The organism is Haloferax sp. Atlit-4N (assembly GCF_003383025.1).
Lineage (GTDB): Archaea > Halobacteriota > Halobacteria > Halobacteriales > Haloferacaceae > Haloferax > Haloferax gibbonsii.
This window is the reverse complement of the sequence record NZ_PSYY01000001.1, coordinates 113114-170350: the sequence shown is the minus strand read 5'-3', so window position 1 is coordinate 170350 and position 57237 is coordinate 113114. Positions and strand designations below refer to the sequence as shown.

General features: G+C 67.2%; 55 protein-coding genes (2 of these 55 only partly in view). 41 read left to right on the top strand and 14 right to left on the bottom strand.

Annotation, left to right across the window (positions count from 1 at the left end; genetic code table 11):
* The 6 genes from C5C07_RS00805 to C5C07_RS00780 form a co-directional block, all read left to right on the top strand.
* Positions 1-605: the 3' portion of an ammonium transporter gene (locus C5C07_RS00805; protein WP_004973957.1), read on the top strand. The gene continues 814 nt to the left of window position 1, outside the view; only the last 605 of its 1419 coding nucleotides appear in the window; the start codon falls outside the window, past its left edge; its stop codon occupies positions 603-605.
* Positions 602-961, top strand: coding sequence for a P-II family nitrogen regulator (locus tag C5C07_RS00800; RefSeq protein ID WP_004973958.1), 360 nt, complete (start codon positions 602-604; stop codon positions 959-961). The genes C5C07_RS00805 and C5C07_RS00800 overlap by 4 nt, the downstream gene beginning before the upstream one ends.
* A 379-nt stretch (positions 962-1340) precedes the next feature.
* Entirely contained in the window at positions 1341-2711 is a 1371-nt protein-coding gene (locus C5C07_RS00795; RefSeq protein WP_050458439.1) for an ammonium transporter, read from the top strand.
* Between the two features lie 3 nt (positions 2712-2714).
* Positions 2715-3086: a P-II family nitrogen regulator gene (locus C5C07_RS21845; RefSeq protein WP_004973960.1), complete on the top strand. Its 372-nt coding sequence runs from the start codon at positions 2715-2717 to the stop codon at positions 3084-3086.
* A 180-nt stretch (positions 3087-3266) separates the two neighbouring features.
* Positions 3267-3974: a type II CAAX prenyl endopeptidase Rce1 family protein gene (locus C5C07_RS00785; protein ID WP_004973961.1), complete on the top strand. Its 708-nt coding sequence runs from the start codon at positions 3267-3269 to the stop codon at positions 3972-3974.
* 126 nt (positions 3975-4100) lie between these two features.
* Complete coding sequence (locus C5C07_RS00780; protein ID WP_115804381.1) at positions 4101-5438, top strand: glutamate-1-semialdehyde 2,1-aminomutase; 1338 nt, start codon at positions 4101-4103, stop codon at positions 5436-5438.
* A gap of 32 nt (positions 5439-5470) precedes the next feature.
* Here C5C07_RS00780 and C5C07_RS00775 read toward each other — a convergent pair whose 3' ends face one another.
* Positions 5471-5650 carry a hypothetical protein gene (locus C5C07_RS00775; protein WP_231608290.1) on the bottom strand — a complete coding sequence of 60 codons (180 nt, stop codon included), beginning with the start codon at positions 5648-5650 and terminating at the stop codon, positions 5471-5473.
* A 112-nt stretch (positions 5651-5762) separates the two neighbouring features.
* Positions 5763-6152 carry a hypothetical protein gene (locus C5C07_RS00770; RefSeq protein ID WP_004973964.1) on the bottom strand — a complete coding sequence of 130 codons (390 nt, stop codon included), beginning with the start codon at positions 6150-6152 and terminating at the stop codon, positions 5763-5765.
* A gap of 124 nt (positions 6153-6276) precedes the next feature.
* Between C5C07_RS00770 and hemC the strand changes: the two genes are divergently transcribed.
* The 5 genes from hemC (at position 6277) to C5C07_RS00745 (ending at position 11799) form a co-directional block, all read left to right on the top strand.
* Positions 6277-7350 (top strand): hydroxymethylbilane synthase, encoded by a 1074-nt coding sequence (gene hemC / locus C5C07_RS00765; RefSeq protein WP_004973965.1) that lies wholly within the window; start codon positions 6277-6279, stop codon positions 7348-7350.
* Between the two features lies 1 nt (position 7351).
* Positions 7352-8242: a uroporphyrinogen-III C-methyltransferase gene (cobA, locus tag C5C07_RS00760; protein ID WP_115804380.1), complete on the top strand. Its 891-nt coding sequence runs from the start codon at positions 7352-7354 to the stop codon at positions 8240-8242.
* Positions 8239-8982 carry a uroporphyrinogen-III synthase gene (locus C5C07_RS00755; RefSeq protein WP_004973967.1) on the top strand — a complete coding sequence of 248 codons (744 nt, stop codon included), beginning with the start codon at positions 8239-8241 and terminating at the stop codon, positions 8980-8982. The genes cobA and C5C07_RS00755 overlap by 4 nt, the downstream gene beginning before the upstream one ends.
* 24 nt (positions 8983-9006) lie before the next feature.
* A complete protein-coding gene (locus C5C07_RS00750; RefSeq protein ID WP_050458434.1) occupies positions 9007-10188 on the top strand; it encodes an MFS transporter in 1182 nt (393 codons plus the stop codon).
* Between the two features lie 162 nt (positions 10189-10350).
* Positions 10351-11799, top strand: a complete 1449-nt coding sequence (locus C5C07_RS00745) for a DHH family phosphoesterase (protein ID WP_115804379.1) — start codon at positions 10351-10353, stop codon at positions 11797-11799.
* Between the two features lie 31 nt (positions 11800-11830).
* On the opposite strand, the gene ppk2 is transcribed toward C5C07_RS00745, so the two are convergent.
* Positions 11831-12661: a polyphosphate kinase 2 gene (ppk2, locus tag C5C07_RS00740; RefSeq protein ID WP_004973970.1), complete on the bottom strand. Its 831-nt coding sequence runs from the start codon at positions 12659-12661 to the stop codon at positions 11831-11833.
* A gap of 60 nt (positions 12662-12721) precedes the next feature.
* Positions 12722-13480 carry a TrkA family potassium uptake protein gene (locus C5C07_RS00735; protein ID WP_199522715.1) on the bottom strand — a complete coding sequence of 253 codons (759 nt, stop codon included), beginning with the start codon at positions 13478-13480 and terminating at the stop codon, positions 12722-12724.
* 414 nt (positions 13481-13894) lie between these two features.
* Between C5C07_RS00735 and C5C07_RS00730 the strand changes: the two genes are divergently transcribed.
* The 4 genes from C5C07_RS00730 to C5C07_RS00715 all read left to right on the top strand — a co-directional run bounded on the left by C5C07_RS00730 (position 13895) and on the right by C5C07_RS00715 (position 16632).
* Entirely contained in the window at positions 13895-14116 is a 222-nt protein-coding gene (locus C5C07_RS00730; protein ID WP_115804378.1) for a hypothetical protein, read from the top strand.
* Positions 14117-14272: 156 nt separating this feature from the next.
* Complete coding sequence (locus tag C5C07_RS00725) at positions 14273-14590, top strand: DUF5783 family protein (RefSeq protein ID WP_050458431.1); 318 nt, start codon at positions 14273-14275, stop codon at positions 14588-14590.
* Between the two features lie 44 nt (positions 14591-14634).
* Positions 14635-15012: a NifU family protein gene (locus tag C5C07_RS00720; RefSeq protein ID WP_115804377.1), complete on the top strand. Its 378-nt coding sequence runs from the start codon at positions 14635-14637 to the stop codon at positions 15010-15012.
* A 78-nt stretch (positions 15013-15090) separates the two neighbouring features.
* Positions 15091-16632 carry a sulfatase gene (locus tag C5C07_RS00715; protein ID WP_050458429.1) on the top strand — a complete coding sequence of 514 codons (1542 nt, stop codon included), beginning with the start codon at positions 15091-15093 and terminating at the stop codon, positions 16630-16632.
* 21 nt (positions 16633-16653) lie between these two features.
* Here the strand turns inward: C5C07_RS00715 and C5C07_RS00710 are convergent, their stop codons facing one another.
* Together C5C07_RS00710 and C5C07_RS00705 are read right to left on the bottom strand one after the other, a co-directional pair.
* Complete coding sequence (locus tag C5C07_RS00710) at positions 16654-17550, bottom strand: ketopantoate reductase family protein (protein ID WP_115804376.1); 897 nt, start codon at positions 17548-17550, stop codon at positions 16654-16656.
* Between the two features lie 72 nt (positions 17551-17622).
* Positions 17623-17910: a rubredoxin-like domain-containing protein gene (locus tag C5C07_RS00705; protein ID WP_115804375.1), complete on the bottom strand. Its 288-nt coding sequence runs from the start codon at positions 17908-17910 to the stop codon at positions 17623-17625.
* Positions 17911-18079: 169 nt separating this feature from the next.
* Here C5C07_RS00705 and C5C07_RS00700 point away from each other — a divergent pair, with 169 nt between their 5' ends.
* A complete protein-coding gene (locus C5C07_RS00700; protein WP_115804374.1) occupies positions 18080-19345 on the top strand; it encodes a PQQ-binding-like beta-propeller repeat protein in 1266 nt (421 codons plus the stop codon).
* A 437-nt stretch (positions 19346-19782) separates the two neighbouring features.
* On the opposite strand, the gene C5C07_RS00695 is transcribed toward C5C07_RS00700, so the two are convergent.
* The 3 genes from C5C07_RS00695 to C5C07_RS21510 form a co-directional block, all read right to left on the bottom strand.
* The gene (locus C5C07_RS00695; RefSeq protein WP_115804373.1) at positions 19783-24879 is read right to left on the bottom strand and encodes a DNA polymerase II large subunit; all 5097 of its coding nucleotides are present in this window, start codon (positions 24877-24879) and stop codon (positions 19783-19785) included.
* 2 nt (positions 24880-24881) lie between these two features.
* A complete protein-coding gene (locus C5C07_RS00690; RefSeq protein WP_004973980.1) occupies positions 24882-25301 on the bottom strand; it encodes a PPC domain-containing DNA-binding protein in 420 nt (139 codons plus the stop codon).
* 84 nt (positions 25302-25385) lie between these two features.
* A complete protein-coding gene (locus C5C07_RS21510) occupies positions 25386-25553 on the bottom strand; it encodes a hypothetical protein (RefSeq protein ID WP_004973981.1) in 168 nt (55 codons plus the stop codon).
* A gap of 236 nt (positions 25554-25789) precedes the next feature.
* On the opposite strand from C5C07_RS21510, the gene C5C07_RS00685 reads away from it, so the two are divergent.
* The 21 genes from C5C07_RS00685 to argF all read left to right on the top strand — a co-directional run bounded on the left by C5C07_RS00685 (position 25790) and on the right by argF (position 48875).
* On the top strand, positions 25790-27628 hold the full coding sequence (locus tag C5C07_RS00685) for an ABC transporter substrate-binding protein (RefSeq protein WP_004973982.1): 1839 nt from the start codon (positions 25790-25792) through the stop codon (positions 27626-27628).
* 212 nt (positions 27629-27840) lie between these two features.
* Positions 27841-28890 (top strand): ABC transporter permease, encoded by a 1050-nt coding sequence (locus C5C07_RS00680; RefSeq protein ID WP_050458425.1) that lies wholly within the window; start codon positions 27841-27843, stop codon positions 28888-28890.
* A gap of 6 nt (positions 28891-28896) precedes the next feature.
* Positions 28897-30336: an ABC transporter permease gene (locus C5C07_RS00675; protein ID WP_049905027.1), complete on the top strand. Its 1440-nt coding sequence runs from the start codon at positions 28897-28899 to the stop codon at positions 30334-30336.
* Positions 30333-31412: an ABC transporter ATP-binding protein gene (locus tag C5C07_RS00670; RefSeq protein WP_004973984.1), complete on the top strand. Its 1080-nt coding sequence runs from the start codon at positions 30333-30335 to the stop codon at positions 31410-31412. Before C5C07_RS00675 ends, C5C07_RS00670 begins: the two co-directional genes overlap by 4 nt.
* The gene (locus C5C07_RS00665; RefSeq protein ID WP_004973985.1) at positions 31409-32743 is read left to right on the top strand and encodes an ABC transporter ATP-binding protein; all 1335 of its coding nucleotides are present in this window, start codon (positions 31409-31411) and stop codon (positions 32741-32743) included. Before C5C07_RS00670 ends, C5C07_RS00665 begins: the two co-directional genes overlap by 4 nt.
* A 2-nt stretch (positions 32744-32745) precedes the next feature.
* Positions 32746-33183, top strand: a complete 438-nt coding sequence (locus tag C5C07_RS00660) for a hypothetical protein (protein WP_004973986.1) — start codon at positions 32746-32748, stop codon at positions 33181-33183.
* A 59-nt stretch (positions 33184-33242) separates the two neighbouring features.
* A complete protein-coding gene (locus C5C07_RS00655) occupies positions 33243-33833 on the top strand; it encodes a hypothetical protein (RefSeq protein WP_004973987.1) in 591 nt (196 codons plus the stop codon).
* Positions 33834-33956: 123 nt separating this feature from the next.
* Positions 33957-34811, top strand: a complete 855-nt coding sequence (locus tag C5C07_RS00650; RefSeq protein ID WP_004973988.1) for a CBS domain-containing protein — start codon at positions 33957-33959, stop codon at positions 34809-34811.
* Positions 34804-36588: a glycine--tRNA ligase gene (glyS, locus tag C5C07_RS00645; protein WP_004973989.1), complete on the top strand. Its 1785-nt coding sequence runs from the start codon at positions 34804-34806 to the stop codon at positions 36586-36588. Before C5C07_RS00650 ends, glyS begins: the two co-directional genes overlap by 8 nt.
* A 6-nt stretch (positions 36589-36594) precedes the next feature.
* Complete coding sequence (locus C5C07_RS00640; protein ID WP_115804372.1) at positions 36595-37197, top strand: dolichol kinase; 603 nt, start codon at positions 36595-36597, stop codon at positions 37195-37197.
* Between the two features lie 73 nt (positions 37198-37270).
* A complete protein-coding gene (locus C5C07_RS00635; RefSeq protein ID WP_115804371.1) occupies positions 37271-37756 on the top strand; it encodes a cation:proton antiporter regulatory subunit in 486 nt (161 codons plus the stop codon).
* Entirely contained in the window at positions 37756-38970 is a 1215-nt protein-coding gene (locus C5C07_RS00630) for a cation:proton antiporter (RefSeq protein ID WP_050458423.1), read from the top strand. Before C5C07_RS00635 ends, C5C07_RS00630 begins: the two co-directional genes overlap by 1 nt.
* A gap of 484 nt (positions 38971-39454) precedes the next feature.
* The gene (locus C5C07_RS00625; protein ID WP_004973993.1) at positions 39455-40672 is read left to right on the top strand and encodes an argininosuccinate synthase; all 1218 of its coding nucleotides are present in this window, start codon (positions 39455-39457) and stop codon (positions 40670-40672) included.
* Between the two features lies 1 nt (position 40673).
* Complete coding sequence (gene argH / locus C5C07_RS00620) at positions 40674-42140, top strand: argininosuccinate lyase (RefSeq protein WP_115804370.1); 1467 nt, start codon at positions 40674-40676, stop codon at positions 42138-42140.
* Between the two features lie 317 nt (positions 42141-42457).
* On the top strand, positions 42458-42637 hold the full coding sequence (gene lysW / locus C5C07_RS00610) for a lysine biosynthesis protein LysW (RefSeq protein WP_004045057.1): 180 nt from the start codon (positions 42458-42460) through the stop codon (positions 42635-42637).
* A 1-nt stretch (position 42638) separates the two neighbouring features.
* Positions 42639-43514, top strand: a complete 876-nt coding sequence (lysX, locus tag C5C07_RS00605) for a lysine biosynthesis protein LysX (RefSeq protein WP_004973995.1) — start codon at positions 42639-42641, stop codon at positions 43512-43514.
* Positions 43511-44554, top strand: coding sequence for an N-acetyl-gamma-glutamyl-phosphate reductase (argC, locus tag C5C07_RS00600; RefSeq protein ID WP_004973998.1), 1044 nt, complete (start codon positions 43511-43513; stop codon positions 44552-44554). Before lysX ends, argC begins: the two co-directional genes overlap by 4 nt.
* Before the next feature lie 54 nt (positions 44555-44608).
* Complete coding sequence (locus C5C07_RS00595; RefSeq protein ID WP_115804368.1) at positions 44609-45592, top strand: acetylglutamate/acetylaminoadipate kinase; 984 nt, start codon at positions 44609-44611, stop codon at positions 45590-45592.
* Positions 45592-46728 (top strand): aspartate aminotransferase family protein, encoded by a 1137-nt coding sequence (locus C5C07_RS00590; protein ID WP_004974000.1) that lies wholly within the window; start codon positions 45592-45594, stop codon positions 46726-46728. The genes C5C07_RS00595 and C5C07_RS00590 overlap by 1 nt, the downstream gene beginning before the upstream one ends.
* Positions 46725-47912 carry a [LysW]-lysine hydrolase gene (locus C5C07_RS00585; protein WP_115804367.1) on the top strand — a complete coding sequence of 396 codons (1188 nt, stop codon included), beginning with the start codon at positions 46725-46727 and terminating at the stop codon, positions 47910-47912. The genes C5C07_RS00590 and C5C07_RS00585 overlap by 4 nt, the downstream gene beginning before the upstream one ends.
* 63 nt (positions 47913-47975) lie before the next feature.
* Positions 47976-48875: an ornithine carbamoyltransferase gene (gene argF, locus C5C07_RS00580; protein WP_115804366.1), complete on the top strand. Its 900-nt coding sequence runs from the start codon at positions 47976-47978 to the stop codon at positions 48873-48875.
* Between the two features lie 30 nt (positions 48876-48905).
* On the opposite strand, the gene C5C07_RS00575 is transcribed toward argF, so the two are convergent.
* Positions 48906-49376: a DUF6789 family protein gene (locus C5C07_RS00575; protein ID WP_115804365.1), complete on the bottom strand. Its 471-nt coding sequence runs from the start codon at positions 49374-49376 to the stop codon at positions 48906-48908.
* Between the two features lie 147 nt (positions 49377-49523).
* On the opposite strand from C5C07_RS00575, the gene C5C07_RS00570 reads away from it, so the two are divergent.
* Entirely contained in the window at positions 49524-51728 is a 2205-nt protein-coding gene (locus C5C07_RS00570; protein WP_115804364.1) for an ATP-dependent DNA helicase, read from the top strand.
* Positions 51729-51802: 74 nt separating this feature from the next.
* Positions 51803-53179, top strand: coding sequence for a cytochrome P450 (locus C5C07_RS00565; RefSeq protein ID WP_115804363.1), 1377 nt, complete (start codon positions 51803-51805; stop codon positions 53177-53179).
* A 68-nt stretch (positions 53180-53247) separates the two neighbouring features.
* Here C5C07_RS00565 and C5C07_RS00560 read toward each other — a convergent pair whose 3' ends face one another.
* Positions 53248-53745, bottom strand: coding sequence for a 2'-5' RNA ligase family protein (locus C5C07_RS00560; RefSeq protein ID WP_004974005.1), 498 nt, complete (start codon positions 53743-53745; stop codon positions 53248-53250).
* A 49-nt stretch (positions 53746-53794) separates the two neighbouring features.
* On the bottom strand, positions 53795-53989 hold the full coding sequence (locus C5C07_RS00555) for a hypothetical protein (protein WP_004974006.1): 195 nt from the start codon (positions 53987-53989) through the stop codon (positions 53795-53797).
* Between the two features lie 76 nt (positions 53990-54065).
* Between C5C07_RS00555 and C5C07_RS00550 the strand changes: the two genes are divergently transcribed.
* Positions 54066-55259: an SPFH domain-containing protein gene (locus C5C07_RS00550; RefSeq protein ID WP_115804362.1), complete on the top strand. Its 1194-nt coding sequence runs from the start codon at positions 54066-54068 to the stop codon at positions 55257-55259.
* 455 nt (positions 55260-55714) lie between these two features.
* Positions 55715-56209: an acyl-CoA thioesterase gene (locus C5C07_RS00545; RefSeq protein WP_004974008.1), complete on the top strand. Its 495-nt coding sequence runs from the start codon at positions 55715-55717 to the stop codon at positions 56207-56209.
* Positions 56210-56234: 25 nt separating this feature from the next.
* On the opposite strand, the gene C5C07_RS00540 is transcribed toward C5C07_RS00545, so the two are convergent.
* On the bottom strand, positions 56235-56675 hold the full coding sequence (locus C5C07_RS00540; RefSeq protein ID WP_004974009.1) for a universal stress protein: 441 nt from the start codon (positions 56673-56675) through the stop codon (positions 56235-56237).
* Positions 56676-56738: 63 nt separating this feature from the next.
* Positions 56739-57237, bottom strand: partial view of a sulfite exporter TauE/SafE family protein gene (locus C5C07_RS00535; protein WP_008090981.1) — the 3' end only. Its footprint extends 587 nt past the window's final position; only the last 499 of its 1086 coding nucleotides appear in the window; its start codon lies off the right edge, out of view; its stop codon occupies positions 56739-56741.

Here is a 57237-nt window from a genome sequence, read left to right as displayed (position 1 = left end):
GCGCCGGCGCGGTCGCCGCGATGATCGTCTCGACGAGCTACCAGGGCAAGCCCGACCCCCTCTGGATGGCCAACGGCCTGCTCGCCGGTCTCGTCGCAGTCACCGGCGCCGTCCCCCACGTCACGTGGTGGGGCGGCCTCATCCTCGGCGCGCTCGGCGGCGCAATCGTCCTGCCGGCGTACCGCTGGACCGTCGACTCGCTCAAAATCGACGACGTGTGTGGCGTCTTCGCCGTCCACGGCGTCGCGGGCGCGGTCGGCACGGCACTCATTCCCGTCTTCGCGGTGAGCGGCTTCTCCGGCACGCAGCTCGTGATGCAGGTCATCGGCGTGGTCGTCATCGCCGCGTGGACCATCCTCGCCTCGGCGGTCGTCTTCGCCATCGCGGACGCCGCCTTCGGCCTCCGCGTCTCGGAAGAAGAGGAAGTCGAAGGCCTCGACGTCGGCGAACACGGCGTCTCGGTCTACCCCGAATTCGTCGGCGACGCCGGTCCCGACGGCGCGCTCGGCTCGCCCACGGCGACCGACGGCGGCAGCAACGTGCGCACCGACGGCGGCGTCGAGGAAGACGAAGCTGTCGAAGCCAACGGAGGTGACAGCCAATGAGCGACGAAGAACAGGGAATCAAGATGGTGATGGCCATCATCCGCCCCGACAAGCTCTCCGACGTGAAGACCGCGCTCGCCGAGGCGGGCGCGCCGTCGCTGACCGTCACCAACGTCTCCGGCCGCGGCTCTCAGCCCGCGAAGAAGGGCCAGTGGCGCGGCGAGGAGTACACCGTCGACCTCCACCAGAAGGTCAAAGTCGAGTGCGTCGTCGCCGATATTCCCGTCGACGACGTGGTCGAGGCCATCGCTGAGTCCGCCCACACGGGCGAGAAAGGCGACGGAAAGGTGTTCGTCCTCCCCGTCGAGAGCGCCGTCCAAGTCCGCACCGGCAAGGAGGGCAACCCGGCAGTCTGAGCGCGCACCTGCGACCGAAACCGGCTCGACGTCTCTGTTTGCCACTCCCGCCGCGGCCCGCGTGAGTGCGCACCCGACTGGGGTTCGATGAACGCCCCGAACTATTCCTATTACTAATCCTACACTACGTTCGTAGGGTTACGTGGCAACATTTGTTTACTGAGTGCTAGCCTTACGTCCTTATACAACACATACATCATCCTATATCGGACATACGTCTCTCAGAACGCCTTTTTGTGGGCATTTGTCAACGCGAACCGTTATATGAACGTCTGTAGATAGCATCTCTCATGGTTCGCGAGACATTCGGTCGCGAATCGAGCACCAATATGAACGACTGTCCAACTTCACAGCTCGAACTGTTCGCCGGAGGCATCGTATGTTGACACCCCTGCAGGCCGACCTCGCTTCGGTCGTCGAGGGCGTGAACCTCGTGTGGGTCCTCACGGTCACGTTCCTCATCTTCTTCATGCACGCCGGCTTCGCCATGCTCGAAGCCGGGCAGGTCCGCGCGAAGAACGTCGCCAACCAACTGACCAAGAACCTGCTGACGTGGAGTATCGGCGTCATCGTGTTCTTCCTGCTCGGCGCGGCGGTGTCGTCCATCGTCGCCGCCCTCACCAGCGGCTCCGCGCTGGACATCACCGGCGCGTTCATGAGCCTCTACGCGCCCGACGCCTCGGCGACGACGGCGTGGGTCGACTGGCTGTTCGGAGCCGTCTTCGCCATGACCGCCGCCACCATCGTCTCCGGTGCCGTGGCGGGCCGCGCCCGGCTCCGGGCGTACCTCACGTACACCATCCTCATCGCGGGCGTCATCTACCCCGTCGTCGTCGGCTTCACCTGGGGCGGCGGCTTCCTCGACGCCCTCGGCTTCCACGACTTCGCGGGCGGCATGATCGTCCACGGCATGGGCGGCATCGCCGGCCTCACCGCGGCGTGGATTATCGGCCCGCGCATGAACCGCTTCAAGCCCGACGGCACGGCGAACGTCATCCCCGGACACTCCATCACGTTCGCCGTCCTCGGCACGCTCATCCTCGCGTTCGGCTGGTACGGCTTCAACGTCGGCACCGCCGCCGCGCCCCTCGCGTACGCCGACGGCGCGGTCACGCTCGGCTCGTTCGCCTTCGTTGGCCGCGTCGCCCTCGTGACGACCCTCGGCATGGCCGCCGGCGCAATCGGCGCTGGCGGCGTCGCCATGTACAAGACCGGTAAGGTCGACACGCTCTACGTCGCAAACGGCCTCCTCGCCGGACTCGTCGGCGTCACCGCCATCGCGGACGACATCGTCTGGCCGGGCGCGCTTGTCGTCGGCCTCCTCGCCGGCGCACAGCTCCCGGTCGTCTTCGAGTTCGTCGAAAAGCGCCTCCGCATCGACGACGTGTGCGCGGTCTTCCCCGTTCACGGTTCCGCGGGCATCCTCGGTGCGCTCCTCTACCCCGTATTCGCCGTCCCGCTGTGGCACGACGGCGCGTCCTTCGTCTCGCTCGCCGTCCCGCAGGTCGTCGGCGTCGGCGTCATCGCCGTCTGGACGTTCGCTGCGACCGCGCTCGTCTTCGGCGGCTTCCGCGCCGTCGGACAGGTCCGCGTCTCCTCGGACCACGAGCGCGAGGGACTCGACACGGCCGAACACGGCGTCGACACCTACCCCGAGTTCGGGTCGCCCGACGCCGACACCGGCATCCGCACCGACGGCTCCGGCGTCCCGAGCGGGGATGGATTCATGACGACGGGCCGGGAGGACTGAGTCATGAGTGATTCCGACCTTCCGAACGACGGCGACATCAAGCTCGTCATGGCCGTCATCCGCCCCGACAAGCTCTCCGACGTGAAGACCGCGCTCGCCGAAATCGGCGCGCCGTCGCTGACCGTCACCAACGTCTCCGGCCGCGGCTCTCAGCCCGCGAAAAAGAGCCAGTGGCGCGGCGAGGAGTACACCGTCGACCTCCACCAGAAGGTCAAAGTCGAGTGCGTCGTCGCCGACATCCCGGCCGACGACGTGGTCGACGCCATCGCCGACGCCGCCCACACGGGCGAGAAAGGCGACGGAAAGGTGTTCACCTTCCCCGTCGAGAGCGCCGTCCAAGTCCGCACCGGCAAGACCGGACGCGACGCGGTCTGAGCCGCTCGTTCTCTGTCGGCGGTTCTCGTACCGTCCCCTCGCCCGTCGCTCCGACCGGCGACGGGGTTATATCGGTTCGGTCGAACGTACCGGTGGCCCCTCGCGGGGCGAGAGCCGAACCCACGCGAAACCGTTTTTCCGCTCCGCACCGAGCGTCGTGACGATGAGCGGTGGCTCCACGTGGTGACTGTCGCGGACCTCGGCGGACTCGCCGTCGCGCTGTTCGGAATGGCAGTCGCCGGACTGCTCTCCGACCGGTACCTCTCCGAACCCGACGACCTCCGCGCCGACCTCCTCGTCAGCGACGCGAACAAGTGGGCCGTCTTCGCCCTCCTGTGCGGCTACGTCCTCGTCGTCGAGGGGCGACCGCTGTCCTCGATGACCGGCCGCTCGCTGGACCCCCTCGCGTTCGTCGCGGTGGTCGGCGGCGGCGTCTTCCTCCTGTTCGCCGCGAACGCGGTGACGACGCCCGTCTTCGACCGACTCGGCGTGGGCGGCCTCGACGAGGGGATGACCGGACTGGCCTCGCTGTCGGTCAGACACCGACTCTTCGTGGCCGGGACCGCCGGCGTCACGGAGCAGGTGCTGTTCCACGGCTACGCCGTCGAGCGACTCCTCGAACTCACCGGGAGCCCGCTTCTCGCGGGCGGCGTCTCGTTCGCCGCGTTCACCGCGAGCCACGCCGTCGGCTGGGAGCGCGGCGCGGTCGCCAGAATCGCCGTCCCCGCGCTCCTGACGACGATTATGTACCTCCTCGTGCGCGACGTGGTCGCGCTCGCCTGCATCCACGCGCTCAACGACGCGGTCGGACTCCTCTTGGCCGGGTCGGTCGAGGACGCCGGCGACGCCGACGGCGCTGACGCCGCCGCCGACGGGACGGCGCGGTAGGTCTCGGTAGGTCGCCGCAGTCCCGACGCCGGACAGTTCATGCCGGCCGTGTCGTCTACTGGTTCGTCGGTGGCAGGTGCGGCCGACCCAGTAAGGTCTTTCCCGCGAGCGGTCGAACCGGCGCGCATGAACCACGACGAGTCAAGGGCGCTGTACGACCGCGCGCTGTCCGTGCTCGCGGGCGGCGTGAACTCCTCGGTCCGGGCGACGCAACCGTACCCGTTCTTCGTCGAGCGCGGCGACGGCGCGCACGTCATCGACGCCGACGGGAACCGCTACGTCGACTACGTGCTTGGCTACGGGCCGCTCCTCTACGGCCACGACGCCCCCGAACCCGTCCAGTCGGCGGTCCAGAAGCACGCCGCGGCCGGGCCGATGTACGGCGCGCCGACCGAAATCGAGGTCGAACACGCCGAGTTCGTCGCGCGACACGTCCCCTCCGTCGAGATGCTGCGGTTCGTCAACTCCGGCACGGAGGCGACCGTCTCGGCGGTCCGCCTCGCCCGCGGCGTCACCGGCCGCGACAAAATCGTCGTCATGCAGGGCGGCTACCACGGCGCACAGGAGTCCACGCTCGTCGAGGGCGGCCCCGGGAACGCGAAGCCCTCGACCCCCGGCATCCCCTCCTCGTTCGCCGAGCACACCATCCCCGTCCCGTTCAACGACGAGGAGACGGTCCGCGAGGTGTTCGAGGAACACGGCGAGGACATCGCGGCGGTGCTGACAGAACCGATTCTGGCGAACACGGGCATCGTCCACCCGGTTGACGGCTACCTCGAAGCCCTCCGCGACGTGACCGAAGAACACGGCGCGCTCCTCATCTTCGACGAGGTCATCACCGGCTTCCGCGTCGGCGGCCTCCAGTGCGCGCAGGGCAAGTTCGGCGTCACGCCCGACCTCACGACGTTCGGGAAGATTATCGGCGGCGGCTTCCCCGTCGGCGCGGTCGGCGGGAAGGCCGAGCTCGTCGAGCAGTTCACCCCCGGCGGCGACGTGTTCCAGTCGGGCACCTTCTCGGGCCACCCGGTCACGATGGCCGCGGGCCACGAGTACCTGAAGTACGCCGCCGAAAACGACGTGTACGGACACGTCGACCGCCTCGGCGAGAAGCTTCGGTCGGGCATCACGGACATCCTCGAAGACCAGGCACCCGAGTACACCGTCGTCGGCACGGACTCGATGTTCAAGACGGTGTTCACGCGCCACGGGACGGCCGAGCGCGCCGACGCCTGCGCCGACGGCTGTGCGCAGGTCGAGTCGTGTCCCAACTACGACGCCTGCCCGAAGACCGGCGCGGACGTGTCGAGGGCGGAGACCGACCGCTGGGAGCGCGTCTTCTGGCAGGAGATGAAAGACCAGGGCGTGTTCCTCACGGCGAACCAGTTCGAATCGCAGTTCGTCTCCTACGCCCACACCGACGAGGACATCGAGGAGACGCTGGAAGCGTACAAGCGAGCGCTGTAGGCGCGTCCCGCCCTGCGACCTCGACGAATTTTTTACGACGCTATCGCCCGAGAGAGCCCGAGGTACGCCGGGAGTCCGAAGACGGCGGCCAGTCCGACGGTGAGGAAAAGCGGGACGACCCCCGTCGGGTCCGGCGCGAAGATGAATCCGAGCGGGAGCGCGACGACGAACGCGACGCCGAAGGTGAGCGCGAGACGGAGGGGCCTGTTCACGTCGGAGGCGTCGCCGCGAAGGCGGATAACTGTTCGGCACTTCGACACGAACGCGAGTCGGCCGCGCGAACGAGGGCCGCTCGCCGCGACTGCGACCCGGCGCGAGCGCGACTCACTCGGCCCGCAGTCGCGCCTCGGCCGCCCGCCACAGCGGCGGGTAGGTCAGGGCGACGCCGACGCCGAGACAGACCGCCCACGAGACGAGGATGCCGACCGGGTTCCCCTGGAGTTCGAGGAGGACCAACAGCGGAATCCAGAGCGCGGTCACGACGAGGCCGATACCCCAGACGCGGGCGACGAGGCGGAGGCGGAGCGGGCGCGCGAGGAGGAGCGCGAGTGCGACGAGCGCGGCCGCGGCGAGGCCGGCGAACCGCGGAGCTTCGACGCCGAGCGCCGAGAGGAGCAGGTCGAGGGGCGCGACGACCGAGGTCAGGCCGAACAGGAGGAGCGCGACGACGACGAAGTCGCCGACCTGCCGGACGGCCGAATCGAGGGCGGGCATCGTCCGGGTCGTCGCGCGGGGACTGTATCGGTCTTCCGTTCGGATTCGACCCGGCGCGCGGGAGCGAACTGGTGGGCTTTTCAACGCGGGGACCGGACTGACGCGTATGACTACAACACTTCGCTTGGCGACGCGAGGGTCGGCGCTCGCTCGCGCGCAGGCCGCGGGCGTGCAGGGGGCGCTCGCGGGCCGCCGACTCGACGTCGAACTCGTCGAAGTCGAGACCACGGGCGACCGGATTCAGGACGAACTCATCCACCGACTGGGCAAGACCGGCGCGTTCGTCCGCGCGCTCGACGAGCGCGTCCTCGACGGCGAGGTCGACGCCGCGGTCCACTCGATGAAGGACATGCCGACCGAGAAGCCCGCCGACCTCGTCGTCGCGGGCGTTCCCGAGCGCGCGCCCGCCGGCGACGTGCTCGTCACGGCCGAGGGCCACGACATCGACGACCTCCCGGAGGGAGCCGTCGTCGGCACGTCGTCGCTCCGCCGGCAGGCCCAACTGCTGAACTACCGCGACGACCTCGAAGTCGAACCGCTCCGGGGCAACGTCGACACCCGCATCGAGAAACTGCTGGCGACGCACCTCCAGCGCGAACACGAGGCCCGCGTCGAAAACGACGAAGAGCGACAGGCCAAGAAGGGCAAGACCGACCACGAGGAGGCGTTCGACGAGACCGCAGACGAGTGGTTCGAGGGGCTCACCGAGCTCGAACGGCAGGCGCTCGGTCGGAAGGTCGAAACCGAGTACGACGCCATCGTCCTCGCGGAAGCGGGACTCAAGCGCAGCGGGCTCTCGGAGAAGGTGAACTACGAGCGCCTGCCGCGGACGACGTTCGTCCCCGCGCCCGGACAGGGAGCCATCGCCGTGACCGCCGCGGACTCGGAGGTCATCGACCTCATCCACGACAAGCTCGACCACCCGCGGACCCGCGTCGAGACGACCGTCGAGCGGACCATCCTCGCCGAACTCGGCGGCGGCTGTATCGCCCCGGTCGGGGTCCACGCCCTCCTGCAGGGCGAGCACGTCCACGTCGACGTGCAGGTGCTCGCGACCGACGGCTCGGAGTCCATCAAGACCTCCCGGGACCTCCCCGTCGGCAACCACGCTAACGCCGCCCGCGAGTTCGCGGCGGCCCTGCGCGACCGCGGTGCCGGCCAGTTAGTCGACGCCGCCCGCGAGGAGGCCGAGGAGTGAGATGACGGCCGACGACGCGGAACCCGGGACGGCGGAGGAACGGTCGGCCGGAGCGCAGTCGAACGGCGACGCGACCGACGGCGACGGCGTCGGCACGGTCCACCTCGTCGGCAGCGGCCCGGGCGACCCGGAACTGCTGACGATGAAGGCCGCCCGCCTCATCGACGAGGCAGACGTGGTCCTCCACGACAAGCTCCCCGGACCGGAAATTCTCGGGATGATTCCGGCCGAGAAGCGCGAGGACGTGGGCAAGCGCGCCGGCGGCGAGTGGACTCCACAGGAGTACACGAACAACCGACTCGTCGAACTCGCCCGCGAGGGAAAGGACGTGGTGCGCCTGAAGGGCGGCGACCCGTTCGTCTTCGGCCGCGGCGGCGAGGAGATGGAACACCTCGCCGACAACGGGGTTCCCTTCGAAGTCGTGCCGGGCATCACCTCGGCGGTCGCCGGGGCCGGCGCGGCGGGCATCCCCGTCACGCACCGCGACCACGTCTCGTCGGTGTCGTTCGTCACCGGCCACGAGGACCCGACGAAAGACGAGTCCGCGGTCGACTGGGACGCGCTCGCCGCGACCGGCGGGACGCTCGTCGTGCTCATGGGCGTCGGCAAACTCCCGCTGTACACCGCCGAACTCCGCGAGGCGGGGATGGACGGCGACACGCCCGTCGCCCTCATCGAGCGGGCCACGTGGCCCGACATGCGCGTCGCCACCGGCACGCTCGACACCGTCGTCGACGTGCGCGACGAGGCCGACATCGAACCGCCCGCGATTACCGTCATCGGCGAGGTCGCCGCGACCCGCGACCGCGTGAAGCAGTTCCTGCAGGGCGGCGGCGCGGACGCCATCGCCGAGACTGACGCGACCGCGGGAGGTTCGGGAGGAGACGAATGAGCCAGCAGGTCCGCGCGGCCGTCTTCCGCCCCGACGACGACCGCATCGAGCGCGCCGTCGAACTCCTCGACTCGCTCGGCGCGACCCCGGTCCCCGACCCGATGCTCGCAATCGAGCCGACGGGCGCGACGCCCGAGGCCGGCGAGTTCGTCGTCCTGACGAGCAAGACCGGCGTCGAACTCCTCGCCGCCGACGGCTGGGAACCCGGCGACGCGGTGCTGTGCTGCATCGGCCCCGCGACCGCCGACGCCGCCCGCGACGCAGGTTGGACGGTCGACCGCGTCCCCGACGAGTACACCTCGGCCGGACTGGTCGAACACCTCGCCCCCGACGTGGACGGCGCGACGGTCGAAGTCGCCCGGAGCGACCACGGCAGTCCCGTCCTCACCGACGGCCTGCGCGACGCGGGCGCGGACGTCCACGAGACGGTGCTCTACCGACTCGTCCGCCCCGAGGGAGCCGGAAAATCGGCCGAACTGGCCGCCGCCGGCGACCTCGAAGCCGCCCTCTTCACCTCGTCGCTCACGGTCGAACACTTCCTCGACGCCGCCGCGGAGCGGGGTATCCGAGAGGAGGCCATCGCCGGCCTGAACGACGCCGTGGTCGGCGCAATCGGGCCGCCGACCCGCGACACCGCGGCGTCCCACGGCATCGACGTGACCGTCGTCCCCGACGAGGCGACGTTCGAGGCGCTCGCGGTGGCCGCGGTCGAGACGGCCGCGCCGACGTACCACGAGTGACGTGACGGGAAGCGAGGGAGCGGCGTGACGGAAGCCGAGACGAGAGACGGCTCGTGGCGCGCCGTCGGCTCGGTCGCCGGCTGGCAGACCGCCGCGAGCCTCTGTTACTACGCCATCTTCGCGGCGACCGGATTCGTCCGCGACGCGTTTTCGGTCTCCGAGTCGCTGGTCGGTCTCTTTCTGACCGCCGGCCTGCTCGGCTACACGGTGTTTCTGTTCCCCAGCGGTGCGGCCGTCGACGGCTACGGCGAAAAGCCCGTCATGGTCGTCGGGCTGTTGGCGCTCGCGGTCGCGCTCGTCGGCGTCACGTTCGCGCCGCCGTCGTACCTCCTGTTGTTGGTGACGGTGGCGCTCCTCGGGGCGGCGTACTCGACCGCGATGCCGGCGTCGAACCGCGGCATCGTCGCGGCCGCGCCCGCCGGGAGCAAGAACCTCGCCATGGGGCTGAAACAGGTCGGCGTCACCCTCGGTAGCGGGGCGTCGTCGCTCGTCGTCACCGGCGTCGCCGTCGTCGCGGCGTGGCAGGTGGGGTTCTGGGCAATCGGCGTCTTCGCCGCCGGCTACGCGCTCGTCTTCGCGACGCGCTACCGCGGGAACCCGGGAACCGGCCGGCTCGAACGACCCCGGCTCGCCGGCCTCGGCGACAACCGCGCCTACGTCGCGCTCGTCGCCGCCGGACTGTTCATCGGCGCGTCCATCTTCTCGATGCTCGGCTACACCGTCCTGTACGTGCAGGACGTGGTCGGGACCGGCCCCGCCCTCGCGGGGGGCGTCCTCGCGGCGACGCAGGTGACCGGAAGCGTCGGCCGCATCGGCGCGGGGAGCCTCGCGGACCGGCTCGGTGGGGCCCGCGGCGCGGCCACCGTCGCGCTCGTCCAACTGGCCGGCGCGGTCGCGCTCTTTTCGCTCCTCGTCGGAACCGGCGGCTCGTTCGCGCTCACCATCGCCGTCTTCGTCGCGCTCGGCCTCACCATCCACGGCTCGACCGGCGTCTTCTACTCCTGTCTGAGCGGCGTCGTCGACGACGGCGACATCGGCGCGGCGACCGCCGGCGGCCAGACCGCACTCAACGTCGGCGGCCTCGTCGCCCCGCCGCTTTTCGGCTTCGTCGTGGAGTCGACGGGCTACGGGGCCGGCTGGGCGCTCGTCGCCGGTTCGACGGTGCTCGCGACCGTCCTCCTGTTCGTCGTCAGACGGCGAATCTGACCGGCGTCGCGGTCGACCGGTCCCGCGCTCCGCGGGCGAGCCTTCTTATACCGAACCGCGGCAACCACGACACATGTTCGCCGTCGAACTGGAGTGGAAACGAAGGGGTTCCGCGCCCGAACTGCCAGCGTTTATGCCGGAGAGGGCGTGAGTACCACACCAATGGACGGACCCGTCCCCGAACTCGCCGAGCACGCGGCGGCCTGCGCGGACCGCCTCCGCGACGCCGACCGGGTGCTCCTCGCCTCGCACATCGACGCCGACGGGTTGACGAGCGCCGGCATCGCCTCGACCGCGCTCGAACGCGCCGAAATCCCCTTCGAGACGGTGTTCTGCCGCCAACTCGACGAGGCCGCCGTCGCCGACATCGCGGCGACCGACTACGACACCGTGCTGTTCACGGACTTCGGCAGCGGCCAACTCGATATCGTCGCGGAGTACGAGGCGGCGGGCGACTTCCACCCCGTCATCGCCGACCACCACCAGCCCGCCGAGGGCGTCGAGACCGAACACCACCTCAACCCGCTTCGGTTCGGCCTCAACGGCGCGAGCGAACTCTCCGGCGCGGGCGCGAGCTACGTCCTCGCGCGGGCGCTCGAACCCGACGGTCGAGACAACCGCGACCTCGCCGCCCTCGCCGTCGTCGGCGCGGTCGGCGACATGCAGGACACGAACGGCGAACTCCGCGGGGCCAACGCGGGCATCGTCGACGAGGGCGTCGAGGCCGGCGTCGTCGAGGAGGGGACCGACCTCCGCATCTACGGCCGCCAGACCCGCGCGCTCCCGAAACTGCTCCAGTACGCGACCGACGTTCGCATCCCCGGCATCTCGAACAACGAGGCCGGAGCCATCGAGTTCCTGACCGAACTCGACGTTCCCTGCCGCGACGACGACGGGGAGTGGAAGCGGTGGGTCGACCTCACCGGCGACGAGCGCCAGACGCTCGCCAGCGCCCTGATTCGCCGCGCCATCGCCAGCGGCGTGCCCGCCTCCCGCATCGACGACCTCGTGGGGACGACCTACGTGCTCTCTCGGGAGCAGGAGGGAACCGAACTCCGCGACGTGAGCGAGTTCTCGACGCTCCTGAACGCGACCGCGCGCTACGACCGCGCCGACGTGGGCCTCGCGGTCTGTCTCGGCGAACGCGACGCGGCGCTCGACCGGGCGCGCAGGCTCCTTCGGAACCACCGCAAGAACCTCTCGAACGGCCTCCAGTGGGTGAAAGAACACGGCGTCCGCGTCGAGGACAACCTCCAGTGGCTCGACGCGGGCGACGAGATACGCGAGACCATCGTCGGCATCGTCGCCGGAATGGCCGTCGGCACCAACGCGACCCGGAACGGGATTCCGGTCCTCGCGTTCGCCGACACCGAGGAGGGCGAGGTGAAAGTCTCCTCGCGCGGGTCGTACGTGATGGTCCGAGACGGCTTGGACCTCTCGGCGGTCATGCGCGAGGCGTCGCGGTCGGTCGGCGGCGACGGCGGCGGCCACGACGTGGCCGCGGGCGCGACGATTCCGAAGGGCGAAGTCGAGGCGTTCATCGCCGAGGCCGACCGCATCGTCGGCGAGCAGTTGGGAGACGCCGACGACGGCGACGGCGGCGACGACTGAAACGCCACTCCGCCGGCGACGAGGGCGGCGCTCAGTCGTCAACCGGATTCTCACCGAACCTCGCCGGAACCCAGTTTTGACTGTCGATTGGCGGGCGCTCGTGTCCGGTGTCGTCCTGTCGGGACGGGAGTTCGATGGGGTCGGGCGTCAGGTCCTCGTAGTCGATTTGCTCCAGCAGATGCGAGATGCAGTTGAGTCGCGCGTGGCGCTTCACGTCCGCGTTGACGACGTGCCACGGAGCGTCGTCGGTATCGGTGTGTTCGAACATCCGGTCTTTGGCCTCCGAGTAGTCGGCCCACCGCGAGCGCGCCTCGAGGTCCATCGGACTGAGCTTCCAGCGGCGCTTCGGGTCCTCGTTTCGCCGCTGGAAGCGCCGTTCCTGCTCCTCGTCGCTGATGGAGAACCAGTACTTGACGAGGACGATGCCCGAGCGGACGAGCATCCGCTCGAACTCGGGGCAGGTCCGCAGGAACTCCTCGTACTCCTCGTCGGTACAGAAGCCCATCACCCGCTCGACCCCCGCGCGGTTGTACCAACTCCGGTCGAAAAGCACCATCTCGCCCTCGGTCGGGAGCTGTTCGACGTACCGCTGGAAGTACCACTGCCCCCGTTCGCGCTCCGTGGGTTTGCCGAGCGCGACGACCCGCGCGACACGAGGGTTGAGCCGGCGGGTGATGCGCTTGATGACGCCGCCTTTCCCCGCGGCGTCTCGCCCCTCGAAGACGACACAAACCCTGAGGTCGTGTTCCTTTATCCAGTACTGGAGTTTCACCAGTTCCTCCTGTAGCCGATTCAACTCGCGTTTGTAGTCTTTCTTCTTCAGGACGCCCTCGTCGTCGTAGCGGGGCTCGTCGGTCGACATACGATAGCTGCGTGCGCTGTGAACAAATAGCAGGCGGGGAGGCGGAGTCGGCGCGGCGGCTCAGAGGTCCGAACAGACCTGCTCGCCGCTCACGATTTCCGGGACGACGACTTCGTCGGCACCGGCGCGGCGCGCGAGCGCCTCGTCCATCTGGTCGCCCGCGCGGACGACGAGTTTGGCGTCGGGAGACAACCGGCTCGCCGCGATAGCGATTTGGATGTTCTCCTTGGAGTCGTCTATCGCGCCGACGACCGTCGCGGCGCGTTCGACGCCCGCGTCGATGAGCCTGTCCTCGCGACGGGCGTCGCCGTCGACCGCGAGCAGGTCCGCGTCGAGCGCGCGCTGGTACTGCGCCTCCTTGCTCTCGACGACGACCACGTCGCGGCCCATCTCGCGGAGCCGCGCCGCCACCGTCTTCCCGAAGGTTCCGTAGCCGCAGACGACCACGTGCGATTCGAGTTCCGCTATCTCTCGTTGGAGTTTCATCTGGTCGAGTTCCTCGCGTATCTGCCCGCCGAAGGCCGCGGAGACGAACGTCTCGCCGGCCCACAGCCCGGTACCGATGAGGCCGGTGAGAATCACGATGGCGTACGCCTTGACGAGCGTCGCCGGCCCCTCGTGCGTCTGGTAGTGGAGTTCGATGCTGGTCGGGTCGAAAAGCCAGAACGCCGCGTCGACGAGGGACGCGCCGGCGAGGGCGCTGAACCCGCCGACGCCGGCGACGACGAACGCCGCGACTGCGACGAGCGGCCGGACCATCCGCCGGAGCAACGGCCTGTGCGCCAGCGCGTCGATGAGAATGCGGCGGTCGTACGTCACGGGGGCGCGGACACCTCGTGGGAGCGCGACCGGTCTGGCTCGTGCGGCCCGCAACCGCGGCGAATCGGGCGGCACAACGATTGGGAATTGCTAGATTGACCACGATTAGAGATTTTTGACTCGTGTTTGAGTGTATATTCGGTCATGTAGACAGTGTTCGACAATCGTTCGAGTATAAAATCGTTTGTCCTTAAACAACTCAATACACTGGCTATGACTCCCTGATTCGCTCTCGAACACTATTCAATATAGCAGAATATGATTTATATTTCGGAATCGGAGGAGTGACGAACCGACGCCAAACCAGATTCGCGTTCGGTTTTGGGCGCGAAATCCGCGAAAATCCGCGAAATCCTCATATCGGATGGTTGTGTATGACATGGCACCGGCACGCATGCCGGAGTGGGGTGAACGATGGCGACTGCCAACTCGAACGAGGCCGAATACGACTACCCGGTCGGCTACGAACCGGAGGTACAGACAGAGACGGTCGAACTGGACCGTCGAACCGTCGAGCGACTCGACGCGCTGCGCGAGGACGACGAGTCGTACGACGAACTGATAACCGAGATCGTGTCCATCTTCGCGGCGAGCGAACTCTCCGCCGCGCGCGTGGACAGCCCGCTCATCGAGTGACGCCTCGCGTCGCTCGATTTTTCGCATTTGAGACGCACTGAGAGCGGAATCGCTGTTCGGGAGACGACCCGTAATAAATCACACTCTGCTATACAGAATCTGAAACACCAGCCAACAACCGTCCGATTTTTTGCCGGGAGCGCGAAAGCTCCGGGTATGACCGACTTCGACCCCGAGAAGTTCGAGGACAAGTACGCCAACTACTTCCCCGAACTCCAGCGCGCGTACAAGAACGCCTTCGAGACGATGAACGACGAGTTCGACTCGTCGCTCATCCACGGGGTCGACCAGCAGATTCTCAACGAGTCCGAGCCGTTCTACGAGGACGGCGACTTCTCCGTGCGGCTCCCCGAGAACCCCGCCGAGCGATTGACGGCGGTCGAAATCGACGACGGCGAGCTCGACGCCGTCCTCGACCGCTACGTCGACGAGATCGAAGGCGAGCTTCGGCGGGTGTTCGGCGTCGAGGCGTAACCCCGAACCAAAGGCCTAAGCACGTTCACCTCGAAGCCGCGTGCATGAGCACGGAGACGCAGGACGGCGAGGACGACCTCAAAGAGCGTGTCGTGAACTTCCTCCGTCGGAACTTCCCGCAGATCCAGATGCACGGCGGCAGCGCGGCCATCCGCGACCTCGACCGCGAGACCGGCGAGGTCACCGTTCTCCTCGGTGGCGCTTGCTCCGGGTGCGGTATCTCCCCGATGACTATCCAGGCCATCAAGACCCGCATGGTCAAGGAGATTCCCGAGATCAACGAAGTCCACGCCGACACCGGCATGGGCGACGACGGCGGTATGGACGGCGACAGCCGCGGCGGTAGCCCGTCGTTCCCCGGCGACACCAGCGACGACACGACCGACATCGAAGACGACCAGGGCCCGCAGGCCCCGTTCTAAGTCGGCGTTTCGGACGTTTTCGTCCCGTCGTCGGCCGAGAACAGGAGTTTTATCGGCGACTACTCCCCACCCTCGGGTATGACTGCCGAGTCGCCCGAGAACGTCCTCTTCGTCGTCATGGACACGGTCCGGAAGGACCACCTCACGCCGTACGGCTACGACCGCCCGACGACGCCGGGGCTCGACCGATTCGCCGACGAGGCGACCGTCTTCGAGCAGGCCGTCGCGCCCGCGCCGTGGACGCTCCCGGTCCACGCCTCGCTTTTCACCGGGATGTACCCGAGCCAACACGGGGCCGACCAGGAGAACCCCTACCTCGAAGGCGCGACGACCCTCGCCGAGACGCTCTCGGCGGCCGGCTACGACACCGCCTGTTACTCCTCGAACGCGTGGATAACGCCGTACACGCATCTGACCGACGGCTTCGCCGACCAGGACAACTTCTTCGAGGTCATGCCCGGCGAGTTCCTGTCGGGCCCGCTGGCGAAGGCGTGGAAGACGATGAACGACAGCGACGCGCTCCGGACGCTCGCCGATAAGCTCGTCAGCCTCGGCAACACCGCCCACGAGTACCTCGCCGGCGGCGAGGGCGCGGACTCGAAGACGCCCGCCGTCATCGACCAGACCATCGACTTCATCGACGACTCCGAGGAGTTCTTCGCGTTCGTCAACCTCATGGACGCGCACCTGCCGTACCACCCGCCCGAGGAGTACAAAGAGCGCTTCGCGCCCGGCGTCGATTCGACCGACGTCTGCCAGAACTCCAAGGAGTACAACGCCGGAGCCTACGAGATCGACGACGACGAGTGGGAGGACATCCGCGGGCTCTACGACGCCGAAATCGCCCACATCGACGACCAACTCACCCGGCTGTTCGACCACCTGAAAGAGACCGGCCGCTGGGACGACACCATGGTCGTCGTCTGCGCCGACCACGGCGAACTCCACGGCGAACACGGCCTCTACGGCCACGAGTTCTGCCTGTACGACCCGCTCATCAACGTCCCGCTCATGGTCAAACACCCCGACCTCGGCGCGGGGCGACGCGACGACCAGGTCGAACTGGTCGACCTCTATCACACGGTCCTCGACTCGCTCGGCGTCGAGGGCGGCGAACCCGCGAGCCCCGGCGACGACGCGGTCGGTCTCGACCGCACGCGCTCGCTCCTGTCGGCCGACTACCGGGAGTTCGCGCGGGCGGCGAACGACGACCCCGGCCAGCGCCGAGACGGCGAGTACGCGTTCGTCGAGTACTCCCGTCCCGTGGTCGAACTCAAGCAGTTAGAGGAGAAGGCCGCGAGCGCCGGCATCGAACTCCCCGAGGACTCGCGGTTCTACTCGCGGATGCGGGCGGCGCGGCGGGCCGACGCCAAGTACGTCCGAATCGACCGCGTCCCCGACGAGGCCTACCGAATCGACGTCGACCCCGAAGAGACCGAGAACGTCGTCGATTCGGACGACGAGGCGGTCGCCGAGACGGAGGCCGCCCTCGCGGCGTTCGAAGACGCCATCGGCGGCGCGTGGACCGACGCGCTCGACACCGACGTGTCGGACGATTCAGTGGACCAGATGGACGACGAGACGCAGGACCGCCTGCGCGACCTCGGCTACCTCGAATAGCGACCGACCCCGAGTCTACTCTTAGCGTATCCCTTCTCCGCGCTCCCACGCCCGGAGCAACGCCGCGAGCGTTCGGTTCGTCGGCACCTCGAAGCCGTGTTCGGCGGCGATATCGACGACCGCACCGTTGATGGCGTCGACCTCGGTCCGCTTTCCGGCCTCGACGTCCTGCAGCATCGACGAGCGGTTCGCGGCGGTCTTTTCGACCACCCGGTCGACCGCCTCGCGGGCGACGCGATTCGGGAGCGACACGCGCTCCAATCGGGCGACTCGAGCCGTCTCGCGGGCGGCCCGGTGTGCGAGGTCGTGGGCGTCGTCCCCCGCGAGCGCGCCGTTTTCGACCCGCGAGAGCGCGGTGACCGCGTTGATGCCGGCGTTGACCGCGAGTTTCTCCCAGCGCCGCCTCGGCATGTCTGCGGCGACGAGCGTGTTGAGCCCCGCGACCCGGAACGCCTTGCCGACGCGCTCGGCGAGCGGGTCGGGACCGCCGTCGAGTGCGCCCAGGACGACCCGGCCGACCCCGGTACACTCGACGCGACCCGGTTCGACGAGCCGAGCACCGTAGGTCGCCGTTCCCGCGAGGACGGGCGCGTCGAGACGAGAGGCGAGCATCTCCTCGGTGAGCCCGTTTTGGAGCGATAGCACCGCACCCACGTCGCAGTCGGCGAGCGCGTCGGCCGCCGCCGCGGTGTCGAACGATTTGACGGTGACGAGCGCGAGGTCCGCGCTGTGGCCCGTCTCGGTCGTCGTTGCCGCGGGCGAGACGTGCGTCGACTCGGCACCGACGATGTCGAGACCGGCCGTCGACACCCGCGCTGCGTGCGGGTCGCGGGCGACGAGCGTCACGTCGTGGACCGGCGCGAGGAGGCCGCCGACGAGCGTGCCCAGACTGCCCGCGCCGAAGACGAGAATTCGCATGGCTACCCGTACTCAGCGGACGACAAAAATGGCGAGTTTCGCGGGCGCGGCGGTCGAATCGAGGGCGGCCTCTCAGTCCTCGGTCCAGTAGTAGAGTTTCTCGCGCTCGGCGCCGCAGTTCGGACAGGCGTCGGGCAGTCCGTCGATATCACCCATCTCGCCGCAGTCGCTGCACCGCCACATCAACTCGGCCTCGCCGAACTCGTGGCCGGCGCGCTCGTGTTCGACGGACATCCCGGTGAGTCCGTCGCGGGTCGTCACGAAGAAGCCGTCGTCGTCGAAGCCGCGGATGCTCCCGAGTTCGGTTCCGTCCTCCGCATACACCGTCATTCCCACCGTCGGCTGTGTCTCGTCAGCCATACCCGACTATTCGTCGCGCGAGCGAATAAAAAGGAACGGCCGATTCGACCTCAAGAACCGCGGGAGGCTCGGAGGGCTGCGAACCAAGTATAAATAATAAACTGAATATCGCGATATAGAATTCGAGAACGCGACAAGACACTTATCGAATCGGTGTCACGCTCGTAACATGTCCCGATTTCGGAGCCGTCGTCGGTTCCTCCAACTGCTCGGGGGTGCATCTCTCGGCGCCGCCGGCTGTCTCGGCCGCGACGGCGGGTCGCCGAGTACGACGACGGCCACGGAGACGACGACCACCAGGGCTGAGCCAACCACGACCTACGGTCCGACCTCCGGGCCGGACGAACGCGTGACGGCCACGCCGCCGGGTGACCCCGCGCTCTCGCCATCGGGGACGTGGCCGCAGTACCAGTTCGACGCGGGTAACACCGGCTACAATCCCGACGTCTCGGTTCCCTCCGTCGCCGAGGAGTACTGGCGGCTGAACGCCGGCGGCTCGCCCGTCCTCGACGGCGAGCGTCTCTACAACCTTCACGGCCGCGGGCGCGACAAGAGCGCGCTCGTTCGACGCGACCCCTCGACGATGGCCGAGCGGAGCGCGACCACCCTAGTCCGCTACGGGATAAACTCGCCGCCCGTCGTCGCAGGCGACCGGGTCGTCGTCACGACGTTCATCGAGGCCTTCTGCCTCGCCGCCGACCGCGACGAGGTACTGTGGCGCGGGCCGGAGATGGACGGCATCCACGGCCCGCCCGCGGTGGGAGACGGCGTCGCCGTCGTCTCTGGCGGCGGGTTCGACGGCGTTCCAACCCACCTACGGGCGTTCGAACTCGGCGACGGGACCGAGCGCTGGCACTACGACCTCGGAAGCGACGCGAAGGGCGCGCCGGCCGTCGCCGATGGCGCGGTGTTCGTCGTCACCGACGACGCCGTCCACGCCGTCGACCTCGCGACCGGCGAGCGGCGCTTCCGCGTCGAATCCCGGGCGAGCGAGTGGACGACGCCGGTCGCGACGACAGAGGCGGCGTACCTGACCACCCGCGACGACGAACTCCTCGCACTCGCCCCGACCGACGGCACCGAGCTGTGGCGGTCACCGGGGACTGGCACGCCGGTCGTCGCCGACGACGTGCTCCACGTCGCCGTCGACGGAGAGACCGCGACGCTGTCGCTCGACGACGGGAAGGAAGTGGCGGCGCGCTTCCACGGCGGTCCTCACGCGCGCGCACGAGAAACAATATTGGTCTCCGATGAACACGGACAGCTATTTGCGTACGATTCTGTAGAAGAACGTCGGCTATGGATACATCACACACCAGAAGTGCAGGTGGCTGACGTGATATCGCAGGGCGTCGGCACGGCGGTTCCGCTCGACGGGGCGGTGTACGTCGTCGCCGCCGACGGCTTCCACGGATTGGGACCGGCGCGGGACTAAGGCCGGGTGACTGCGCCGCTCGACTCGCAAAACCTGGAGGAAAAACGACTCTAGACTACATGAAGTCCGCGATACCCGACTGCTCGTTCTCCACTTTTTCCGAGTCTCACTCCGCTCGACTCGCAAAACCTGGAGGAAAAACATCTAGACTACATGAAGTCCGCGATACCCGACTGCTCGTTCTCCACTTTTTCCGAGTCTCACTCCGCTCGACTCGCAAAACCTGGAGGAAAAACGACTCTAGACTACATGAAGTCCGCGATACCCGACTGCTCGTTCTCCACTTTTTCCGAGTCTCACTCCGCTCGACTCGCAAAACCTGGAGGAAAAACGACTCTAGACTACATGAAGTCCGCGATACCCGACTGCTCGTTCTCCACTTTTTCCGAGTCTCACTCCGCTCGACTCGCAAAACCTGGAGGAAAAACGACTCTAGACTACATGAAGTCCGCGATACCCGACTGCTTGTTCTTGTCGTTCTCGAAGACTGATTCGAGGCTCTTTTCGAGCACTTCGAGTCGCTGTTTCGTGTAGTCGCGGCAGTCGAACTCCTCGGCCACCTGAATCGCGGTGTCCATGTACTTGTTCACGGAGCCCTGGTGGACCGTGAGGTTCACCCGGCCGCCACACTCCCGGCAGTCGCCCGAAAGGGGCATCCGCCGGTACTTCTCGCCGCAGTCGAGACACCGCGTCTCCTGTCGCGAGAAGGCGCGGAGGTTCCCGATGAGGTCCGGCAGGAAGTGGTACTCGATGACGCGCTCTGCCACGTCCGTCTCGTCGACCGCCCGAAGCTTCCGCGCGAGGAACAGTTGGGCGTCCATCTTGTCCATCATCGACCCGAGCGTCTTGTACGCCGAGAGGTCGGGGCCGGCGGCGATGTTCGTCGTGTCGTGGGTGTGGTCGAACCCGGTGTACTCGCGGTCGGTTCCGAGGAACTCCTCGGCGATGGTGACGTCGTCCTCCCAGTCGTCGGGGTCTTCCATCCGCAGGGTCGCCTCGTAGAACTCGCGGGGGTACTGCCGCACGATGTCCATGTTGTGCGCCTCGTCGTCGATTTCCGAGGGGTCGATGCGCGAGGACATGACGAGCGGCGCGTCCATCTGCCCGCCGCGCTTGTCAGGGAGATATTCTTTCGAGAAGTTGAGAAGACCGTCCATGAGAAGCATGACGCAGTCCTCGTCACCGTCGCACTGCGCGACGTGGAGGTCGTTGGCGACCAGCGAGTTGGTATCTTCGACGGTCAACGAGTAGGTGTGGTCGATATCGCTTTCGAGATATTCGACTGAGACGACTTCGTCAAGCCACGTATCCCCGCCGTCCGAGAAGAGACGCTGACTTCGGATGTCCGTGTCACCAAGAGCGCTCGCCAGCGCCTCGCTCTTTCGGGGGAGGTGGAAGCCAACTTCCTCGGCGAATCGAACCGCGTTCTCCGACGTGACTTTGAGGACCCACGAGTCGAACGTCGGGACCTCGTCTCCATCGTAGAACTCCGCCACCGCACCGGTCTGTGGTGTTCGGCGCTCAGAGTAGGTCTTCGCGGCGATGCCGAATCGTTTGAGGGCGGCAACGAGGTCGCGTTTGAGGTCGTCGCTCACGGTGTGCGCGCGGATCTCCACACGGTCCGAAGACGCGCTTCCGTCTCCGGAGAAGTACGCCGACAGGAAGGACCGAAGAACCGGCTTGGGGCCGGTGAGTATCGAGTCCGGGACGCGTTTGACCTCGGCACGCGACCCGCATCCGATGACGTCCGCAAACAGCGACTGAACGAGTCTGCTCGAAATCGTGACCTTCCACTCGTTCTCCTCGAACGCGTCGACGCCGAGTGCTTCGCTAACGGTATCGAGGATGCGTTCTCGGGCGATTTCGTCCGGAATACAGACCGTTGTCTGGTAGAAGTTCCCAGGCGACGCTCTCGTGAATCCTTCCGCGGCGTAGTATCCCAGTACAGTTCCGAACGCTTCGTCGATATCGAGCACTCTCGAAACGGTCGCGGTATCGCGGCGAACACCAAGAGATAGCTCACGCGGAAGCACGTCGACGACCGTTTCGACGTCTCCGAGAACCTCCACGAATACCGAGGCCGGAACGCTATCGCGAGAGACCCAGTTGTAAACCGTCGAATCGCTCCGTCCGAGTCGCTCGGCGACCGGTTTCAGATAGCCGCTCGCTTCGGTATGCTCGTCGAAGAGCGACCGGATTCGGTCCGCACCGAGTCCCCGAATCATCAGGTCTTCGGCCGGTATCGTCCCGCCGTTCAGGAACTCCGCGAGCAAGTCGAACTGAGCCGGGTCCGCGTCGATGTCGACGCACTTGGGCGACGGAAGCGCGTCGCCTTCGTCGAGTTCGTGCGCGGGAATCCGCGTGAATCCGCCGTCGCCGGCTCGAATCACCGTGTGGTCTGGAGTGACCGTTAGCTCTCTCCCACCGCGGGTCTCGATTCGTACGAGGTGGTCCTGTGCGACGTGCTTAGAGACGGCTTCGACCGGTTTCATCGTCTCTCGTCCGTCTCTGGCCAACGACGGGACGTACACGTCCCCGTCCAGTTCCTGAACGAGGGTCCCGAAGTCGTCGGTATCCGGGTCATCGAGCCGTTCCTCGACAAGCGTTCGAACCTCGTCGTATCGCCACCGGTCGGTCTCGTCTCGGTACCAGACCTTCGTCTCCGGATGGAAACAATTCCGGCGTTTCGCGGCGTGAAAGTACGGATGAGCATATCCGACCGCTGCTGTCGTGAATCCGACAACTCTGCCGACGACCGCGGCGGAGGTGTGGGGAGCCATCCCGAAGACGAGTTCGCCGATGAGGTCGTCGCGCTCTTCGATTTCGTAGAACCGGTCGAGGCCGTAGAACTGTTCGAGGAGGTCGTCGACGAAGTCGGCGGTCTGCATCATGTGCTGCGCCGCGCCGTTCGAGAGGACGATGTCCTGAACTTTGAGTTCGACCAGTTGGTCGTCGAACCGGAGGGGTTCGCCGTCGATGTCGGTCTCGTAGCCGAGTTCGCGGAAGTGGTCGGCCGTCACGTCGAGTTCCTCGGGACGGACCGCGGTGACGGGCAGGTCGGTCATGTCGTAGCGGACGGTCCCGTCTTTGAACGACGACACGTCGTGTTTCGCGCGCAGGACCCCCTTCTCGATGGGTTCGGGCGTCTTGTTCGCCGAGGTGAGCCCCTTCACACCCTTGAGAATCTGGAACGACGACTCGCGCTCGCCGACGCGTTCGAGGGCGTTTCGGTACTCGGTGTTGAGGTCGATGTCCTGCCACTCGGCGCTCTCGACGTCCCACTCGCAGCGCTCGCAGTAGACGCGTCCCGACTCGTCGGGTTCGATGACGGACCCGCAGTCGTCGCACTCGTAGTGGGGTTCGGTGTGGCCGCCGCAGTCGGGACACTTCGACTTGAAGCCGAACGCGCCGCAGTCGGGGCACTTGCGCCGGCCGAGTCGGACCGAAATCTGCCCGCGCCCGCCGGACTCGCCGCGGTGTCTGGCGGCGTCGCCCACGTCGCGTTGGCTCCCACCGGCCTCGCCGATGGGAAACAGCGTGTGGACGGCCGGCGAGAGGTCGCGGCGCTCGGACTTCTCCGGGCGCCCCATCCGGTTGCCGATGCGGGTGGGCGCGCGCTCTCGGAGGGTGAACGGCGCGACCTCGTTGACGGCCTCGACGGCGTTGTCGCCGCCGTCCCACTCGCGGGCGCGCTCGGAGAGGTCATCGAGTTCCCACGTCCGCTCGCGGTCGTCGGTGAGGCCGAGGCTCCGGGCGAGCGGTCGCCACACGGGGACCCGAAGCGTCTCGTCGGTCTGGCGGTGGGCGACGAGCAGGTGTTCGAGCGCCTCCCGAATATCGGGCGTGTTGTCGAGGACGAGCGTGCCCTCAAGCCCGCGCTCGGGTTCGTTCTCGTGTTCGAGCGCGCCGGCCGTGCCGCCGTCGGCTTCGGCGGCGACGACATCGCCGGCCGCGACGGCGTCGGCGAGCGCGTCGAACCGCTCGACGGAGATATCGTGCCAGAGGTAGGTGTACGTCGGGTGCAGCGGGGCGTCGAACTCGGTCGCCCACGAGAGGGCCTGTTCGACCGACGGCTCTTCGAGGTCGACGGCGGGGTCGTCGCGGAGCGCCTGCACGTTGGCCTCGGTCGTCTCGAAGTCCTGAATCCACCACTCGAAGACGTACGAGGCGGGCGCGAGCGGGTGGTTGTTCTCGACGAACTCGCCGAAGTTGACGAGGTACTCGCCGAGGTCGAGAATCTTCTCGACGCCGTTCTGGAGTTCCTCCGCCTCCTCGGGGTCGTCGATGCGGCGCACGTCGCCGTTGGCGAGCCTGACCGTCGGCCCCTCGATGGAGTCGACGGGGACGACGCCGCCGGCCTTGCCGGGGCGCTCGGTCTTGATTTGGGTGCCGGTGGCGATGAAGTCGTCCACGATGTGCATCGTCGCGGGGTGGACGCCCGCGGTCGCGAAGCCGTGGTTGCGGGCGCGACCGTACCGGAGGCGGAAGCCGCCGGGCGCGGAGGGGTGGCCGAACACCGGGCGGCCCGCGATGAGGTCGCGGAGGAACTTGGTCGCGGGTTCGACGCGGGTCGGTCCGTCGGGGGCGCCGCTCTCGGCGTCCTCGGCGTCAGCGTCCGCGCCGGCGTCCGCGTCGTCGGTCTCGTCGCTGTCCTCTCCGGCGTCGTCTGCCTTTGCGGCGTCTTCGTCGTCCTTTCCGATGGTACCGTCGATGAGGTCCTGAAGCCACGGCCAGTCGACCTCGTCGAGTTGGCGGGTGTAGCGCTGAATCTTCGGGGCCTTGAGCGCGATGCCCTCGGCCGCGACGAGACACATCCCGCCGCGGGCGGAGTTGGTGTCGACGCGTTCGAGGTCGCGATAGCCCGAGACCTCCTCGTCGCCGGTGGCCTCGCCGTCGAGCATGATGGGCATGTTCTGAGCGATGAAGCGCGACTCCTTGTCCTTCGGCGAGTACTGGAGACCGGTCTCCTTGTCGTAGAGGTTTATCTCCTCGACGTAGCGCTCGACCTCGTCGGTTCGAGCCTTGTACTCGTCGATGTCGAGAAGCGACCGGGCGTAGTCGGCGACGAGCACGGAGAGGGCCTGCGCGGTTCCGCCCGCCGAGCGAATCGGGCCGGCGTAGTAGACGTTGACGAACTCCGTGCCGTCGTCGTTTTCGAGGATTTCGACGCGGTCGATGCCCTCGATGGGGGCGGCGACGACCCCCTCGGTGAGGAGGGCGACGGCGGTGCGGACCGCGCCCTCGACTTTGCCTTCACGGGAGTCGTAGTCGCCGACGTTGCCGTCGACGAAGTCGGTCACGAGTTCGAGCGCGGCTTCCTCGCGGGACATCTCGCCTTCGAGTTCGCGGACGCGCTCTGCGACGCCGTCGATACCGAGGATGTTCTCCACGCGGTCGGCCATGTCCTTGGCGACCGGAATCTCGACTTCGGTCTTCGGGTCGTACCCCGTCGCCTTCGCGGCCTCCGCGAGGTCGAACGCCTCGTCGAGGCGGGATTCGATGCGACGGAAGTACCGGGAGTCCTCCTCGCGCACGGTTACAACCAGAGGTCGAGGTCGGTCACCGCGTCGTGGTCGCGTTCGAGCGGTTCCTCGAAGGCGCGGAGGTTCACTTCGCCGGCGAAGACGGTCGCCGAGTCGAGGTGGCCGGCGAGCGACTGCCCGCTGCGTCGGGAGAGAATCGCGTGCGTGTGTGCGAAGGGCTCGCCGTCGAGGAGCGCGACGTTACCCACGCAGGCGGCGACTTCGAGCGGCTCGTCGAACGTCACGGACTGGTACTCCTGGTCCGTCTGGTCGTAGAACCAGAGTTCGGCGTCCTGAACGGCACCCATGGCGTTGAACCACGCGGACTCGATGTCCTTGCGCGCGCAGAACTCCTCGATCTCCTCGCGCCAGTCCGCACCGTGTTCGAGGCGGGCGAGGTACTCCTCGCTCACCGTCACCGCTCGAGCGTTCATGCAGCGTACCACGAGCGAGTCGGACTAAAATGTGAATGGTCTGGCCGCCGGGCGTCCGGCGGCGGGCTTACGGGGCCGGAGCGATTATCGCCACTCGTCGAGTGCGAGCGCGTCGGCTACGTCAGCAGCGAGCCACGCGTCATCGCGGGAGATGTCCGCGATAATAAGACGCTGGCCCGTCTGAGAGCGATCCACCGAGGCCATGACCTCGGCGCCCGAGTCGTCGACGGAAGCCGTCGCATCCGGCGTCATGTATGATACATAGTGACACCCCTATATAAGTGGACCGAAATGGCGGGCCGAGGGGAGCCCCCGTTACCCGATTCTGTCGTCTCGAAAAAGGGTTTAAAATGTAAAACGAGTTCTGTAGGGATTCTCGTGGCAGTTTTCGCCGGTTATGTATGGTACTACATCCCTTCCACGCTACACTATATCAAACAAATCGAATACGGTAAGTTTATCCACGCGGACCGGAAAGATTGGTTCGAATGCCAGACACTAACAAACTCTCGCGTCGCCGCTTCCTGAAGGCAACGGGTGGGGCCGCTACGGCCGCCGCTCTCGCCGGTTGTACCGGCGGTGACGGTGACGAGACGACGACGACCGAATCCGGTGGCGACGAGACCACCACCGCGACGACGACCGAAGAGGACACGGGCACGGAGCTGTCCGGCTCGGTGTTCAACCGCATCCTCTCGGGCACCATCACGACGATGGACCCCGTCGCCGCGACCGACACGTCGTCGGGCATCCTCATCCAGCAGGTCTTCGACTGCTTGATGTCGTACCCGAACGCCCTGCCGACGGTCGAAAACGAGCTCGCCGCGGACTACACGGTCTCGGACGACTTCACGACCTACACGTTCCAGCTCGCCGACGCGACTTACCACAACGGTGAGACGGTCACCGCGTCCGACTTCATCTACGCGTGGGAGCGCCTCGCGGCCTCCTCGAACAGCCGCCGCGCCTACTTCATCCTCGATTCCATCGGCGTGGAACACGAGACGGACGACGAGGGCAACTACGTGCCCGGTTCGCTCGGCGTCGAAGTCGGCGAGACGGAGACCGAACTCGTCGTCAACCTCTCCGAGCCGTTCCACGACACCCTCGAGATGTTCGCCTACACCTCGTTCGCCGCCCTCCCCGAGGGCGTCCTCGGCGACATCGAGGGCTACGACGGCGAGATGGAGTACACCGAGTTCGCCTCGAACAACCCCATCGGTGCGGGTCCGTTCGAGTTCGCCTTCTGGGAGCAGGGTACCGCCGCGGCCGTCTCCAAGTACGACGACTACTACGGACAGGTCGCGCAGGTCGACAACGTCCGCTGGCAGGTCATCGAGGACGACACGGCCCGCTACAACTACGCGATGAACGAGAACGCGGACTACTTCGGACTGCCCACCGCGCAGTACGACCCCGGACTCGTTCAGGTGGAGTCGACCGACGAGTACGGTCGTGAAATCGGTAAGTACGGTCCCGTCCGCAACGGGAAGACGCTCAACTACGTCGGCGTCCCGACGCTGTCGATCTTCTACGTCGGCTTCAACATGGAGAAGGTCCCGAAGCCGGTCCGTCAGGCGTTCGCCTACGTCCTGAACCAGGGCCAGATGGTCTCGGAGGTCTTCAAGGGCCGCGGTTCCCCCGCACAGCTCTTCACGCCGCCGACTATCTTCCCCGGTGGCGCGCAGGCCGCAAACGACCTCATCGACTCGGAGTACCCCTACAACGCGGACGAGACGGACATCCAGGCCGCCCGCGAAGTCATGGAGGAAGCCGGCTACGGTGAGGACAACCAGTTCGAGGTCCAGTGGACCCAGTACAACTCCAACACGTGGGAGGAGATGGCGAGCATCCTCCGCGACCAGCTCGCGTCCGCCCACATCAACATGCAGATTCAGAAGGCCGACTTCTCGACGCTCCTCGAGCGCGGCCGCAACGGTCAGCTCGAGGCGTACACCCTCGGCTGGATCGCCGACTGGCCGGCCCCGGACAACTTCCTGCAGCTCCTGAACCCGCCGCAGACTGACACGTCCAAGCAGGGCCCCATCTCGTACGTCAACTGGACGGCCGAAAACGGCGACGCCTACCAGCAGGCGACCGACGCCTACCAGCAGGTCGTCAACAACCCGGCCCCGACCGACGAGGCCCAGCAGATCCGCGACGAGGCCTACGTCGACATCGAGACGGCCAACTGGGAAGACGTCGCGATGCTGCCCATCTACAACCGCAAGGACGAGACGTTCTGGTACGACACCGTCAACATCGAACCGTTCGGTGGGATGGGTCCGAGCCGCCAGAAGCTCAACAACGTCACGCTCAACCGGTAAGACTGGGTAGCGCGGGCGCATCTTCGCGTCCCGTCTCAGTTGAAACTCCCGGTTATTTTTGACAAGCGTACAGTTAGTTACCACTATATACTATAATCCTGCAGTAGAGTTGCTGAAACTACGACATTAGGGCTTCGAAGCGCAAGACATATCCATACCACTCATTAAACCAGTACAATAATGTCCGCTCGAACGGTCTGCGAGGTGATGCCATGAGTCGATGGCAGTACTTCCTCCGCAGGGTACTGATGTCGATTCCTGTCGTCATCTTCGGGACGACGATTACGTTTGCCCTCATCCGCCTGGGGCCACTCGACCCCGTTTCGGCGATTCTGGGGACGCAATACAACCCACAGGCGGCAGAACAGATTCGGACGAACCTCGGGTTGAACCAGCCGCTCTGGAGTCAGTACCTCGACTTCATGTATCGACTGTTCACCTTCCAACTCGGCCAGTCGTGGGTCATCGCACCCGGGACGACCGCGTACGAACTCATCGAAATCTACGCGCCCCGGACGATTTGGCTCGGCTTCTGGTCGGTCGTCATCGCGCTGTTCGTCGGGATTCCGCTCGGCTTCTACGCCGGACTGAACCCGAACACGCCCTCCGACTACGTCGCCTCCTTCGGCGGAATCGTCTGGCGCGCGATGCCGAACTTCTGGCTGGCCATCATGCTTGTCACGGCCCTCTCGCAGCTCGGGACGTGGACCAATGGCCTGTTCACGTGGCAGACGTGGATCGTCAGGACGAACGTCGTGACGCCGCCGGCGCTCGGCTTCTTCCAATCGCCGGTCGAACAGTTCCTCGAAGACCCCGGCGGGTGGACCGAGTCGTTCATCCGGGCGACGAAGCAAATCGCCCCGGCCGCGCTGGTCCTCGGGTCGGCGTCGATGGGTAACGAGATGCGCATCGGCCGCACCGCCGTCCTCGAGACCATCAACTCGAACTACGTCGAGACCGCCCGTGCGAAGGGCGTCTCCGGGCGCTCGCTCGTCTGGAAGCACATCTTCCGGAACGCGCTCATCCCGCTCGTGCCCATCATCACGGGCGAGGCGTTCCTGCTTCTCGGCGGGTCCGTGTTCGTCGAGACAGTCTTCGCCATCAACGGCCTCGGCTGGCTGTTCTTCAACGCAGCCATCAACGGGGACCTGCCGCTCATCGGGACGCTGATGTTCATCTTCATCCTCATCCTGGTCGGCACGAACATCCTACAGGACTTCCTGTACACGATTATCGACCCGCGCGTCGGGTACGACGGGTGAATCACAGTGAGCACGACAACCGAAACCGAAATTCCGCTCCGACAACGAGTCGCTGAGAACCCCCAGCCCGCGCTGATTTGGGCCGCCGTCGGTGCCGTCCTCATCGGCGTCGAGCTGGGCGCTATCCTCCAAGTCGTCGGTGCCATCGCCGGCGTGGTCGTCAACCTCATCCCCGGTGACCCCGGCGCGTCGGCCGTCCAGTCGCTGCAGGCGGCGTTCGACGCGATTCCGACGCTCATCTCCCGCGACGTGATTCCGAACCAGGGCTACTGGAACGGGACCGGCTACGAGAACACGTTCCTCGGGCTCTCGCCCGCGGTCGCGTGGGCCATCCGCGTCGCGGTCGTCTACGCGTACGCCTTCGCGGTGCTGGCGTGGGCGTGGAACGGCTACAAGCGGTTCCGCCGCCACTACCGCCGCGTCGACTGGACGCCGCGGGACGACGTGGTCAACCGCTTCCGGGGCCACTCCTGGGGCAAGTTCGGGCTCATTATCGTCATCACGTTTGTGGTCATGGCGGTATTCGCGCCCACGCTCGGGCCGACCACGATGGAACAGAACATCCTCCAGCCGTACGACTACGAGGTCAGCTACTGGAGCGAAGACACCCAGAGCGTCGAGACCGTCCTCGTCGGCGAGGCCAATCTCGGCTCCGGGTCGCAGGGAGCGGGTGACGAGAACGTCGCGCCGCTGACGTACGACGACTTCGGCAGATTCCACCCGTTCGGCACGGCGACAAACGGGAAGGACTTGTTCACACAGGTGGTGTTCGGGGCCAGGATATCCCTGACCATCGCCGTCGTCGCCATGGGCATCGCCGGCCTCATCGGACTCGCCTTGGCCATGATAACGGCGTACTACAAGGGACTGGCAGACTTGGCAACGGTGTTAGTCTCCGACTCGATACAGGCGTTGCCGGTCATCATGGTCCTCATCTTGATGCTCGTCATCTTCCAGAACACCTGGGTGAGGGAGTTGTACGACGGCGCGGTGCTCATCATCCTCATCTTCAGTATCGTCTACTGGCCGTTCATCTGGCGGTCGATACGTGGGCCAGCGCTCCAGGTCTCCGAGCAGGACTGGATCGACGCCGCGAAATCGTTCGGCCAGACGCCGACGCAGGTCATGCGCAAGCACATGGCCCCCTACGTGTTCAGCTACATGCTCATCTACGCCTCGCTCAGTCTCGGTGGTATCATCATCAGCGTCGCCGGGCTCTCGTACCTCGGGCTCGGCATCACCGCGCCGACCCCCGAGTGGGGCCGGCTCATCGCGAACGGACAGCAGTACGTCGCGAGTCCCTCGTGGCACATCTCGCTGGTTCCCGGCCTCCTCATCACGCTCGTCGTGACCGGCCTGAACGCCTTCGGCGACGGCATCCGCGACGCCATCGACCCGCAGGCGGACACCGGTGACGAGGCCGCGGCCACGGGAGGTGGCGCATGAGCACCGAACAGGCGAGTTCGGCCCGCACCGAGGGCGAGCCCCTGCTCTCCATCGAGAACCTCCGAACGTCGTTCTACACCGACAAGGAGGTCATTCGCGCGGTCGACGGCATCTCGTTCGACATCTTCCGCGGCGAGACCGTGGGTATCGTCGGCGAGTCCGGTTCGGGCAAGTCGGTCACGGCCCGCTCTATCATGCGGCTGGTGGAAAAGCCCGGCCGCATCGAGAACGGCCGCATCATGTACGACGGCGAGGACCTCCTCGACAAGTCGCCGAAGCAGATGCGCTCCATCCGCGGCGGCAGCATCGCGATGGTGTTCCAGGACCCGCTGACGAGCCTGAACCCCGTCTACACCGTCGGCAACCAGATCAAGGAGGCGCTTCGACTCCACCGCGGACTGAGCGGGTCGAAGGCGACGAAAGAGGCCATCGAACTGCTCGAAGCGGTCGGGATTCCGGACGCGCACCGCCGCGTCCGCGAGTACCCCCACCAGTTCTCCGGCGGGATGCGCCAGCGCGCCGTCATCGCGATGGCGCTCGCGTGCGACCCCGAACTGCTCATCTGCGACGAGCCGACGACGGCGCTCGACGTGACCATCCAGGCGCAGATTCTGGAACTCCTCGAAGAGCTTCAGGAGGAACGCGACCTCGGCATCATGTTCATCACCCACGACATGGGCGTCATCGCCGAAATCGCCGACCGCGTCAACGTGATGTACGCGGGCGAAATCGTCGAGAGCGCACCCGTCGTCGAACTGTTCGAGTCGCCGAAACACCCCTACACGCAGGGGCTTCTCAACTCCATCCCCGGACAGGGGCTCGACGAGGACGAGCGCCTCGCGACCATCGAGGGCGACGTGCCGACACCCAACGAGGACCCGACGTACTGTCGGTTCGCCCCCCGGTGTCCGAAGGCGTTCGCCGAGTGCGACACGGTACATCCGGTCCCCGTCGACGTGGGCGACAGCGCGGACGACCACCGAGCGTCGTGTCTGCTGTACCCCGAGGACCTCCCGTCCGAGGAGGCGGTCGCCGTCCACCGCGAGGGCGGACAGCGCGGAGGTGACACGCGATGAGTACGACATCCACCGAAGAAGAGCGGAGCACCGAGGCGCGCGGAGACACCATCCTCGAGGTCAACGACCTCAAGACCTACTACGAGGACGGCGGCTTCCTCGGCAGCAACCCCGTGAAAGCGGTTGACGGCGTCTCGTTCGACATCCAGCGCGGCGAGACGCTCGGACTCGTCGGTGAGTCCGGCTGCGGGAAGTCCACGCTCGGTCGCACGCTGATGCGCCTCGAAGAGGCCACCGCGGGCGAGGTCAAACTCAACGGCACGGATATCACCACGCTGTCCGGCTCGGACCTCAAGCAGTTCCGCAAGGACGTACAGATGGTGTTCCAGGACCCCGATTCGAGCCTCAACGAGCGGATGACCGTGGGCGAAATCGTCCGCGAGCCGCTCGACGTCCACGACTGGAAGACGCCGTCGGAGCGCCGCGAGCGCGTCCGCGAACTGCTCGAAACCGTCGGCCTGCAGGAACAGCACTACTACCGCTACCCGCACCAGTTCTCCGGCGGCCAGCGCCAGCGCATCGGCATCGCCCGCGCGCTCGCGCTCGAACCGGAGTTCATCATCCTCGACGAGCCGGTGTCGGCGCTCGACGTGTCCGTGCAGGCGAAGATTCTGAACCTGCTCGAAGACCTGCAAAACGAGTTCGGGCTGACGTACCTGTTTATCGCCCACGACCTCGCGGTCGTCCGCCACATCTGCGACCGCGTCGCCGTGATGTACCTCGGCAACATGATGGAAATCGGACCGGCGGACGAGATGTTCGACCAACCGGCGAACCCGTACACGCACGCGCTGTTGTCGTCGATTCCGGAGCCGGACCCGACTATCGAGCGCGACCGAATCACCCTCCGCGGAACGCCGCCGAGCCCGCGGGACCCGCCGGCGGGCTGTCCGTTCTCGACGCGCTGTCCGGTGAAGATTCGCCCGGAGGCGTACAGAGACATGGACCCAGAGCTCTGGGAGCGCATCGAGGTCTTCCGCGAGGTGCTGCGGGAGCGCTCGCGCGCCGACCCCTCGTTGAGCGACCGCGTCCGGAAACTGCTCGGCCGCGAGAGCCACCGCGCCGGGATGGACGAAATCATCCCCGAACTGTTCGGCGAACTGGACGTGCCCTCGGGCGTGATGACCCACATCCGCGAGGCCGCCGATTACGCCGAAAACGACGACGAGGACGCCGCACAGACCTACCTCCACGAGGAGTTCGGGAGCGTCTGTGACCACGAGCGACCCGACCAGCTCACGGTCGGCAACCGGGGGCGCTTGAGCCTCTGTCACCGTCACGAACCCGAGTACGAAGAGCCGGCGGCCGTCTTCGAGACGCTCGTTCAATAGCCATGGAGTTCGACCCACGCCGCTTCGGCGTCAAGACCATCGACGCCGTGGTCTACGCCGTCTCCCTCACCGGCGTGGTGTTCGTCGTGACCGCCCTCGTGAGCACGCTCGCCGGCAACGGACTGCCCGGCGCGAAGTGGCTCATGTTCTTTCTCGGGTTCGCCATGTTCGGCTACGCGTCGCTGAAGGTCCGCCCGAAGGCGGCCTGGAAGGGCGGCGACGAAAACGGTGGCACCGACGGCGGCCTGTTCTCGGGGAGCGACGAGCCCGTCGGCGTCGAGAAACTCGTCGGGAACGCGCTCGACGCGGTACTGCCGCCGCGACTGCGACCCGCGAACAGCGACGAGCGGCCGTCGAGCGGGGTGAAACTCCTCCTCGCGTCGGTCTGTATCCTCGCGGCCTCGTACGCGATGGAGGTCGTCTTCGGCATCAACTACTGACCGCCTCGGACCCCCGTGGCCTTCGATGCCTTTTACCATATACGTCGTCCAGAACGGGTATGGCCGAACTCGGAGACGACGAGACGCCCGATGTCGAACGAATCGCCAGCGAGGCGGACCGCCGCCGCGAGGCGTGGGGCGCGACGCTCGACGACATGACAGCGATGGCCGACGAGTTCGAAGCCGACGGGTGGGAGACGGTCCGCATCCCGGCGGGCGACAGCGGTCCGTTCGGTCCCTCCAGCGGCAAGGGCGACGAGGGGGCGTTCGGCCTCGCGTACGTCATTCCCGGCGACAAGGCCGAGACGGTCGCCGACCTGTTCGAAGCGACATCGTTCCCCGAGTACGAGGTGTACCGCGCGGAGAACGACGGCCGCGTCTACATGGTGACGGCGCTGTTCTCGCCGGACGCCGAGACCGCTATCTTCCTCGCGGGCGCGTGGGACCTCCGCGAGGCGCTCGAGTGTGCGACCGTCGCCGTCGAGGAAGGGCGGATGTACACCTACCTGCAGAAGCTCGACGGCACCGTCGTCGGCGTCGTCGAGCACGACGACCCCGAGAAGTTCTTCCCCAACCTCGACGCGATTCGGCGATACGCGCCGAACAGCGGCGACGACGAGGCCGAAGGCGACGCCAGCGACGACAACTGAGTCGGGGGCGTCCCGCTTTCGTTTTCGGAGGACTCGCGACGCTCCCGCGAGCGGCGGCGGACGCCTGTCAACGAACCGAAAGCGTTCGCAGAGTACATTAGGCGGGGGGAAGAAAGCGGGTGTATGAAAGTAGCCGACGCGATGACCCGCGGTGAGGAGGTCGTGACGGTGTCCCTGCCGGGCACCCGCGACGACGTTCTGGAATACCTCCAAGAGCGTGGGTTCTCTTCTGTTCCTGTGGTGAAAGAGACCGACGAGGGGACGAAGTACCGAGGGCTCATCTCTCGGGAGGACCTCATCGAACACCCCGACGAGGACCAGCTGGCGGTGCTCGTCCGCGAGGTGCCGACCGCGAGCGCCGACGACGACCTCGAAGCGGCGGCCGCGACGATGGTCTCGGAGGGCGCGCGCCGAATCCCCGTCGTCGACGGCGACGCCATCGAGGGCATCCTCACCGTCACCGACGTGGTCCGGGCCATCGCCCGCGGCGACATCGACGGCGAGACCGAGGTCGGCGACCTCGCCGCCCGCGACGTGAACACGACGTACGTCGACGTCCCCCTGCACATCGTCGAGCGCGAGATATTCTACGCGAACGTTCCCTACGCGGTCGTCCTCGACGACGAGGCCTCGCTGGCCGGCATCGTGACCGAAGTCGACATCATCGAGGTCGCCCGCGTCGTCGAAGGCGAGGCCGGCACCGGCGACTCGGTCGCCAACCAAGACGACGAGTGGATGTGGGAGGGAATCAAGGCGGTCGGCAACCGTTACATCCCGACCCGGAACGTCGAGATTCCGGCCGAGCCGGTCTCGAAGTTCATGACCGACGACCTCGTGAGCGTCCCGACGCGCGCCACCGCCAAGGACGCCGCCCAGACGATGATTCGCGAGGACATCGAGCAGATTCCGCTCGTCTCCGGCGACGAACTCATCGGCATCGTCCGCGACATCAACCTGCTGGAGGCGCTGTATGAGTGAGGGCGACGAGTCCGCCGCGCTCACCGAACTCGCGAAGCGCCGAGGCTTCTTCTTCGGTTCCTCGGAGGCCTACGGCGGCGTCGGCGGGTTCTACACCTACGGCCCGCAGGGCGCGGCCCTGAAGTCCAACGTCGAAGAGGCGTGGCGCGAGCGCTTCGCCGTCCAGGAGGGTAACCTCGAAATCGAAGCGCCGACCATCATGCCCGAGCCCGTCTTCGAGGCGTCGGGCCACCTCGACGGCTTCGACGACATGCTCGTCGAGTGCGCCGAGTGCGGCGAGTCCCACCGCGCGGACCACCTCATCGAGGACAACTCCGAACTGGAGGACGCGGAGACGCTGTCGCCCGAGGAGGCGGCGGAGAAAATCGCCGACCTCGGCCTCGTCTGTCCGACCTGCGGCGCGGACCTCGCCGGGCAGTCGGTCGAGGACTTCAACCTCATGTTCGAGACGAACATCGGCCCCGGCTCCTCGACGCCGGGCTACCTCCGCCCCGAGACGGCGCAGGGCATCTTCGTGGAGTTCCCGCGCATCAAGGAGTACGCGCGCAACAGCCTCCCGTTCGGCGTGACGCAGGTCGGCCGCGCCTACCGCAACGAGATTTCGCCGCGGAAGAGCATCGTCCGCACCCGCGAGTTCACGCAGGCCGAACTGGAGCACTTCATCGACCCCGAGCGCGACGAGGCCGACCTCTCCGCGGTCGAGGACGTGGAGGTGCTCCTGTACCCCGCGACCGAGCAGGAGGCCGACGACGGCGACTACGTCGAGACGACCATCGGCGAGGCCGTCGAGGACGGCGTCATCGGCAACGCGTGGCTCGGCTACTTCCTCGGCATCGCCCAGGAGTGGTACGAGACGGTCGGCGTCGACATGGACCGCTTCCGCTTCCGCCAGCACCTCGCGGGCGAGCGCGCCCACTACTCCTCGGACTGCTGGGACGCCGAGAGCGAAGTCGACGGCGACTGGATAGAAATCGCGGGCTTCTCGTACCGCAGCGACTACGACCTCTCGAAGCACGGCGAGTACGGCGACGACGACTTCACCGTCTTCCAGCAGTACGACGAGCCGAAGACGGTCGAGCGCGCCGTCGTCGACCCCGACATGGCGACGCTCGGCCCCGAGTTCGGCGCGCAGGCCGCCGACGTGGCCGAGGCGCTGGAGACGCTCGCCGAGCGCGACCCCGACGCCTTCGACGCCGACGAGGTGACCCTCGACATCGACGGCGAGGACATCACCGTCGACACCGACGTGGCGAACTTCTCGGTCGAGACGCAGACCGAGGCGGGCGAGCACATCACCCCGCACGTGGTCGAACCCTCGTTCGGTATCGACCGCACGGTGTACACGCTCCTCGCGCACGCGTACGAGACCGACGAGGTCGACGGCGAGGCGCGGAGCTACCTCTCGCTTTCGCCCTCGGTCGCGCCGACGAACGTCGGCGTCTTCCCGCTCGTGAGCAACGTCGACGAACTGGTCGACCTCGCCGACGACGTGGCCGCCGAACTCCGCGCGGCCGGCTTCGCGGTCGTCTACGACGACTCGGGGAGCATCGGTCGGCGCTACCGCCGACAGGACGAGGTGGGCACGCCGTTCTGCATCACCATCGACCGCGACGGGCTCGAAGGCGACGGCGCGAACACCGTCACCATCCGCGAGCGCGACAGCGGAAAGCAAGTCCGACTGCCCGTCGACGACCTCGTCGGAACGCTCGTCGGCCTGCGCGCCGGCACCGCCTCGTTCGACGACGTGCTCGACGAGAACGAGGTCGTCGAGGCGTAACCCGCCGTGGGGCGACCGAACACCGCCGAGGTGAAACGGCGACTGGTCCACGCGAGCGGCTCGGGGATGCCGCTTTTGTACCTCCTCGGGCTGGTCGAGTGGCGTACCCTCGGGTATCTGTTCGTCTTCCTCGCGGCGGTCGTCAGCGTCCTCGAACTGCTCCGGCTGTTCGGCGGCCTCGACTGGGCCATCTACGACGACCTCACCCGCGAGTACGAACAGGACAACGTCGCCGGCTACGCGCTGTACGTCTACAGCCAGACCGCCGTCGCGCTGGTGTTCGGCCCGCACGTCGCCATTCCGGGGATGCTCATGCTCACCATCGGCGACCCGATAAGCGGCCTCATGGGCTCCGCGCCGGTCGGCGAACTGAAGTCAGCGCGGACGCTCGCGGCGATGTTCGCGGTCTGTTTCGTCCTCGCCGCCCCGTTCGTGATTCCCGTCTCGGGACTCGTCGTCGGCGGACTCGCCGCGGCCGTCGGAGCCGCCGGGGCGACGCTGGCCGACGGCGCGAAGCCGGTCGTCGCCGGCTACGTCATCGACGACAACCTCTCGATTCCGCCGGTCGCCTGTACCGCCATCGCGGTGACGCTCTGGCTGCTCGCCTGAGCGGAACGCGGTCGGCGTTCGGGCGTCGGTCCGTGATGCGATTTTATTTCGGTCGGCGACGAACCGGACAGTCATGACTGTCTACGAGAGCGACCTTCCGGGCGTCGGGAAGAAACACGAGGTGGAACTCGGCGACGGCTCCCGACTCGTCATCGTGACGCACAACACCGGCAAACGGGAGGTGTTCCGGCGTCCGAACGCCGACAGCGACTCCGAGAAGCTGTTCGAGCTCACCGACAAACTCGCCCGGCAGGTGGGGACGCTCCTCGAAGGCGCGTACTTCCAGCCGGTCCAGACGGAGAACATCGAGACGCTTCTCGGCGGGGACACGCTCATCGAGTGGGTGGAAGTCGGTGCCGGTTCCGAGGTAGCGGGCAAGACCCTCGGCGAGTCCGACCTCCGGCAGGCGACCGGCGCGTCCGTCATCGCCATCGAGCGCGGCGACGAGGTCATCACGTCGCCCGGCGGCGACGCGATAGTCGAAGCCGGCGACACGCTGGTCGTCATCGGTCCGAAGGCGGCCTGCCGCGACTTCACAGCGCTCGTCAAAGGGACCTGATGGCGGCGGCGCTGCTCGAATTCGGCTACCTGTTCGCCGTCCTCGCGGTCGTCGGAGCGGTCGCGCTCCGCCTCGGCCTGTCGGTGATTCCCCTCTACGTCGTCGGCGGCGTCGTCGCCGGGCCGTACGTCGCCGGGCGGTTCGGCCTCCCGTACGTCCCGAACGGCGAGGTGGTGGCGATTCTGGCGGAGCTCGGTATCGTCCTCCTCCTGTTTTTCCTCGGGTTGGAGTTCAGCCTCGACCGACTCCGGTCGTCGGGGGCGAAAATCGGCCGCGCGGGCGTCATCGACCTCGCGGTGAACCTGCCAATCGGCATCGCCATCGGTCTCGTCCTCGGGTGGTCGCCGGTGGAGGCGCTGCTGCTCGGCGGCATCGTCTACATCTCGTCGTCGGCCATCGTGACGAAGACGCTCATCGACCTCGGATGGATCGCGGACCCCGAGTCGGAGCCGATTCTGGGCACGCTCGTCTTCGAGGACCTCGCCATCGCGGTCTACCTCGCGGTCGTCACCTCGCTCGTGCTCGGCGGCGACGGCGGCGTCGCGGCCATCGGTCGCTCGCTCGCCATCGCCTTCGGCTTCCTCGGCCTCCTGTTCGTGGCCGTCCAGTACGGAACGGCGCTTTTCGCCCGCGTCCTCGACGTGGAGAACGAGGAGGCGTTCGTCCTACGGGCGCTCGCGGTCGTCGTTCCCATCTCGGGTGCGGCGCTCGCGCTCGGGGTGAGCGAGGCCGTCGCGGCGTTCTTCGTCGGGATGGGCTTTTCGACGAGCGGCCACCGGGAGCGACTCGAACACCTGCTCGTCTCGGTCCGCGACGTGTTCGCCGCGGTGTTCTTCTTCTGGATCGGCCTCGGTACCGACCCGACGCTGTTGGCGGCGGCGGCCGTCCCGCTCGCCATCGCGGTCGTCGTGTCGACGCCGTCGAAGATTCTCTCGGGCTATTTCGGCGGTCGGGCGTACGACCTCTCGGCGCACCGGTCGCTCCGGGTCGGCGTCGGGTTGGTGCCGCGCGGCGAGTTCTCGCTCGTCATCGCGGCGCTGGCCGCCGCGGGGACGACGCCGGTGATGCGCGAAATCATCCCGGCGTTCGCGGTCGGCTACGTCTTCGTCATGAGCGCGCTCGGAACGGTGCTGATGCAGCGGTCGGACCTCGTGGAGCGACTCGTGTTCCGCGGCGGCGCGGCGGACGGAGATGCCTCGACCGAGAGCGCCTGACTCGCCCCGGCGCGGCGTTTTCGACCCGTCGACGCCGACCGATCCGAACGGCCACAGAACACTTATCCGAGGAGTCGTCACGTTGCGGGTGCTATGACCCTTATCGAGTGGCTCATCATCGCAGTCGTCGTGCTCGCGATTATCGCGCTCGTGGTCGCGCTCGTCGACAACGAACTACTGGTCGAACTCGCCGGGGAGTTGCTCGACTGAGGAAACGTTTGCGTCGCCGGAAGCGTTTAATAGGGAAGACGTCGTAGCGTTTCGCAACCATGGCGACTCGCAGCACCTTCGCCACTTTTGCCCCGCTGCGAGCCGCGGCTGTCCGACCCCGACGACGGGCCCTTTAGGGCCACAATCATCATCTCCTTCGGGACACGTCGAAATCGCTAATCACCTATTTTCGTGCCTATAGGCATCTCTACCACTTAATTTCAGAAATTGAATGCAAAGAATTTATCTGTATGTCCCCGCCACAGACGAGTACATGAAGAAAGTCGCACTCGCGTTCTCGGGCGGACTCGACACAACAGTCTGCGTCCCGATTCTCGAAGAGGAGTACGGATACGACGAAGTCGTCGGCGTCACCGTCGACGTCGGCCAGCCGGAAGAGGAGTTCGAGGAGGCCTACGAGACGGCCGAGGCCCTCGGACTGGAACACTACGTCGTCGACGCGAAACAGGAGTTCGCACAGCTCTGTCTCGACTCGGTGTGCGCCAACGCGGACTATCAGGGCTATCCGCTCGGCACCGCGCTCGCGCGCCCGGTCATCGCTAAGGCCATCCTCGGACTCGCCGAAGAGAAGGACTGTGACGGTATCGCCCACGGCTGTACGGGCAAGGGCAACGACCAGCTTCGCTTCGAAGCGGTCTGGCGCGCCTCCGACCTCGAAGTCATCGCACCCGTCCGCGAGATGGGCATGACCCGCGAGTGGGAAATCGAGTACGCCGCCGAGAAGGACCTCCCGGTGCAGGGCGGCAACGAGGGCGTCTGGTCCATCGACACGAACCTCTGGAGCCGTTCCATCGAGGGCGGCAACCTCGAAGACCCCGGCTACGTCCCGCCGGAGGACATCTACGAGTGGACCGACCAGCCGTCCGGCGAGACGGAACTCATCGAAATCGCGTTCGAAGACGGCTACCCGGTCGCCGTCGACGACGAGGAGATGGAACCCCTCGAACTCATCTCGTTCCTCAACGAGAAGGCCGGCAAGCACGGCGTCGGCCGCACCGACATGATGGAAGACCGCATGCTCGGCCTCAAGGTGCGCGAGAACTACGAGCACCCGGCCGCGACGACGCTCCTGAACGCCCACGAGGCGCTCGAAGGGCTCGTCCTCACGAAGGAGGAACGCGACTTCAAGGCCACCGTGGACAACGAGTGGTCCCAGAAGGCCTACGAGGGCCTCATCGACGCCCCGCTCGTGGGCGCGCTGAACGCCTTCCTCGAGAAGACCCAAGAGCGCGTCACGGGCACCGTGACCATCAAGTTCGAGGGCGGGCAGGCCCGCCCGGTCGGTCGCAAATCCGAGTACGCCGCGTACTCCGAGTCCGCCGCCTCCTTCAACACGGAGACGGTCGACGGCATCGAACAGGCCGACGCGACGGGCGTCGCCAAGTACCACGGCTTCCAGGCGCGCCTCGCCAACCAGAACGCGAAGAAGGAAAAGCCCGAACTGGCCGCAGACGGCGGTAGCGACGAGTAAGATGGCAGGCGAGGACGGCGACTCCGAGGGCGTCATCCGCCGGGACCGCTTCAGCGGCGGCCCCGCCCGCGGGTTCATGTCGAGCCTCGCGGCCGACGAACGCATCTTCGAGGCCGACCTCGCCGTCGACCGGGCGCACGTCGTGATGCTCGCGTCGCAGGACATCATCGAGTCCGAGGTCGCGAGCGAGATTCTCGCCGCGCTGGACGAGGTCGAGGCCGCGGGCCACGACGCGCTTTCGGGCGGCGAAGACGTCCACGAGGCCATCGAGGCCGCCGTCATCGACATCGTCGGCCCCGACGGCGGGAAGATGCACACCGCACGCTCGCGAAACGACGAGGTGGCGACCTGCATCCGCTACCGCCTGCGCGAGGACGTGCTTTCGGCCCTCGACGCGGCGCTCGCCCTGCGCGAGTCGTTACTCGAGACGGCCGCGGCACACACCGAGACGGTGATGCCCGGCTACACGCACCTGCAACCCGCGCAGCCGACGACGGTCGCGCACTTCCTGTGCTCGTACGAACGGGCGGTCGCCCGCGACTGCGCCCGCCTCATGTGCGCGTACGAGCGCATCAACCAGTCGCCGCTCGGGTCGGCGGCGTTCGCGGGCACGCCCTTCGACGTGAACCGCGAACTCGTGTCCGACCTGCTCGGCTTCGACCGCGTGATGGAGAACTCGATGGACGCTTCGGCGACCCGCGACTTCCTCGCGGAGACGCTGTCGGCGCTCACGACCCACGCGGTCACGCTCTCCGGCCTCGCCGAGGACCTCGTGATATTCTCGAACAAGGGCCTCGTCGAGCTGTCGGACGACTACTCGTCGACCTCCTCTATCATGCCGCAGAAGAAGAACCCCGACACGATGGAACTCGTCCGCGCCGTCGCGGGCGACGCCGTCGGGGAACTCACCGGCCTCCTGACGACGCTGAAGGGACTGCCGCGCGCGTACAACCGCGACCTGCAGCGCGCCCACAAACACGCGTTCCGCACCGTCGACGACGTGACCGAGGCGGCCGCGGTGGCCGCCGGCGCGGTCGGGTCCGCGACGTGGCCCGAGGACGAACTCGCCGCGGCCGCGGGCGACGGCTTTTCGACCGCGACCGGCGTGGCGGACCTGCTGGCGATGGCCGGCCTGCCGTTCCGCACGGCCCACGAGGTCGTCGCGGAGGCGGCCGCCCGCTCGGAGGGAACGCCCGACGTGGCAACACTTGACGCCGTCGCTACGGACGTATTAGGTGAGTCACTCTTTACGCACGTGACAGCCGAGGCCGTCGAAGCCGCGCTCGACCCGACCGAGAGCGTGGCGAGTCGCGATTCGGTCGGCGGGCCCGCGCCCACCGCCGTGGAGGCGACACTCTCGACGGCCCGCGACGAGCTCTCGGACGACGCCGCCGCCGTCGCCGACGCGCGCGACTCGCTCGCCGCGGCGGCCGAGGGTCTCGAAGAGGAGGTTTCGAGCTATGTCTGAGTTCACGGACGCGACGCCCGCCGGTCTGCTCCGACGACCGCGAGCGACCGCGCCGCGACGACCGGCGGGGCTCCGACGACCCCGACCGGAACCCCGACGACGACCACGCCCGACGCGGGGGACGGGTCGACCGGTCCGACGACCGGTCCCGTCTCCGGCGTCGAGTGAGCGTGGCACCCAAGCTCGACGCGTCGTTCGGCCGACCCGTATTGTCGGCCGATTCGACAGATAACACCCGTTAGAGACTTCTTTGCGTTTATTTTTGTCGTGTAATTTTCGACGGGTTTAATACCGTCCGTCGACCAGCCACGGATGTAATGAGCGACACCATCACCGCGGAAGACCCGCTGAGTGGAGAGGAAATCGAGCTGCCTGCCGACGTCGAAGTCGGCGAAATCATCGACAGCCCCGCCACGGGCGCAGAGCTTGAGGTCGTCTCCCTCGACCCCGTGACACTCGAAGAAGCGCCCGAACTCGAAGAGGACTGGGGAGAGTAAATTGCACGTTGGACTGCTCTATTCCCGGATTCGCCGCGACGAGAAGCTCCTGCTCAACGAGCTTCGCGACCGCGGCCACGAGGTGACGAAGATAGACGTTCGGAAAGAGCAGTTCGACCTCACGGAGCCGCCGGAATCGTTCGACGGACTCGACGTGGTGGTCGACCGCTGTCTGGCGACGAGCAGGAGCATCTACATCACGCGCTTCCTGCAGTCGTACGGAATCCCGGTCGTCAACTCCCACGAGACCGCCGACGTCTGCGCCGACAAGGCGAAAAACAGCCTCGCGCTCGCGGACGCGGGCGTCCCCACGCCGAACACGAAAGTGGCCTTCACGGTCGACTCGGCGATGGAAATCGTCGAGGAGTTCGGCTACCCCTGCGTCCTCAAGCCGGTCGTCGGCTCGTGGGGTCGCCTGATGGCGAAAATCGACTCCGAGTCGGCCGCCGAGGCCATCCTCGAACACAAGTCGACGCTCGGCAACTACGAGCACAAGGTGTTCTACATCCAGGAGTTCGTCGAGAAGCCGGGCCGCGACATCCGCGTGCTCGCCACCGACGGCGAACCCGTGGCCGCGATGGTCCGCTCGTCGGACCACTGGCTCACGAACGCCGCGAAGGGCGCGAGCGTCGACGAGTTCGAACTCGACGACCGCGCGAAGGAACTCGTCAAGCAGGCGTCCGACGCGGTCGGCGGCGGCCTCCTCGGCGTCGACCTCATGGAGACCGGAGACGACTACACCGTCCACGAAGTCAACCACACCGTCGAGTTCAAGGCGCTCAACGACGCCGTCGAGACGGACGTTCCCGCGACGGTCGTCGACTGGCTCGAAGCGAAGGTCGACGGCGAGCAGTCGCTGGCGGAGGTCTCGGCGTGAGCGAACAGCTCACCGCGGGCGTCGTCGGCGGCTCCGGCTTCACCGGCGGCGAACTGCTCCGCCTGCTCGACGGCCACCCGAACTTCGACGTCGAACAGGCGACGAGCCGCTCCTACGAGCGCAAGACCGTCGGACACGTCCACCCGAACCTTCGTCACCTCGACCTCCGTTTCACCTCGCCGGAGGACCTCGAATCAGTCGACGTGCTGTTCACGGCGACGCCCCACGGCGTCTCGATGGAGCACATCGACGCCTTTCAGGACGCGGCGGACACCGTCGTCGACCTCTCTGCGGACTTCCGTCTCTCCGAGGCGGCGCAGTACGACGAGTGGTACGACGGCCACGTCTGCCCCGAATACCTCGAACAGTCGGAGTACGCGCTCCCCGAACTGAACCGCGAGAACCTCCCCGGCGCGGACCTCATCGCCGCGGGCGGCTGTAACGCGACCGCGACGATTCTCGGCCTCAAGCCGCTTTTCGACGCCGGCATCCTCTCCGGCGACGAGCAGGTCGTCGTGGACGTGAAAGTCGGCTCGTCGGAGGGCGGCGCGGGCGCGAGCAAGGCGTCGTCGCACGCCGAGCGCTCGGGCATCGTCCGCCCCTACGCGCCGACCGGCCACCGCCACGAGGCCGAAATCGAGGAGTACCTCGGCCTCTCGGTCTCGTTTACCGTCCACGCGGTCGACATGGTCCGCGGCGCGGCGGCGACCTGTCACGTCTTCCCCGACGGCCCCGTCTCGAAGGGCGACATGTGGAAAGCGTTCCGCGGCTCCTACGGCGACGAACCCTTCATGCGCACCGTCGCCGGCGGCGGCGGCGTCTACCGCTACCCGGAACCCAAGTCGGTCGCCGGGACGAACTTCGGCGAGGTCGGCTTCGAAATCGACCCCGGAAACCGACGACTCGTCGTCTTCTCGGCCATCGACAACATGATGAAAGGCTCCGCGGGGCAGGCGGTCCACGCCGCCAACATCGCGCTCGGGCTGGAGGAGACCGCCGGACTCGACTTCACCGGCTTCCACCCCATCGGCTCGCCCTGACCGCACCGCCCCCGAACGCTCGCCCCGACCCACGATTTACGCACCATTTCGACTATGACAGGATACACACGCGAGGAACTGCTCGCGGCACACGAACAGCTCGTCGACAACGAAGACAACCTCATCGCCGACGGCGGTATCGGAATCGGAGATTCCGGTACCTCGTCAGCGCTCCGTGCTGACGGCGGCAAGGAGCCGCCGGTCGTCGTCAAAATCGGCGGCGCGAAGGCCGTCGACCCGCAGGGAGCCGTCTCCGACGTCGCCCACCTCGTCGCCAACGGCACCGACGTAGTCGTCGTCCACGGCGGCTCGACCGCCGTCGACGAGACGCTCGAAGAACTCGGCGAGGAGCCGACGTACGTCGAGTCGCCCTCGGGCGTCTCCGGGCGCTTCACCGACGAGCGCACCATGGAGGTCTTCTCGATGGTGATGCCCGGCAAGCTCAACACGGACCTGACGGCGCTGTTCCGCGAGTCGGGCGTCGACGCGCTCGGCCTCTCGGGCGTCGACGGTGGCCTGCTGACCGGCCCGCGCAAGTCGGCCGTCCGCGTTATCGAAGACGGCAAGAAGAAAATCAAGCGCGGCGACCACTCCGGGAAGATTACCTCGGTGAACGCGACGCTCCTCGAAACGCTCCTCGACGGCGGCTACACGCCCGTCGTGACCGTTCCGATGCTCGCCGACGACGGCGTGCCGGTCAACGCCGACGCCGACCGCGCCGCCGCCGCGGTCGCGGGCGCGCTCGGCGCGAAGCTCGTCGTCCTCACCGACGTGAAGGGCGTCTACGCCGACCCCGACGACGAGTCCACGCTCATCGAGACGGCCGACACGCCCGAGGAGTTCTCGGCGCTCGAATCGGCCGCCGAGGGGTTCATGACGAAGAAGGTCATGGCCGCGAAGGAGGCGCTCGACGGCGGGGCCGCCGAGGTCATCGTCTCCGACGCGAACCTGAACGACCCCATCGTGACCGCGCTCAACGACGGCGGCACGCACGTGACGCCCGGTGCGCTGGTCGAAACCGAGGAGGCTGAGCAGTAATGTCTGGATTCGTCTTCAACGAGAAGCCCATCGCCATCGAGTCCGGCGAGGGGCCGTATCTCTACTCGGACGACGGCACCGAGTACCTCGACTTCGGCGCGAGCTACGCCGTCGCGGCGCTCGGCCACTCTCACCCCGCGGTCACCTCGGCGATTCAAGAGCAGGCCGCGAAGCTGACCTACGTGCAGGCGTCGTACCCCGTCGAGGTCCGCACCGAACTCTACGAGAAGCTGGCGACGCTCGCGCCCGGCGACATCTCGAACGTCTGGCTCTGTAACTCCGGCACCGAGGCCAACGAGGCGGCGATGAAGTTCGCCCGCTCGGCGACCGGCCGCCAGAAGATTATCGCCACGAAGCGCGCCTTCCACGGCCGCACCCTCGGGAGCCTCGCGCTCACGTGGAAGCAGAAGTACAAGAAGCCCTACGAGCCGGTCGCCGGCGGCGTCGAATTCGTCAGCTACGGCGACGAGGAGGAGCTCGCCGAGGCCATCGACGACGAGACGGCCGCGGTCTTCTTAGAGCCGATTCAGGGTGAAGGTGGCATCAACCCCGCCGCGGCGGAGTACCTCCAGACCGCCCGCGACCTGACCGACGACGCCGGCGCGGCGCTCGTCTTCGACGAGATTCAGACCGGTATCGGTCGCACCGGGTCGCTGTGGGCCTGCGAGAACGCCGGCGTCGTCCCCGACATCCTGACGAGTGCGAAGGGCATCGCCAACGGACTGCCGCTCGGCGCGACGCTCTGCGCCGACTGGATCGCGGACGGCGCGGCCTCCCACGGCTCGACGTTCTCCGGCGGTCCCGTGGTCTGCGCGGCGGCGAACGCCACCCTCGACACCATCGTCGAAGAGGACCTGCCCGGCCACGCGGCCGCGGTGGGCGACTACCTCACGACGGAGCTCGAAGCCGCCGTCGAGGAACACGACCTGCCGGTCCGCGAGGTCCGCGGCGACGGCCTCATGGTCGGCGTCGAGGTCAAGCGCGGCGCGAACCGCACGCTGAAGCACCTCGCGCTGTCCGAGCAGTTGCTCGCGCTCCCCGCGGGCCGGACGGTCGTCCGGTTCCTGCCGCCGCTCGTCATCGAAGAGGAACACGCCGACCGCGCGGTCGACGCCATGACGAACGTGTTATCATGAACGCCGAAATCGACCGCGAGGACGGCGGCGAGGCGGAAGCGGAGACCGAGACGGAGTCAGTGGCTGAGTCGCAGTCGCAGTCGGAGACGACGCCCGACGCCGAGGTCGATGCCGGCGTGACCCCCGACGCGGACGCCGACACCGACGCCCTCGACGAGGGCGAGTGGGTCGACGCGCGCCACCTCCTCTACGACATGGTCTCGACGCCCTCGGTTTCGGGGGACGAGGAGGCGGCCGCCGAGGTCCTGAAGGCGTTCTTCGAGGCGCACGACCGCGAGGTCTGGATAGACGAGGTCGGCAACGTCCGCGCGCCGGCCGACGACGCGGTGCTCCTCACCTCCCACATCGACACCGTCCCCGGCGACGTGCCGGTGAAGATAGAAGACGGCGTCCTCTGGGGTCGCGGCAGCGTCGACGCGACGGGGCCGCTCTGCTCGATGGCCGCGGCGGCCGTCGAGACGGGCGTCTCGTTCGTCGGCGTCGTCGGCGAGGAGACCTCCTCGCGCGGCGCGTGGCACCTCGTGGAGGACCGCGAGGAGCCCGACGCGGTCGTCAACGGCGAGCCCTCGGGCTGGGACGGCGTCACGCTCGGCTACCGCGGGTTCCTCTCGGGAACGTACATCGCGACGAGCGAACTCGGCCACTCCTCGCGCCCCGAGGAGAACGCCATCCAGTCCGCGGTCGCGTGGTGGTCCCGCGTGGCCGACTTCTTCGACGAGGAGCGCGACGGCGTCTTCGACACGGTGACGACCAAGCCCGTGACGTTCGACGGCGGCCCGACCGACGACGGTCTCGCGGTCGAGGCGACGGTGGACGTGCAGTTCCGCGTCCCGCCGCGGCTCTCCATCGACGACGTGCGCGAGGTCGCGGAGGGCGAACTCACCCGCGGCGGCGTCCACTGGAACAAGCCCATCCCGCCGGTCATGATGAGCCCGCGGACCGACGTGGCGCGGGCGTTCCGCGTGGCCATCCGCAACGTCGGCGGCGTGAAGCCCCGGCTCCTCCGGAAGACCGGGACCAGCGACATGAACATCTTCGCCGGCACGTGGGACTGCCCGATGGCGACCTACGGTCCCGGCGACTCGGACCTCGACCACGCCCCGAACGAACACCTCGACCTCGCCGAGTTCGACAGCGCCATCGACGTGCTCGTCGACGTGTGCGAGCGCCTCGCGGACGACTGAGGCGGGCGGCAGCGACGACCGACCGAGACGGCGAACCGACACGGAGACACGACACACGACACAATGCTCGAAACCACCCACTTCACCGACATCGACGACATCAGCGCATCGGAGTTAGACCGCGTCCTCACCCGCGCCGCCGACATCAAGTCCGGCGACGACGAGACGCAGCTCACCCGAGCGACGCTGGCGATGCTCTTCGAGAAGCCGAGTACCCGGACGCGTGTCTCCTTCGAGACGGGGATGACCGAACTGGGCGGCCACGCGCTGTTCCTCGGCCCCGAAGACATCCAGCTCGGCCACGGCGAGCCGCTTTCGGACACCGCGCGCGTGCTGGGTCGCTACGGCGACGCCATCATGGTCCGCCTGTTCGACCACGAGGACCTGCTCGAAATCGCCGAGCACTCCGACGCGCCGGTCATCAACGGCCTGACCGACGACGCCCACCCCTGCCAGACGCTCGCCGACCTGCTCACCATCCGCGAGCACGTCGGCGACTTCGACGAGGTGTCCGCGGCGTGGGTCGGCGACGGCAACAACGTCGGCCAGTCGTTCGTCCTCGGCTGCGCGATGGCCGGCATCGACCTCACCGTGGCGACGCCGCCGGACTACGGCGTCGACGACGACGTGCTCGAGAAGGCGGACGAACTCGGCTCGGCCCCCACGATTACGACCGACCCCGAGGAGGCCGTCGCGGACGCGGACGTGGTCTACACCGACGTCTGGATTTCGATGGGCCAGGAGGACCAGCGCCACGAGAAACTGCAGGCGTTCGAGGGATTCCAACTCAACGAGGACCTGCTTTCGGGCACCGACGCGAAGGTCATGCACTGCCTGCCGGCCCACCGCGGCGAGGAGATTACCGGCGACGTGCTCGAAGGCGAGCGCTCGCTCGTCTGGGACCAGGCGGAGAACCGCCTGCACGCCCAGAAGGGACTCATCGTCGAACTGCTCGAAGAATAGCAATCGGCTCCGCGGCGGTCGGGTCTCTTCTCAGAAGACGCCGTCGAGCGCGGGGTACGACGCCCCGAGGACGGCCCCGTAGACGACGTGCCCGACGAGGCTCGTCACGTTCACGTTCGGGAGCGGGGGGTTCGCCGGAGAGCCAACCACACCGAGCCACACGGGCATGACGACGACGGCGAGGACGGCCCAGAGGACGACGCCGTATCCGACGCCCGCACCGAGCGACCTGAGCGAGCCGCTGAGGTCGAGGTCAAGGGCGCTCACAAGGCCCGCGAACGTGACACCGAGAACCGCTCCGTGAGCGACGTGGATTGCGAAGCCGACGGTCCCACCCGTGAGGCCGTACATCGAAGGGATGGCGACTTCGAGGACCGGCCGCATCTGGACGACCATCATCGCCCCCATGACGACGGCGGCGAGCGAGCCGGCGGCGACGCCGGCGCGCCAAGAGTCAGTCGTCGTCGATTCGAGTCGCGTCGTGGCTGTTTCAGAGGCCATGAATAGCGTGCCAACGTCTGGCACAATAACGCTCTCTCGGACGGGCGACGCCGCCGCACCGCGGGGGTATTATTATACCGTCCCTGCCGCGTCCAGCGGTGTCGGGGGCTCCGAGCCTTTTAATCGGATGGCGGCCGAGATTCTCCCGTGGCCCACGCCAACGGCGCACCCGACGACGGCGACGCGGACGGAGCGTGGCGGTTCTTCCCGTACGACGAGCCCTACCCCAATCAGGAGGCGGCGATGTCCGGCATCGCCGACGCCCTCGACGACGAGCGGAACGTCCTCCTCGAAGGGGCGACCGGGACCGGGAAGACCATCTCCGCGCTCGTGCCCGCGCTCTCGTACGCCCGCGAGCACGACAAGACGGTCGTCATCACGACGAACGTCCACCAGCAGATGCGCCAGTTCGTCGAGGACGCCCGCGCCATCACCAGAGAGGAGGCCATCCGGGCGGTGGTGTTCCGCGGGAAGTCCTCGATGTGCCACATCGACGTGGGCTTTCAGGAGTGTCAGACCCTCCGCGATACGACCCGGAGCATCGTCGAAAAGGAGTCCGACAGGGCAGAACTCTCCGAGCAGGCGCAGTCGCTCCTCGACGGGATGCGCGAGGGCGAGTCCGGCGCGGCCGACGCGCGGAGCGCCGTCACGGACGAACTCGACAGCATCGACGACGAGCTGGAGGAGTTGAAGGAGGGCAACTACTGCGAGCACTACTACAACAACCTCGCGCGGAACACCGACGAGTTCTTCCAGTGGCTGTTCGACGACGTGCGGACGCCCGACGAGATTTTCGAGTACGCCGGGAAGCAGAACCTCTGCGGCTACGAGCTACTCAAGGAGGGCATGGAGGGCATCGACCTCGTCGTCTGCAACTACCACCACCTGCTCGACCCGATGATACGCGAGCAGTTCTTCCGGTGGTTGGACCGCGACCCCGACGACGTGATTACGGTGTTCGACGAGGCGCACAACATCGAGAGCGCGGCCCGCGACCACGCCAGTCGCGCGCTCACCGAGAACACGCTCGAGAGCGCGATGAACGAGCTGGAAGACGAAGACGACTCGCGGGCCGAGAGCGCCCGCAACGTCATCGGGACGTTCCTCGACTCGCTTCGCGACAGCTACGAGGAGGCGTTCGGCTTCGGCGAGCGCGAGCAGGTCGGCGAGAACTGGTACGACCTCTCTATCGCCAATCAGGGCCGCCGAGACGACCTGACGATGGAGTTCCTGCAGTCCTACGAGGGCCGCGGCATCGACGTGGAAGTCGAACTCGCGCTCCAGTTGGGCAAGCAGTTGGACGAACAGTACGAAGACGCGTACAAGAACGGCGAGGCGACGACGCGCAAGGAGTGCCAGACGCTGCAGGCGGCGAACTTCATCGCCGACTGGACGGAGATGGGCGGCGAACTCGGCCGCCATCCGATGCTGTCGGTCCGCCGCGACGGCGGCACCGACGAGATTTACGGCCGCGCAGAGCTGTACACCTGCATCCCGAGAGAGGTCACGAAAGAGCTGTTCGAGGAAGTTCACGCGAGCATCCTGATGTCGGCGACGCTCCGCCCGTTCGACGTGACGGAGGGGACCCTCGGGCTCAAAAACCCCGTCACGATGGCCTACGGCCTCGAATACCCCGAGGAGAACCGACGGACGTTTTCGGTCTCGCTGCCCGCGCTGTTCTCTTCCGAGCGCGACGACCCCGGCACGCAGGAGACCATCGAGGGGATGCTGGCCGACGCCGCCACGTTCACGCCGGGCAACACGCTCGTGTTCTTCCCGTCGTACGCCGAGGCGGAGCGCTACCACGAGCGTCTGCGGGCAAACCCGGACGTCGGCGCGGAGCTGTTCTTGGACGAACCGGGCGTCCGCGCCGAGGAGCTGCGCCGGGAGTTCGTCGACAAGAACGGCGCGGTGCTTCTCACCTCGCTTTGGGGGACGCTCGCCGAGGGCGTGAGCTTCGACGGCGACGACGCCCGGACGGTCGTGGTCGTCGGCGTTCCCTACCCGCATCTCTCCGAGCGACTGGAGGCGGTACAGGACGCCTACGACCGCGCCTACCGCGGTAAGAAGGACGCCGGCTGGCGCTACGCCGTCGAGATTCCGACGATTCGGAAGACCAGACAGGCGCTCGGCCGAGTCATCCGCGCGCCCGACGACTTCGGCGTTCGCGTGCTGGCCGACAAACGCTACACCCGCGAGAGCTCCTCGATGGGCAAGTACGGCGTCCGCGGGTCGTTCCCGGTCGAAGAGCGCGCCGAGATGGTCGACATCGCGCCGAACAAGCTCAAGTTCGCGATGCTGAACTTCTACAACGACCGCGACGCCTACGACGGCGACCCGCCGCGGCCCTGAGCGGGTCGCGGTCGGCGCGAAAAGTCGGCCGCGACCGCCGTGCGATTCTTACCTGTTCGAACCAACACAGGGTGATGAGTGCGACCCCTCCCGGACCGAAGGGCCTCCCGTTGTTCGGCGCGAGCAGACAGTACGCCCGCGACCCGTTTACGTTCCTGACGGCCGTCGCGGACGCCTACGGCGACGTGGTCCACTTCGACCTCGGCCCGCTCGACACCTACATGCTCACGAATCCGGCGGACGTCGAGACGGTGCTCGTGAGCGAGGCGTCGAAGTTCAGGAAGCCGCAGTTCCAGGACCGCGCCATCGGCGACCTGCTGGGCGACGGCCTGCTCATGAGCGAGGGCGCGACGTGGAAGAAACAGCGCCAACTCGCCCAGCCGGCGTTCGACGTGCGGCGCATCTCGACGATGACCGGCATGATGACCGACCGGACGGAGTCGATGCTGTCGTCGTGGGGCGACGGCGACGTGGTCGACGTGCAACTGGAGATGGCGCGGCTGACCGTCGAGATAATCGTCGACGCCATGTTCGGCACCGACCTCGACGACGAGCGCGTCCGGCGGGTACAGGAGAACCTCGAACCGCTCGGGGCGCGGTTCGAACCCGACCCGCTTCGGTTCCTGACGCCCGACTGGGCCCCGACGCGGGAGAACCGCCAGTACAAGGAGGCGCTGTCCGAACTCGAATCGCTCGTCTGGGACATCGTCGAGGAGCGCCGCGGGACCGAGTACGGCGAGACGCCGGCGTCGTCGGTGCCCGCCGACGCGACGGGCGACGACCGACCGATGGACCTGCTTTCGATTCTGCTCCGCGCCTACGACGAGGGCGAGCAGACCGAGAAGAACCTCCGCGACGAGCTGATGACGATGCTCCTCGCGGGCCACGACACGACGGCGCTGACGCTGACGTACGCGTGGTACCTGCTCTCGCAGCACCCCGAGGCGGAGGCGAAGCTCCACCGCGAACTGGACGAGGTGCTCGGCGGGCGGACGCCGACGTTCGAAGACGTTCGGAAGCTGGAGTACACCGAACGCATGCTGAACGAGGCGATGCGGCTGTACCCGCCGGTGTACGTCATGTTCCGCGAGCCGAAGGTGGACGTTCGTCTGGGCGGCTACCGCGTCCCGGAGGGCTCGGCCATCATGCTCCCGCAGTGGGTCGTCCACCGCTCGGAGCGCTGGTGGGACGACCCGCTTTCGTTCGACCCGGACCGCTGGGCACCCGAGCGGGCCGGCGACCGCCCGCGCTTCGCGTACTTCCCGTTCGGCGGGGGGCCGCGCCACTGCATCGGCAAGCACCTCTCGCTGCTCGAAGGGCGGCTCATCCTCGGCACCGTCGCCCAGCGGTACGAACTCGACTACGTCCGCGACGAGCCGTTCTCGCTTCGCGGGTCGCTGACGATGCACCCCGAAGAGCCGATGGGGATGCGGCTCCGGGCGCGCGACTGACGAGGCGGGACGGGGTGACACACCGGCGGTCGTCGCTTCGCCGACGGCGACGCGGTCGAATCCCCCCGTCAGGCCGGAAGCGAAATCGAGGCCGCGGTCTCGCGGAACGACGAGTCGTAGATGTCGAGCTGCGAGACGGTCCACTCGACGGGCTCGATGGACTGGCTCGCGACCGCGCGGGCGTCCGCGAGACTGCCGCCGCGGGCGAGCGTGACGTGCGGGACGTAGTCGTCGCCCTCCAGTCCGTCGACAGCGCCGAACTCGTCGGTGAGCGCGCGGTGCAGGTCGGCGAGGCCGGGGCTCTCGACAGCGAGATAGACGACCGGCGCGGCTCCGCGCGGCGGCGCTTCGAAGAATCGGACGTCGGTCACGCGGGCTTCGAACGCCGGCTGACCGGCGAGCACGCGCCGCAACTGTTCGTGTAAGCGGTCGAACTCGGTGTCTTCGAACCGCTTGCAGACGAGCGTGTGCCGGTCGCGAACCCGGTCGAACGGGGCGAGGTACGGAAACAGGTCGGACGCGAGGCGGGCGACCCGCCCCGGAACCGGGACGTTCAGACTGTACACGCCCGTGACTCACGCGAGAGACACAAAGGCGTATCGTCGCAGCGGGGGGTCAGATTCGGTCGAGCAGCCAGAGGACGATGAGCGCCGCGACGACGAGTCCCAGAATCGGCTGGAGCGGGCCGAGCAACGCGCCGAACAGCCCGAGCACCTCGCCGATGATTTCGAGCACGAGCCAGACGAGGACGAGCAGGAGGATGATTTTCAGCAGGTCCTCCACGTCGATTCGGCCGCGGTTCGTTCGCATACGGGGCGGTGGGTCGTTCGCGGACAAATAGCTGGTGGCCGGGTAGCTTTATTCCGCTTCGGTGTCACTCTCCACCATGGACAGCCTGTTCTACCAACTCGGGAAGCTCTCGGCGTCCTCGTCGTCGGGCGCGGGGCCGGTCGACAGCGAGCCCGGCCGAATCCCGCGTTGGCTTGGTCCCCTCGCCGTCGCGGTAATCGTCTTCGGCATCGCCGTCGTCGTCTTCCCCGTCACGCCGCTGACGCTCGCGGGATACGTCGTCCTCGCGCTCGCCGTCGCCGCGGTGTACGACGCGGTCGAAATCGTGCAGGCGTACGAAAAGCGGACGCTGACCGTGTTCGGCGACTACAAGGGCATCCTCGAACCGGGGCTGAACGTCGTCCCGCCGTTCGTCTCGAAGACCTACCGCTTCGACATGCGAACCCAGACGCTCGACGTGCCCTCCCAAGAGGCCATCACGGAGGACAACTCACCGGTGACGGCGGACGCCGTCGTCTACATCCGCGTGATGGACCCCGAGCGCGCCTTCCTGCAGGTCGACAACTACCGCCGGGCCGTCTCGCTGCTCGCGCAGACGACGCTGCGGGCCGCCCTCGGCGACATGGAACTCGACGACACGCTGGCGCGCCGCGACCACATCAACGCGCGCATCCGCCGGGAACTCGACGAGCCGACCGACGAGTGGGGCGTCCGCGTCGAATCCGTCGAGGTCCGCGAGGTGAAGCCCTCGAAGGACGTCGAGAACGCGATGGAACAGCAGACCTCCGCCGAGCGCCGCCGCCGCGCCATGATTCTCGAAGCGCAGGGCGAACGTCGCTCCGCCGTCGAGAAGGCGCAGGGCGACAAGCAGTCGAACATCATCCGCGCGCAGGGTGAAAAGCAGTCGCAGATTCTCGAAGCGCAGGGTGACGCCATCTCGACGGTCCTCCGGGCCCGCGCGGCGGAGTCGATGGGCGAGCGCGCCATCATCGACAAGGGCATGGAGACGCTGGGGAACATCGGCACCTCGCCGTCGACGACGTACGTGCTGCCGCAGGAACTCACGTCGCTGCTCGGCCGCTACGGGAAGGGGCTGACCGGCTCCGATATACAGCAGGCCGCGGGCCTCGAAAGCAAGGCGTTCGACGAGGAGACCCGCGAACTCCTCGGCCTCGACGACATCAGCGAGATACTCGGCGAGTTGGACGGCATCGAGACGGCGGACATCTCCGCCGACGCGGTCGATATCGAAATCGAAGACGGCGGCGTCGAGGCTGAGCGGGTCGAGTGAGCGAAAAATCGAATACGCGAAGCAGTCGCGATTCCACCGACGCGCCGAGGGGCCGGTGCAGCGTCGTGTCCGGTCTGCGGGGCGACCGGCGCGAGCCCCGTCGTCCGGCCGTCGCGGTTCGGCGAGGCGCGGGACGGACGTGAAACGGGAGCCGCTCGGGTCGTCGGCGTCGGAATCGGCGACTGATTCCCCGTCGCTCGTCGCGGTCGAACGGGAGTCGGAACCCTCGGGAACGTCCCCCCGCACGCGAACGAGAGATGGGTGTCGGCGTCCCACCACCTGTCTGCGGTTCGCGCAGACACCGTTCGATACGTAATAAACACTATTAATTGTCTAGGTCGTTGAAATGTGAGGGGGCGTTTGTCGACAATCGACAACCCGAGCGATTAATCGCCTTTATTTCTATTTTTCAGTACGTAGAATAATTTAACCACGTCCGTCTCAGATCGTGTGGTATGCAACAGCAGTCGTCGGTCGGCACGCGGTCGCTGTCGGCGTCCCGCGCCGAGATGAGCGAGATTTTGATGCCCAACGACACGAACAACCTCGGTCGCGCCCTCGGGGGGCGGATTCTGGAGTGGATGGACGTCTGCGGGGCCATCGCCGGGCGACGCTTCGCCGAGCGGCAGGTGGTCACGGCGTCGATGGACCACGTGGACTTCCTCGCACCCATCGACGTGGGCGACGTGGTGACCGTCGAGGCGTACGTCTTCGACACCGGTCGCACCAGCATGGACATCAAGGTCGACGTGACCGCCGAGCGACCGAGCGAGGGCGACCGCCGCGAGACCATCACCTCCTTTTTCACGTTCGTCGCGCTCGACGACGACGAGAAGCCGAGTCCGGTTCCGGACCTCGTCTGCGACTCCCAAGAGGAGCGCGAACTGCGCGACGCGGCGCTTCAGAAGCGCCGCGAGCACCGCGCCGCGCTGGCAGAAGAGTTCGAGTAACGCGGACCGCGAGAGGTCGCGGCGCTTATTCTTCGTCCGCCGCGCGGACGGTCAACACCGGCGCGTCCGACTGGCGGACGACGCGCTCCGTGACGGAGCCGACGAGGTAGTGGTCGAGGCCGGTTCGACCGTGGGTCGCCATCACGACGAGGTCGACCTCGGCGTCGGCGGCGTAGTCGACGATAGTCGAGTGAGGCACGCCCTCCTCGACGATGCGTTCGGTCTCGACGCCGTCGGGGAGCGCCTCGACGGCGGCGTCGGCCGCCGACTCCGCGCGGTCGAGTTCGGACTTCTCCCACACGTCCGGCGCGATGCCGGCCGAGGGCGACTCGAAGCGGTTGCGCGAGTCGGCCACGGACAGGACGTGGACCGTCGCGCCGTACGTTTCGGCGAGGGTCGCCGCGTGCTCGATGGTCGCATCGGTCGCGTCGCTACCGTCGGTCGGAAGCAGGATGTGGTCGTACATGGGTGAGGGTTCAGAATCGAGGACTGTGAAAGTGGTGCCGGTGAAAACGGTTCGAGCGGGTCGTTAGATGCCCAGCGCCATCATGAACAGCGCAATCGAGATGACGGCGAAGAGAACGCCGACGAAGTTCTTGATGACGTCAGTCTCCAGCGCGTTCGACACGTAGGGCGCGATTTGGCCGCCGAGGACCGTCGCGGGGACGGTGAAGACGACCATGTTCCACGGCGTCGTCGCGAGGCTCAGTGAGTGACCGCCGACGATGCCGCCGCCGAAGACGTGGACGAGCGACGCCAGGATGGCGGTCAGCGCGACCACGATGTGGTTCGTACCGATGGCGACGCGGACGGGGACTTTCGTGCTGAGCATCGAGATGATGCCGAGTTCGCCGACGCCGAAGCCGGCGAGGCCCTGGAACATCCCGCCGACGCTGTAGTTAGCGAAGCGGCGCAGGTAGCCGCCGCGGGTGTACGTGTAGTCGTCGCCCTCGCGGTCGACGCGGGTGACGGTCCCGTCGTCGGCCGTGTGGACGCCCGCGGGACCGAGCTTACCGGGGTCGTTGGGG

What these genes read in the sequence shown, in the direction of transcription:
- C5C07_RS00800 (WP_004973958.1), top strand. Translation starts at nt 602, where the DNA reads ATGAGCGACGAAGAACAGGGAATCAAGATGGTGATGGCCATCATCCGC.
- C5C07_RS00795 (WP_050458439.1), top strand. Translation starts at nt 1,341, where the DNA reads ATGTTGACACCCCTGCAGGCCGACCTCGCTTCGGTCGTCGAGGGCGTG.
- C5C07_RS21845 (WP_004973960.1), top strand. Translation starts at nt 2,715, where the DNA reads ATGAGTGATTCCGACCTTCCGAACGACGGCGACATCAAGCTCGTCATG.
- C5C07_RS00780 (WP_115804381.1), top strand. Translation starts at nt 4,101, where the DNA reads ATGAACCACGACGAGTCAAGGGCGCTGTACGACCGCGCGCTGTCCGTG.
- C5C07_RS00770 (WP_004973964.1), bottom strand. Translation starts at nt 6,152, where the DNA reads ATGCCCGCCCTCGATTCGGCCGTCCGGCAGGTCGGCGACTTCGTCGTC.
- cobA (WP_115804380.1), top strand. Translation starts at nt 7,352, where the DNA reads ATGACGGCCGACGACGCGGAACCCGGGACGGCGGAGGAACGGTCGGCC.
- C5C07_RS00755 (WP_004973967.1), top strand. Translation starts at nt 8,239, where the DNA reads ATGAGCCAGCAGGTCCGCGCGGCCGTCTTCCGCCCCGACGACGACCGC.
- C5C07_RS00745 (WP_115804379.1), top strand. Translation starts at nt 10,351, where the DNA reads ATGGACGGACCCGTCCCCGAACTCGCCGAGCACGCGGCGGCCTGCGCG.
- ppk2 (WP_004973970.1), bottom strand. Translation starts at nt 12,661, where the DNA reads ATGTCGACCGACGAGCCCCGCTACGACGACGAGGGCGTCCTGAAGAAG.
- C5C07_RS00730 (WP_115804378.1), top strand. Translation starts at nt 13,895, where the DNA reads ATGGCGACTGCCAACTCGAACGAGGCCGAATACGACTACCCGGTCGGC.
- C5C07_RS00725 (WP_050458431.1), top strand. Translation starts at nt 14,273, where the DNA reads ATGACCGACTTCGACCCCGAGAAGTTCGAGGACAAGTACGCCAACTAC.
- C5C07_RS00720 (WP_115804377.1), top strand. Translation starts at nt 14,635, where the DNA reads ATGAGCACGGAGACGCAGGACGGCGAGGACGACCTCAAAGAGCGTGTC.
- C5C07_RS00715 (WP_050458429.1), top strand. Translation starts at nt 15,091, where the DNA reads ATGACTGCCGAGTCGCCCGAGAACGTCCTCTTCGTCGTCATGGACACG.
- C5C07_RS00710 (WP_115804376.1), bottom strand. Translation starts at nt 17,550, where the DNA reads ATGCGAATTCTCGTCTTCGGCGCGGGCAGTCTGGGCACGCTCGTCGGC.
- C5C07_RS00705 (WP_115804375.1), bottom strand. Translation starts at nt 17,910, where the DNA reads ATGGCTGACGAGACACAGCCGACGGTGGGAATGACGGTGTATGCGGAG.
- C5C07_RS00700 (WP_115804374.1), top strand. Translation starts at nt 18,080, where the DNA reads ATGTCCCGATTTCGGAGCCGTCGTCGGTTCCTCCAACTGCTCGGGGGT.
- C5C07_RS00690 (WP_004973980.1), bottom strand. Translation starts at nt 25,301, where the DNA reads ATGAACGCTCGAGCGGTGACGGTGAGCGAGGAGTACCTCGCCCGCCTC.
- C5C07_RS21510 (WP_004973981.1), bottom strand. Translation starts at nt 25,553, where the DNA reads ATGACGCCGGATGCGACGGCTTCCGTCGACGACTCGGGCGCCGAGGTC.
- C5C07_RS00685 (WP_004973982.1), top strand. Translation starts at nt 25,790, where the DNA reads ATGCCAGACACTAACAAACTCTCGCGTCGCCGCTTCCTGAAGGCAACG.
- C5C07_RS00680 (WP_050458425.1), top strand. Translation starts at nt 27,841, where the DNA reads ATGAGTCGATGGCAGTACTTCCTCCGCAGGGTACTGATGTCGATTCCT.
- C5C07_RS00670 (WP_004973984.1), top strand. Translation starts at nt 30,333, where the DNA reads ATGAGCACCGAACAGGCGAGTTCGGCCCGCACCGAGGGCGAGCCCCTG.
- C5C07_RS00665 (WP_004973985.1), top strand. Translation starts at nt 31,409, where the DNA reads ATGAGTACGACATCCACCGAAGAAGAGCGGAGCACCGAGGCGCGCGGA.
- C5C07_RS00660 (WP_004973986.1), top strand. Translation starts at nt 32,746, where the DNA reads ATGGAGTTCGACCCACGCCGCTTCGGCGTCAAGACCATCGACGCCGTG.
- C5C07_RS00655 (WP_004973987.1), top strand. Translation starts at nt 33,243, where the DNA reads ATGGCCGAACTCGGAGACGACGAGACGCCCGATGTCGAACGAATCGCC.
- C5C07_RS00650 (WP_004973988.1), top strand. Translation starts at nt 33,957, where the DNA reads ATGAAAGTAGCCGACGCGATGACCCGCGGTGAGGAGGTCGTGACGGTG.
- glyS (WP_004973989.1), top strand. Translation starts at nt 34,804, where the DNA reads ATGAGTGAGGGCGACGAGTCCGCCGCGCTCACCGAACTCGCGAAGCGC.
- C5C07_RS00635 (WP_115804371.1), top strand. Translation starts at nt 37,271, where the DNA reads ATGACTGTCTACGAGAGCGACCTTCCGGGCGTCGGGAAGAAACACGAG.
- C5C07_RS00630 (WP_050458423.1), top strand. Translation starts at nt 37,756, where the DNA reads ATGGCGGCGGCGCTGCTCGAATTCGGCTACCTGTTCGCCGTCCTCGCG.
- C5C07_RS00625 (WP_004973993.1), top strand. Translation starts at nt 39,455, where the DNA reads ATGAAGAAAGTCGCACTCGCGTTCTCGGGCGGACTCGACACAACAGTC.
- argH (WP_115804370.1), top strand. Translation starts at nt 40,674, where the DNA reads ATGGCAGGCGAGGACGGCGACTCCGAGGGCGTCATCCGCCGGGACCGC.
- lysW (WP_004045057.1), top strand. Translation starts at nt 42,458, where the DNA reads ATGAGCGACACCATCACCGCGGAAGACCCGCTGAGTGGAGAGGAAATC.
- C5C07_RS00595 (WP_115804368.1), top strand. Translation starts at nt 44,609, where the DNA reads ATGACAGGATACACACGCGAGGAACTGCTCGCGGCACACGAACAGCTC.
- C5C07_RS00590 (WP_004974000.1), top strand. Translation starts at nt 45,592, where the DNA reads ATGTCTGGATTCGTCTTCAACGAGAAGCCCATCGCCATCGAGTCCGGC.
- C5C07_RS00585 (WP_115804367.1), top strand. Translation starts at nt 46,725, where the DNA reads ATGAACGCCGAAATCGACCGCGAGGACGGCGGCGAGGCGGAAGCGGAG.
- argF (WP_115804366.1), top strand. Translation starts at nt 47,976, where the DNA reads ATGCTCGAAACCACCCACTTCACCGACATCGACGACATCAGCGCATCG.
- C5C07_RS00575 (WP_115804365.1), bottom strand. Translation starts at nt 49,376, where the DNA reads ATGGCCTCTGAAACAGCCACGACGCGACTCGAATCGACGACGACTGAC.
- C5C07_RS00565 (WP_115804363.1), top strand. Translation starts at nt 51,803, where the DNA reads ATGAGTGCGACCCCTCCCGGACCGAAGGGCCTCCCGTTGTTCGGCGCG.
- C5C07_RS00555 (WP_004974006.1), bottom strand. Translation starts at nt 53,989, where the DNA reads ATGCGAACGAACCGCGGCCGAATCGACGTGGAGGACCTGCTGAAAATC.
- C5C07_RS00550 (WP_115804362.1), top strand. Translation starts at nt 54,066, where the DNA reads ATGGACAGCCTGTTCTACCAACTCGGGAAGCTCTCGGCGTCCTCGTCG.
- C5C07_RS00545 (WP_004974008.1), top strand. Translation starts at nt 55,715, where the DNA reads ATGCAACAGCAGTCGTCGGTCGGCACGCGGTCGCTGTCGGCGTCCCGC.
- C5C07_RS00540 (WP_004974009.1), bottom strand. Translation starts at nt 56,675, where the DNA reads ATGTACGACCACATCCTGCTTCCGACCGACGGTAGCGACGCGACCGAT.